This window comes from Streptococcus sp. F2 (assembly GCF_056500955.1).
Genome location: NZ_JBWKAI010000002.1, coordinates 1 through 57,671, shown reverse-complemented (window position 1 = coordinate 57,671; position 57,671 = coordinate 1). Strand labels below are relative to the sequence as shown.

The window sequence follows — 57,671 nt, the reverse complement described above, 5'->3', positions numbered from 1 at the left end:
GAGTTTCCCAATCCAAGAGAGAAGAAATTCAGATTTGACCTTAATAGGGTCTTCATCCATATTGTCATCGGATAAGTCTAAAACATTTAAGAAAGTGGTAGAGTCAGGCGCAATATCAATGCTCTCCCCACCAAAGGCTTGACCAATGATACTGTACTCATTTTCAGGGTCTACAATGATGATTTCGGTATCAGTATCTGCTTCTTTTAACTTGGTTGAGATGATTTCATGCTTAGTTGCCATCCCTTTACCAGCACCTGATGTCCCTAGAATCAAGCCTGATGGGGTATTGAGTTTCCCACGGTCAATAGTAATAATGTTACTTGAAATCTGGTTTATCCCATAGAATTTCCCTCCCTTATCTTGTAGGTCAACAGAGGTCCAGGGGGAATTAACGGCAATATTTGATGTCAAAAGAGACCGTGACACACCCTCAAGGTAGTTCTTGCCAAATGGCAATAAGCTATTAAAGGCAGCCTCTTGCATATAGGTCAGATTATCAATCACAAGATCATTAGAACCTGCCACTTGTTTGATAATATCAAGGGAGTGTTTCAATTGGTCTTCGTTATCCGCAAAGACCCCAATCAAAAAAAGGGTGTCAAAGAGCTTGTCACCTGTTTGCGTCATGGTTTTAATCAGATCATCAGCTTCATCGATGTTACTTTCTAGGACCTGACTAACCTTTTCAAGATACACCCCAGAACGTGCCATCTTTTGTTGTTCCCCAATTTTTTGCGATTCCATCAAAGTCTTCTTGGTGCGGAGCTTGGTCATGGCTTCTGACTTGGCTGACCCTTTGGCATGAAGACTAATCATCACTTCCAAGTCCGACTGCATGAGTTCTCGTAAGAACTTATCTCCCAACTCCATCCCATAGTCACGAACATAGACAATCTGAAGCAGTCTATCGTCAATCTCTACATAATTCTTATGTTTGAAAGATAAACTGGTTGGGGCAATAAAGTGCTTGGTTGTTTGTCCTGAACGCACCAGGTCTTGATAAGTAAAGGGCAAATGATTTTCCCCTCGCAACATATCAGCCAAGTGATTCACACGACTTTCTCCACTGAGGAGAGTAAAGTTCGCATCTATTTCTGAAAAACCACTCTTGAAGTATTCCCCAATCTGAGACAGAGAGCGATAAGCGAGTTTCGGATTTTGGTCTGACTTCCCAAAAGAAATGAGCTTAACCGCTGAAAAGTTATTTTCTCCAGCTTCAAGGTTATTTTCCATGATACGATTGAGTTCTTCCCGATAGGTATCATACCCATCCTCATGAAAAGGATACAAGACACCCTTTCTAAACTTATCCAAGTTGACCCTTTGGTTAAAAATAGTAAGTTGGAAATTGGTCTTGTCATCCAAACTGTTAATCAAGTCGGAATAGGTTTCCATAATGGCTCCCTTATCTTCAAGTCCCACCGTTTGGTAATTGACATCCCCTAAAAGATAGGACTGGGAAAAATAATCTGGGGTGACTTGCATGAGACCATTAGGAAAAAGGCCTTGGTAAAGAAGCGTATTAACAGTTGTTGGCAGCACTTCTTCTTTTGGTTTACGTGTCTTCTTTTGTTTAGAAGAGGTCTTTGGTTTCATTGAGCGATTTGTTTTTTTCACGTTGAATTCCTTTCTGTCCAGTTAGTGTACGGTCTGGTATGGTCATTTCGTAATGCCATCTATAATTAAGATACGTTTCAAATGGTAAGTCATTAGGGCGATAACCCCCAAATAACATGAGGGGAATAGTAAAGGTAAAGATAAGACCATAGACAAACCAATCCCCAAATTGCCAATAAAAGAGGTTTAACCCTAAAATCAGGATGGTAATGGCAATGGCTGGCAAGACAAAGATAACTTGTCGTGTAGTAAAGCCCAGCCAAGCCCTGTGTTGAACTTTTGTGATGTCCTTAAAAACACGTGTATTCATAAGACTCCAATCTAAGATGAGTATCAAAAAAGATTGGGAGGAACGTCCTTCCCAATCCTCCTTACATGCCTAGGATACTTCTGGCAGTCCGTTGACTGCCCACCAAGGCAATGATCAATAAAATAGCCTGAACTAAACCACCAAAGGCAGTCGCTAGCGTCTCCATCACTCCCGCCCCATTTGAGAGAGCTAATTTCCCAGCTGATTCAAAGAGAGGAACAAGGGAGATGATTAAGAAAATCAAGACCCCTTGGAGGGCATAGACCATGATATTTTTCAGGTAGCCAATCCCAACGCTTCGCCAGTCATCACTAAGGAAAGTCGGAATCGTTAGTGGTGCAAAAGGAATCATGAGATAAAGTTGGATAAAGCGAATGGTAATGAGGAGATTCACCACCATCACGCTAACCAATCGCACCAACCATATCAGAATGGCAAAAAAGCCAACAATGAGTTTTCCAATAATTCCTGACCCTTTAAGTTCTGAAATGGTCTCATAAGTCGTTCCCCCATGAGAAACAACACCAGCTACGCCTTCAATGATGTGAGAAGCAACGGCTAAGATGGCTTCTACAATAACGGTGGTGTTTGTAATCACTACTGCCACCATGATATAAGAGATAATCATAGGGGCAATAGCTTCAAAGGTCATGGCACCACCTGAGTTGGCGATTTTCTTAGCCATCTTAGAAAACTCAAGGACTAAAACGACTGCTAAAATAGCCACTCCCAAGGGCTGCATCACTCCTTTTGTGATCGCTGACATATAAGACCATACGGTTGGGTTATAATCCGCAAGGGATTTGACCAAGTTGGCCGTCGATTCTAAGTCCACGTTAAAGCCTTCAAAAAGGCTATCGCTTGAAATCTTCTCCGAGGCTAGAAAGACAAAAGCTGAAGGTAATGTGTTGTTCATGTCATACCTAGCCCTCCTAAATGGTAATTTGGGTGATAAAGGCACCAGCGGCACCTACCATAACACCACCCACAATTTCTAAGATGGCATTACGGACACCAGGTCCACCATCTTTGATATTGGTTGACAGGTTAATAATGCCCATGACGACAAGAAAGGCTCCTGTCGCAACCATTCCTTTTTGTAAGAGCGCCATGGCTTGGGCAAACATGGAACTAGCGTCCACGCCATAAACAAATCCTGTAAATTTTTGGTTCATACGATTCCTCTTTTCTATTAGTGTAGTGTGCTTTCTGTGCTTAAATCCCTAACCTTGTGGTCTGATGGTTCAAACGGAACTTCCTCTGTTTTGAGGGGGTCAATGTGGTAATGCCACCAACGTTCATCTGACTCCTTATCTGCTAAGTATTGCCAGTTCTTATGTTTCAAAGGAAAATACTTCTTTTCCTTAAAGACTGGAACCCCTGCAATTCTCACCAAGCACTCATCACGTTTCATGTTTCCGACTTCATCAGGGGTCATGAGATCCCTTGCGATTTTCTGATGAGACGTTGACCCAGACCCTGTTTGGCCATAAGACCGACTGGTACTTCTCACATCAATGGTTTGTTTGCCTAAGAGACCACTCATAAACTTGAAGGTCTCTTCATCATTGCCTCCAAGATAAAGCAAACTGTCACAGTTTCCTAGAATGGTTTTCCAAGCCTCTTTCTCCTTATAGAGCCCTTGAAGTTGGGCAATGTTTTGAAGAATGGGTACGAGACTCATGTTCCGTGAGCGAACCGTTGAGGTTTGTTCCGCAAAGTCTGGAATTTCGCCGACATTGGCAAATTCATCTAGATAACTTCTGACATGAATAGGTAATTGTCCCTTGAAGTCCACATCAGCTTGTCTCGTTAAGGTTGAAAAGACGGTGGAGAAAAAGAGGGCTGAGAGAAAGCGAAAGGTGGTGTCATTATCTGGAATAACGAGATAGACCATGGTTTTCTGCGTTCCCCATGTTTTTAAGTCCAAGGTGTCACGTTTGGTTAAATCAATGACGGATTGGATATTAAAGAGGGCGAACTTAGCTGTTGTCACAGCAATCACCGAATCTAAGGTCTTGTCCTTGTAGTTTTGGAAGTCTGCCCAGTTACGCATGGTGAAGTTTTCTGTCCCATATGTCTTGGCATAGGTCTCAAACATCACTTCTAAGACACTCTTATCTTGATTTTCTCCTTTGGATAAGAGCTTGATGAGTTTTCCAATTTCAGAAAAAGAGGGGTAACGCCCACGCTTACGACGACTGTCTGCTTCTTCCTTTGTACTACCTGGAGGATTGTAAAAATCCACCAAGTAAGAGGCAATCGCACGGACTAAGGTCATGGACGCTTCATCCCAAAAGGGATCACTGCGACTGCCATTGCCTTTGGTATTGTTGAAATAGACCGTAAGCATACGGTTCAAATCATTCTCCGTCTCCACATAACGAAAAGGGTTAAAGCCATCTGAGTTGGTCATGTTTACAAGGTCTAAGATCTTGACCTGATAGCCATGCTCTAAAAAGAGCTTCCCTGTCTTTTCAGCTAAGTGATCCTTAGGGTCAACGACAATATTGGAACAGTTAAGCTGAATCAGATTGGGTTTGACAAAGCGAAAGGTCTTCCCGCTACCAGACCCACCAATGACCACAAGGTTCTTGTTTCGGTCAAACTGTGGGGCTTTCTTTTCTAACAGAGTTAGCCTAACATTACGTGACAAAATCGTGTCATTAAAGGGATTCTTACTGAGAAAGGCTTTACGCTCACGATTGTTTCCAAAGCGAGCAGAACCATACTCCGCCCCTTCTCGGTAAACCTTTTGACCAGTTGAGACATAAAGATAGACTAGGCCCATCGTCACAAATCCAAAGCAAAAGCCCAAAACTGATTTACCTGTAAAGTTGCCATTCCACAAGGGATTTAAGACCTGATTCTGTCCCTCTCCTAAGAGATAGACAAGACGTTCCAAGGGTGGTTGATTAGGTAGACTATCGTAAAGCAAGACTAGTCGATGGCAGAAATAGCCAAAGGCAAGCCCTAAAATACCAAAGATAAAAGCTTTTTTCCCTGAGACCATTAGAGAATGACCTCCTTTGTTTTCACAGCAGAGGGTTCTGACATCACCATCTGTTCCTTGGCTTGTGCGATTTCCTCATCAAGGGTTTTATCCATAGTTAGCCCTTGTAGTTTTTCTGGATTAGAAACGAGCTTTTGAAGTAACTCATCTAAGTGCTTGTCTAAGAGCGACTTATCCTTAGCATAGAAATGCAGGTAGTCACCTTGCCAACTAATGGCAATAGGAAGGTTTTCTGATTCCACCAATTCCTTGAATTTCTCGACATCAACGGGTTTATCCAAAATGTCTTTTGAGATATTCAGCGACTCAATGGCATATGGACTTTGAAGGAGTTCTTCTAACTTTTGAACCCCAACTTTATAAGCCGAGTCTTGTGCTAGGGCGTGTCTGGCTGACCACTCTAAGAGTTTGAGAAGGACCTTCACCGTAAACATAGCACTCCGTTCCGCATATTGAAGAGCTTGGCGTTCCTGTTGTTCGGATGACATCATTTCCTCCTTTATGTGATTCCCTTATCAAAACAATAGGGTGCTTTCATGATACGAAAGCACCCTTGATTTTGGTATCACAATAAAGATAGGAAAAAGACGATTCCATTCCAAGACAGGTGAATAAGCGTGGACGTCAAGCAGTCTGTTTGCCCTCTCACCACACCAAGTGTGAGACCTAAACTCCCATAAAGCACCCAAGTGAATAGACTGGATGGGTGATGAGCTAAAGCAAAAAGGGAACTCGTTAACAACACTTGAATCACTGGTTGAGACAAGACTCCCCACAACACCTCTCTATAAAAGACTTCTTCCACAACACTGGCATTAAGGAGAAAAAGAATAAAGGACAGAACAGGAATCTGGTCTTGAACAGTCACTAACGTTTCTTGGTTTGGTTCGCTTCCTGAAAATAGAGCTCTCATAATAAGAGCAATACTTACCATGACACCTAGACTACCACACACCCAAAGCCCTCTCTCCTTAAAGGATAGGTTTCTTTTAGGTATCTGGTACCTTTTCCAGCTCCACAATATCAGGGCTAGAAACGTCACTTGTAAAACAGGTAACCATGCCCCATTTAGCCAACCAACTAGGTACAAACTCACTAGGAGACCATTGACATGAATGGCTCCGTACATGACTACTAAACGTTTCATCTCTACCTCCTAAACAAATCTTCATAGTCAATCTCTAAAACACTCACTATTTTCTCCACCCATTTCACTTGTGGCATCAGGCGATGAGATTTGTAGTGACGAAAGGTTTGGTAGAGGCGCTTAAATTCACTGGGATAAACGTATTGCCCCTTAAACATCTGTCGAGCAAGGTCAGCCCATGATAGTCCTTTTTCCATAACGATAATTTCCAAATTTTCCCAAAAACGGTCGTTCATAGCTCCTCCTTATGTCACCAGATCCTTAAAAAGATGTTCACGAAAGGAAACCACTTTTTGACTTCTCGGAAGAAAGGTTCTCGCTTCTTCTAAACTCATATCGGGATACACGTTATCCTCACAAACCACAATTGGGAGACGAAGATTCTGGTCAGGTTTCCGTAGAACTAACGTCACTAACTCACTCAATTTCATCTCTCTATGACCTTTAAATCGTTGTAGCGAGGAGGATAAGAGCGTAAAACAATCACTGCTTTTGGTAAACAAGCCCAATAAGTCTTCACGTGACAGGTTACTTACTTCTTTACTGGAGTAGGAAATACCATGTGAGTCACAAAAAGATAGGAGTTTCTGATTCCGACTGTTATTTCGACTTAAATAGATTTCTAACATCGCTTCCTCCTACACAGATAGCTCCTTCTCTAATACTTGAGTTGGTGGCGTAAACACCTTACTCATGTCAATAGGTGACCTGCCTTCACCAAAGCACTTCACTGTTATTAATGTGGTGACGACATCATTCTTATCATTCCAAGAATAGCCTTGCCCATATGCCCTAAAGGCGAGATTGTTCTCATCCGTTAGATAAGTATCAACACCATTTTTGATGTCTTGTGTTTCAATAAACTCAAAAATACGGTGTAAGTTGGACTCATAAGCTAACGGATAATTCATTTCTTTGTGGTAGTCATCTTCAAAAGTGACATCAATGTCACAATCATAATTGGGTAAAGAAGCAATCATTTCCGAAAATCTCTCCACTTCTGCTTGATGTATGGCTTCTTCTAGCTCCGTGCAGTTCCTAATACTTTTACTATGTAATAATTTCATGTTTTTCTTCCTCTTCAATCTTTCTAAATTCTCTAGCAATGGCCTCGATAACAGTGACGGTCACGCTATTGCCTGCTTGTTTATACAACTGGCTTTTACTGGATACGTTCTCAGCTCTGTCATAAGCCCAGTCAGGAAATCCTTGTAACCTAAAACACTCTCTAGGTGTTAGGCGTCTGATTCTCAAACGATACAGTTTTCCCTCTAGGATTATTCCAGTCACTTCATACCACTTGTCCTTACGGTATTCCAAAGCAGCAACTACCACTCCCATATTGTCAGAAGTGGTTAAGGTATTTGAAATCCCCTTTCCCACTCGTCCTCTGCGTTTGGTAGACTCTGGGTAAGCAAGGTTGACAGAATCTCCCACTATTGCCTTGGCATAGCCTAGTTTGGTCGCTTCCCTAATTTTCAAATGTGGCGCTTCTTCACGACAAAGAATCTTAGGAACTTTATCCCCTCCTTGCATCGTGGTCAACGTTGGAGAAAGCCCTGAAAGGTCATAGACACGTCCAGTTTGGATAAAGGAAGTTGGTAAAGTTCCTGCGACAACTACACCATGCCGATCTTGGCTAGTTAAAGTAAACATTGGATCATCATTCCCTTTAAAGCGTCTCCCATGTTGGCGTTTTTCTAGCCTATCAGGGGTTAAAACTGGAATGGCAATTTTAGTTCCCTCACCTTTTCCTCTGGTTAAGGTTGGTGCTAGCCCACGTGATAAATAGACTTCTCCATTCATCCCTTTGCCTGACGGATTAACATTGCCTAATCGTTCAAGACCAGCTGAGCTGTTTTCTCCTCTGAGAGGAAATAGGAATCGGGGACGGTATCTTCTAGAATGTCCGATAATAAAAATTCTTTCACGGTTTTGCGGCACTTGGAAATCTTTACTGTTAAGCACCTGCCATTCGACATCATACCCCAACTCATCCAATGTGGTGAGGATTGTTCGAAATGTCTCTCCCTTGTCGTGACTGAGTAAGCCCTTGACATTTTCGAGGAATAAAAAACGTGGTTGGATCTGTTTGGCCGCTCGAGCAATCTCGAAGAACAAAGTTCCCCTAGTATCCTCAAATCCCAATCGTCTGCCTGCGAGTGAAAATGCCTGGCAAGGGAATCCCCCACAGATGATGTCCACTTGCCCTCTAAGTTGTCTAAAGTCTTGGTCTGTGACTTGTCTAATATCATGAAATTCTATTTCTCCTTTGGTCTCATAGATGGCCTTGTAAGATTTCCTCGCAAACTTGTCAATCTCACAAAAGCCAATACACTCATGGCCCTGACGAGTTAACCCCAGTCGAAAGCCTCCAATTCCTGCAAATAAATCTAAAAACTTCATGTCTCACATTCCTTTCTGACAAAACTAAAAGGACCTTACTTCTTGCGTAACGTCCTTTCTTAACAATGATCTTCCATTTCTGGGGCAGTGATAAGTTCAAAAATGAACCAAAACATTCCTAATCCCCAAATACCTAATAATATCCACCAAAACATCTTACTCACCCCCTTTTAGTTCTTTTAAGCGTTGGACCTTGGTCCATTCGGATAAGACGCCATTAAAGACGTATTCCGCTATCGTTTCTGCCCTGTCCGCAAACCTCATATTCTCTAAAGCGTACTGATACCGATGATCAAAATAAATCATAGCATAATCACTAGCAGCCTGTGATAGACCAACTTGTCTCAACTGGTCATGTACCAAGCCCCAAATGTAATCTCTGTCGTATCTTGTGACTCGGTCTACTTTACGTTGGAAATTGTCATTGTCACTTTTCTGACTTGTATGACTTTCTTTCTCCTCCTCGTCCTCAATGACTGACTCACTCTCTTTAGTTTCACTCCTATCAGTCTCACTAACTTCAGTCTCACTAGTGGCTGAATTTAAGACCGGCCCCGGCTGATTTTGACACCCCCCTAGTGTTTTTTGAACACTACCCCCGTCTGAATTTGAGACTGGGGTTGGTTCATGTTCCAACTCCCCCAAGTAAATCTTATTGGCCAAACGTCCTTTTTCACTGGAAGACTGTTGGACTTCATCTATCAAGCCATACTCTCGTAACGTTTTCTTGGTAGCAAGTAACTTAGATTTGGAACAGCCAAGTAGTGCCATGAGTTTGGAGTTGGAATAGACCAAATAGATAGCCCCGTCTTCATCTATCCACCCTCTACTTAATGACAATTCCAAACGATCTTTTAGAACAGCATAAGCAACCTTAACCTCAAGTTTCATGTCCTTGTAGCGTTCGCTCTCAAATAAGAGTTTAGGGAGCTTATAATAACGCTCTGACGTTTGATAGTGATTTGCGGTAATACGTTTCATGATTGTCCCTCCAACACTAACAGACCAACATTCCCCCTGTCATCAAACTGGATTAAGCCAGACTCTTCCATTTCAACTACAATCCTCTTTGCTTTCTCGATATCAATTCTCATGATAGCCATGAGATGACACATCACAATTTGTCGTGAAGACTGTTCATTCTTTTGCATTATTTTCCTCCTGAGAAAAAAAAAGCGAGAACACTTATTAAAATGTTCTCGTTTAGTTAATTTACTACTGACGTATCTATTTTTTATCTACGCAGTCGACATCCAAACAGACGTTCACATCAATGTACTTTTTTTGCACCTTTTTTATGTCAAAATCACTCTTTTCAATAAAGACAAAATGCTTGAAAAAGTGCTTAAAATAAAGGATTTTTACCCTTTGCTTCGTTGTAGCAACACTACGCACTCGACGTGATGCGTCTGTGGAAACAAATCCACTGGCTGCACTTTGGTTAATTTGTAGCCCAAGTCTTGGTAGCGTTTGATATCACGCGCCATGGTGGCTGGGTTACAAGACACGTAGGTGATTTTTTGTGGTCCCATTGCCACGCTGGCCTGGATAAAACTTTCTGTTAGGCCTTTTCGTGGTGGGTCTACCAGAATAACACTTGGTTTGATGCCTTCTTTAGCCCATGTTGCCATGGCATTTTCTGCTGTATCTGCGACAAAGTGGACATTGGTGATGCCATTACGAGCAGCATTCTGTTGAGCATCTTTGACAGCTGCTTCAATCACTTCAACACCATAAACAGCTTTAACTGTTTTAGCAAATGACAAGCCAATGGTTCCAATACCTGAGTAAGCGTCAATGACGACATCATCTTCAGAAAGGTCTGAAAAGGCTATCGCCGTTTGGTAAAGTTTTTCTGCCATAACTGTATTTACTTGATAGAAAGACTGGGCAGAAATGGCAAAGTCATTTCCAAGCATACTGTCAGTAATAGTATCCTTGCCGTAAAGCGTTTTGAAGTCTTTACCAAAGATTGCATTGGTATTTTTATCGTTAATATTTTGAATAATGGACACTACTGCTGGGAAAGATTCAACAATTTTTGAAATAACTTGATCCACACGGAAAACTTTTGGTCTGGTAGTCACTAAAACCAGCATCATTTCCCCAGAATAATGACCACGGCGCACAACGATATGGCGAATAAGACCTGTTTGTTCTTTTTCGTCATACGGTTTGACATCAAAGCGACGTAATAACTCACGGGTAAAATTAATGAGACGATCAATCTCTTTATCCTGAATATAATAATCTGAAATAGGAACTAAGTCATGAGAATGTTTTCGGAAGAAGCCAGTTTCAAGCTGGCCATTAACACGTCTAACCGGAACTTGGGCTTTATTTCGATAAGCCAGAGGATTATCCATACCAATGGTTTGGTTTACCGTTACATCATTGATACCAGCAATTTTATACAGATTATCTTGCACTTGCTTTTGTTTGAATCTCAATTGGTCTTCATAAGCTAAATGACCAAAATCTGCAATACCTGTCCGTAAGTAAGTAACGTCGATAGCTTGGTTTCTCGCAGGTGATAGTTTCTGATAGGCTTCCACCTTACCAAAGCCACTGTTTTTATTCACCTTCAAGACACGCATGTCTATGATTTCTCCAGGTAGGGCATTATCCACAAAGAAAACAAAACCGTCGTGTTTAGCGACACCTGCTCCCTCATGGCTTAAGTCTGAAATGGCAACTGTAATGACATCGTTTTTTTTCAACATTGTGTTTTATTTTTTCCTTTTCTAGGGAATGCTGCTTGCTCAAAAAAAGAAGAGCAACTTTAGTTACTCTCCATTATAACACATTTTAACGCAATCCCAATTGAGATAATGTTTTCTGGTATTTGTCAAAATCAATGTAAAGGGCTTGCCCACCATACATGTCATATTCATCCACCCAATCCCCATTTTCTGGGATAGTCACGTGTTCAATACCGTTTTTACCACTTCCTAGAGCCGATACCCCATTTTTGAGAACAAAGGGGAAGGACACATTGGTGGAGGTAAGGGCATAAATTTTACCAATGGCTGCAGAGCCAGTGAAGAGTTTGGTTGGGTCTTTGATTTGAGACATGACTTCGGACATGACTTGCTGCTGTCTCACAGTCCTACCAAAGTCTCCCTCATCATCTTTACGGAAACGAGCATAGTTGAGCAAGGTTCTGCCATCCATGCGTTGTTCTCCGACTTCAATGGTCTGATTAGGGACCACACCATCTTTCATTCGTAAATCATCTGGAACTTCCACGGAGTCAACAGCAACACCGTCTACCGTAGCAAATTTGGCATCAATCTTAACCCCATTTGGGAACAGAGTATCAATGGCTTCCGCAAAAGTTTCAAAATCCACCATGACGTAATATTTAATATCGATATCAAAATTGTGTTTAAGCGTCTGACGAACAAATTCTGCTCCGTGATGATCCTCTTGTTCTCCTAGGTTAAAGGATGTATTGAGTTTGAGATCATAGGAATCACTGTCATTATAGCTATAACCTGGGATATTAACCAAGGTGTCTCGCATAAAGGACACCATTTTGATTTTCTTGTCTTTATTACCAACATTCACCACCATAATGGTGTCTGTCCGTGCTTCGGTAGAGCCTTGTGTGACCCTTTGGTCAGACCCCAAGACGAGAATATTTGTGCCATCCTTTGTATCTTTGCCGTTAAAGGCCTGCGAGACTGCTGGCTTATAAGTTGCCTTATTGCTCGAAACATCAACGACCCCTTTGAGAAACATGAAACCAACTGCCAAAATCACCAATAGCAGTAAGAAACTGAGCAGTTTAAAGAAACGCTTAATGCGACCTTTTTTATGGCGACGTCGCTTTTTAGCTTTAGGAAGAGGTTGCGCCACAGGGTATTCTTCTGTATAACCGTAGTCACCATAAGCAGGGTCTTCTTCGTAGGCTTGCCCATAAACTGGCTGCGGGGGAACCAAGGCCTTACGAGCTGCGGCTCTGGCCTGCCGTTTAGACCGTTTCTTTTCCTCTTTCGGATAAAGAGGGAGACCATTTGGCGTTAAGGAAGGGTCCTGAAGAGGTTCCTCTTCTAAGTAAGTGGCGTAAGAATCTTCCTCATAATAGGTTTTTGGGGGAAGGTAGGGGTCGGGCTGTCTGACAGGGCGCGTCGCTGACGGTGTCGGGTAAGCACGCCCAGCTTCCATTTTCGATTTTAAAAATGCAAATTCTCTTTTTTCATTCTCGCTAAGGTAACTAAGGTTCCTTAGGAGATAAAAATAACGTAATTCTTCGTGGTGACTAAGGCCACCGTTTTGGTATTTTGTCATATCAAGTCATCTCTTAGTATTACAATACAATCTATTCTTTTTAACTAACACTTCTATTATAACCTATAATGGTTATATTGTCCTCCCCCAATTTTAATACAAGCAGGCTTAGAAGGCATATTTGCTGATTCTTTAATAAAAAGAAAGAGAGGTTTTTGGTATTCCAATACCTTTTTGAATCAAAAAACAACTGACAAGTAGGCATCAGTTGTTTAATTTTTGTATGACATTTAATGAGCTTTGATTATCTCTGCTATTTCTGCTGGTGTGCGATAATCAACGGTAATCACCAAGTCTGCTAAACCTTCATAGAGAGCCATACGCTTTTGATAAAGGTGATAGAAAGCTTCTTTGGAATGCTTGCTAAAAAGAGGTCTTTGAGTTTCAGTGTCCTCTTGTAACCGTTGGTATAGGACTTCAAAAGAGGCGACTAACAAAATATTCTGGTGCCGATTGGCTGCCAATAAGCGGCGATTTTCTTTTGAAAGCACCACACCACCGCCCGTAGCAATCACAAGATTATCTGGTTCAGATAGCAAGTCTGCCAAGACTTGACTCTCAATGTTTCGAAAAGCTGTTTCACCATACTGATCAAAAAAGCTAGCAATAGGCATGCCTACGCGCTCCTCAATAATAGCATCCATATCTCTATAGTTCTGATCTAACTCCTTTGAGACAGTGCTTTTGCCCACTCCCATAAATCCCAATAAAACTTTAGTCATGACACAGCCTCTCTAAATCCTTGAAAAACATGGGGTAAGACGTCATGATAGCTTCTTCTCTATCCAGATGAACCTCCCCTTGTTTCACGAGTAAGGCTGCAATAGCTGTCATCATACCAATCCGATGATCACCAAACGTACTAGTTTGGGCCGCATGGAGCGCTGTTGGTCCCTCAATAATCATCCCATCTGCGGTCGCTTCAATAGTAGCCCCCATGCTTTTTAAGATATCAGTAACCACCTGAATACGGTCCGTCTCTTTGACCCGTAGTTCATGAGCATCTTTAATGTGGGTGACCCCTTGTGCTTGGGTTGCTAGTAAAGCAATAATAGGCAACTCATCAATTAAGCGTGGAATCAATTGACCAGAAATCGTTGTTCCTTTGAGTTGCGAATAAGCGACTCCAAGATTGGCTGATTGTGTCTGAGGATTAACCGTATCATAAGTGACCTGCCCGCCCATTTGTTCAATCACTTCTAAAATGCCTGTTCTTGTCGGATTGATACCGACATTTTCTAAAAGAATAGCCGAGCCAGGAACAATAAGGCCTGCCACCAACCAAAATGCTGCACTGGAAATATCCCCTGGAACAGTGACCTCTTGACCGATGAGTGTCTGAGGACCTGTTAACCAAATCTTTTTACCGTCAACACGTAGCTGCCCTCCAAATTGTTGAATCATGTCCTCCGTATGATTACGGGTTATTTCCTTTTCAATGACCTCTGTCGTGCCATTTGCCTGTAAGGCAGCTAATAAAATCGCTGACTTGACTTGGGCAGAAGCGACTGGAAGCGCATAGGTTATTGGATTTAACTCTCGACTTCCCTTGAGTTTGAGAGGGGGGAGATGCCAAGAACCTTCTCCTGTGATGTCAGCCCCCATTTGGCGTAAAGGCAGGACAATACGATCCATAGGACGCTTAGACAAACTATCATCTCCTGACATGGTAACCTCAAATGCTTGTCCTGCTAAGAGGCCCGCAATGAGACGCATAGAAGTTCCAGAATTGCCCATATCAAGTGTCTGATGAGGAGCAGTCAATCCTTCAAAGCCTTGCCCCTCTATTACAAGCTGATCATCCTCTTCTTCGATACGGACGCCTAAATTCCTAAAGGCTTGAATCGTGGAAAGCACATCTTCTCCTTTTAAAAGTCCTTTGACGCGTGTTTCCCCTTTAGCAATGGCCCCTAATATGACTGCCCGGTGACTAATGGACTTGTCTCCTGGAACACAAATAGTTCCCTGTAACCGCCCCACATTTGTTCGCAATTTCATCCGTTTCATCTGCCTTTCTACTTGCTAAGATCAATGATTTTCTATTCATCCTCATAAAAAATGAAGTAAGAAAGACCCTTCCTACTTCATCTCGTTTGTCAGTTTTGTTACTCTTCATCAACAGAGGAAGATGGCGATTGATCTGTGTCATTCCCTAAGGTTTTTTTGAAAATGGATACCACATCTCCGCTGCGACTTTCTAGTTTTCCTACAGACATTTCTTGATAAGTGGCATTAAAAATAGCCCCTAAAATCAAAATTCTAGCCAAGAAAATAAACCATAACATGATAATGAAAATCATCACGGAACCGAAGGTTTTGATATCTACCATTTTCTCAACATTATGTACCACATAATTACCAACCAAGTTACTCAAAAAAGTCATGACAAATGACGTGAAAATCGTACCTGGCAAAATATAGCGAATCTTTTTAATCTTGACATTTGGCAAGAGGAAATACAATAACATCAGGCCGACAAATATAATCAAGACCGTAATAGGCTGGATTAAGAGCAAGAATGCCGTCGTGATATTGTCACTTAGGTTATAGTGGTTATCTAACACCTGGATAGCTGCCTTTGAAAAGGTCGAAAAGATCAAGGCAAAGGTCAAAAGAAATAAAATAATGAGACTGGTCAAAAGTCCAACCAAGTGACCGATAAAGAAATCACGATGTTGTGAGGCTCCGTAAGCTTTATTGATGGCTTTTTGCAAGGACGTTAAACTTCGAGACATGGTCCAAAAACCTGTCAAGGTTGCAACCCCAAGCACACTTCCTGAAGGTTTTGAAAAGATATTGACCACAATTGAAGAGGCTGGTTTAAAAATATCCTTAGGCAGGTTTTGCTTCATTAAGCGTAGCAAATCAGCAATGTCAATATTAAGGTAAGGAAAAATATTGGCTGCAATAATAATCAATGGAAAAGCTGTCAAAATAAGATAGTAAGCCACAGCAATTGAAGACAAATCCATTTCGGCACTTTGAAAATGTCGCATAAAAACTTGAATGGGTTCATACTGCCACTTTGACATGACTCTATCAAAGAATTTTTTTTCTGCCATTTTAGTAAGTTCTCTCTTCTCCTTGGCTCGTTAAAATAACAGGGCCGTCTTTGGTAATGACAAATTGATGTTCATATTGACAAGACAGGCCGCCATCCAAAGTCTTATGAGCCCAACCTGTTTTCATATCCGTGTCAATTTCCCAAGTTCCTGTGTTAATCATCGGCTCCACTGTCAAGACCATTCCTTCTTTCAGACGAAGGCCTCGACCAGCTGTTCCGTAGTTTGGTACCATTGGTTCTTCATGCATGGTAGGTCCGACACCATGACCAACAAGGTCACGTACCACCCCATAACCAAAGCTTTCAGCGTACTCTTGGACAGCTGCTCCGATATCACCGATACGGTTACCAATCACGGCTTGCTCAATCCCACGGTACATCGCTTCTTTAGTGACATCCATTAATTGTTTCACTTCGTCAGATGGCGTTCCTACAGCATAAGCCCAACACGAATCCGCCAAGCCACCAGAATAAGACTCTGTCCATTTTTTCATCTCAGAAACATTATCAAAGTCTAGGGCTGAGACATCCACAACTGATTTGTCCAAAGGTTCGCTTAAAACCATGTCAACCTTAAGCAAATCCCCATCTTTAAGGATGTAGTGGCGTGGAAAGGCATGAGCCACTTCGTCATTCAACCCGCAGCAGGTAGCATACGGGTAATCCATGACATGACCATCCACTCCAATTTGTAAGGGAAGCACATTGTCTTCTTTACAACGACGACGAACGTAGGCTTCAACTTCCCACATGTCCGCACCAGGCTTGATAATATCTCTTAGCCCAATATGGATACCAGCTAGGAAGTCTCCAGCCCTATCCATAGCTTCTATTTCGCGTGCAGATTTTAATGTTATCATGTTTTATCTTTCTCCTCTAATTAATCTTGGTTGTTATTATTGCTTTAGCAATCACTTGATCATCGACAAAAACTTCGATATCAATGGTGCTGCTTCGTCTATTTTCAGTAATGATTTTAGGATATAGTTTCAATTGATCATCAATTTGAACAGCATGTAAAAAGTATATCATCATTTGTTCAATAATGATATTTTTTTGATGCTTTTTCGTTAGGACACGAACACTGATTTCCTTGAGAAATTCTGAAATGACCCCATTTGACATGTTACCAGCACTATCAATCATGGTCGGTTCAACCAAAACCTGATAATAATCAAGGGTCTCTTCAAGGCTGGAAAGCATCTGTTCACTATAGGTGTAGAGGTTACTTGGCTGGTTAGTCGGAAGGTTCTCCATTGCTTGTCTACGGGTAATCATCCCTAGTAAGATATGGTCTTCATCAACAACAGGAAGCATGTTCAAATCTTCAAAAATCATTTTTTGACTGATGTTCGCAAGACTGGTGTTAGGTTTTGCTGTGATGGGGTTTCGAGACATGATTTTAGTCACTTTAGTGGTCGGTAATTGATCTACCACATCTCGCATACTGACCACCCCGATTACTTTGGATTTGTGATCCAGAACAGGGAATCTTACCTCTCGTGTCTTTTTAATGAGGGCGTTAAATTCTTCAATCGTATTGTCCTCATAAAGACAGCCATACTCCTCAACAGGAATCATGACCTGCTCGACGGTCTTGAGGTCTGTTTTGATGCGAATATTAGACAGGGCGTGGTTAATCATGGTCGCGACTGTAAAGGTGTCATAATTAGTTACCATGACAGGAATACCTTGGCTATCCGCTGTTTCAATAACCCGTTTAGAGACTGGGAAACCACCGGTCACCAAGATGGCATTATGATTTTCCAAAGCCAGCAATTGGATATTTTCGCGGTCACCGACAATCAAAAGCCCTCCTTTAACGAGGTAGCGACGAATATTTTGCTGAGTCATAGCTCCGATTGAAAACTTGCTAAATTCATGCCCCAGACCAGCACGCCCCGCTAACACTTCCGAATCACTAATACGAGCAATTTCGGCATAGGTCAGACGGTCAATGCGAACCCGTCCTTTTTTCTCAATGCGAACCGTGCCACTTCTTGGTTTGGTTTCGACAATGCCTCGATTTTCAGCTTCTTTGATAGCGCGGTAAGCCGTGCCATCACTAACATTTAAATGATTAGAAATACTTCTAACACTCACCCGTTTCCCGATAGCGAGCTTCTCCAGATAATCCAAAATGTCTTGATGTTTACTCATGATGATCATCACCTATTCTTAATTGGTACGCTTTATAATCGCGAATCTTGTGGGTATGGCGATCACTGCCTCTAAATCGTTTGTAACAACGAAATCCTGCTTTTTCAGCCACGCGTTGACTGGCTTCATTTTCCAGATGGATGAGCAACTCCAATGTTCTAAGCCCAAAAGTTTGAAAGGCTAAAAAACTCAGCGTCTTGAGAACTTCTGTCATGATACCTTGCCCCCAGTAAGCATGATGTAAAAAATAACCAACTTCAGCACTGGCTACTTTTGCATTATACTGTTCCAGACGGATACAGCCTATCAGTTGGTGTGTCAGCTTGTCCTCAATGGCCCAAATTCCTAAAGGAGATGCCATAAACTCATGAACTAAGAGGTAGTCGCTTTCCCCTTTAGTCCTTTTTTCTGGAAAGACATAAGATAAGTGCTCAGTATCATTGACCATGGCGTAAAAAGCCGCGTGATCAGCATATTGAAAAGGCCTCAGTGCAACCTTTGGAGTGTCCAAAAAAGCAAATGCTGCCAACTGTGTCCAAATATCCATTGATGCCCTTTCCACTTTCCCTGTATTATTTTTATTATAACAAATATCGTAGAAATATTCTATAACAGTTTTTAGCTTTCTGTGAGCTTTTTAGCAAAAACTGCTATTTTCAGGACTTAGATGTCCTATCCTTTCCACCATCCTTAGAGAAATAGCTGTCAACTGTATTACTTGCGTTTTAAAAAACACAAAAAAGAGGAACCCTAGAGTTCCTCTTAAAAAGCTTTTTGTCAAAAATAATGACAATTAGTCTTCTTTACGTTTTGAAGCGACTGCCAAAGCACCCGCACCAGCCATTACTGCAAGCGCAGCTGCTGTGAAGAATGGGTTGCTTCCTTCACCAGTTGTAGGAAGAGTTTCAGCTTTCTTAGCTTCTTCTTTCTTAGCTTCTGGTTTTTTAGCGTCTTCTTTCTTAGTATCGTCTTTCTTAGCGCCATCTTTAGCAATTGGAGTTGCAGGAGTTAACGGAACAAGAGGGATACTTGCTTCTGGTTTTTTAGCGTCTTCTTTCTTAGTATCGTCTTTCTTAGCGTCATCTTTAGCAATTGGAGTTGCAGGAGTTAACGGAACAAGAGGGATACTTGCTTCTGGTTTTTCTGGTTCAGTTGGTGCATCACCAGGAACTTCAGTAACCATTTCAGTTACCGTAAAGGTCTTAGTCGCATCATCGTAAGACCATTCACCATCAACATTGTTAGCTGTTGCGTATTGTTTGAATTCTTTTTCTGCAGTTGCTGCATCTACTGCTTTAGTAGTTGTCTCACCTGAGAAGCTGTTACCTTTAACAACAAGTTTGTAAGTTGTCAAGGCTGGTGTTAATTCAGGTGCATCGATCACTTCTGGTTTTTCAGTAACTGTAAATGTCTTAGTTGCATCGTCGTAAGACCATTCACCATTAACATTGTTATCTGTTGCGTATTGTTTGAATTCTTTTTCTGCAGTTGCTGCATCTACTGCTTTAGTAGTTGTTTCTCCCGAGAAGCTGTTACCTTTAACAACAAGTTTGTAGGTTGTCAAGGCTGGTGTCAAATCGATTCCATCCACCATTTCTGGTTTTGCTGCTATGATTTCCTCTTTAAGTGCATTTACACCTTCAACAGTTTTGGCATTGTTGATTAGGTTCTTGTAATAGTCACTTACTCCATATTTGTCAAGTTCTCTGTTAGCTAAGACTTTAGCTTCAGCTAATTCAATTGATTTAACAGTATCTTCAGCAGGTGTTTGTGATTTCAAGAAATCAGATAAGCCATCTGTTGCTTCTGAAATACGCACTTTCTTCGCTGATTCAACAACTTGTGCTTGAAGGTCTTTTACGCCTTCAACAGTTTTGGCATTGTTGATTAGATTCTTGTAATAGTCACTTACTCCATATTTGTTGAATTCTTTAAGGGCATCTGCTTTGGCTTTTGCTAGGGCATCTGCTGCTGCCGCTGCTTCCCAAGCTGCTGCCCCAGCATTTTCAGCTGCCGCTGCTGCCACAGTATCGGCTACCGCTGCTGCTGTCAAATCAGCTGTAGCACTCTCTTCATTACGCAAAGCCAGTTTTGTCTCTGAATTCCCCAGAAGATTAGTTAATTCACCACCATTACGAATAATTGGGGTATCTTCGATTGGTGAGTCAACAGCGAATACCGTTGATCCCACTAAAAACGCAGCTGATACGGATGCTAATCCAAACGCTGACTTACGTAAAAAGTATTTTACTTTTTTTTCTTTTTCCATTGCTTTCTCCTTTTTTAATTTAATATGCCAGCACATATTAAAAAGCCGAAAAATTTGAAACTACGATTTAATAATTTCACCTTTTATTATACAACTTAATAAAATTAAATCAAGGATTTCATTTAATTTTTCTATCAATTTTTGTTGAATTAATAAAATTAAGGAATCATTACAAATAAATATCTTATCATCGCCTCATCAATTTAGCTTTATGTCTATTTAATTAGTATAAAAATGACTTTCTATGATTTTTCAACAATTATTTTCTTCTTTAAGAAAACGAGACTTTTTAAAAATGAGATTTTCTATCTATAGTACTATTTATTTCATTTATAGTAGGAATTCTCTTTTTGTACTAAAAAAACGTTAGGAGATGAAGCCCTAACGTCAGTCACAATATTCTTTTCTACTACTTAATAACGGTTTTTCTTAACTTCTCATAAGGAAAATAAGGTTAAGGTCGCTGTGACTGTTAGTACTCTCGCCACAAGTGCGTGTCAATAAGACCACAGAAAGCATCTACTGGTGAAACACCGGTGAAGTTGGATTCGCCAGCCAATTTCTCCACCAAGGCTTTCATGGTATTGTCCTTACCATCGTAAGCATTGATATAAGTCCCTACTTGTGGCATGTCTGCTAGGGCAAAGGCATGCTGAACTGACACCACAATGGTTGGGATTTCATGCACATAAAATGGCTGATCTGGTGTCCCCTTGGCTGCTGGCCAGACAATACGCTGAACTGTTCCACCAGAGTTGACATCAACAAGGTTAAGGATTAAATCGTAATGGTCTGTCAAATTGGAAATCGGTTGTTTTTGGGCATAAACATTGGCAATGGCTGCGGCACGTTCACTTTCTGGCAATTGCATGATACGTTCTTCCGTTGACTCCCACACTGTGACGTCATGACCACGCGCTTCTAGCAATTCTTTGACCACATCGGATGCTCGTTTTTTCTGACCTGCAATCATCGCACCAAAACCACCTTTGTGACCTTCTACATTGACAATCAAAATGCGTTTGTAGCGTTCAGGCGTGACTGGGATAATATCCTTTTGCTTATCTTTCACAAGAGTAATGGCTTTGTCAGCTACCTCGTCTGCAATGGCTTGCGATTCTTTGGTATTAATCAGTGTCATCGCTTCTTCTTTTGGTAGCATAATCTCTTCACGACGACCTTCATACAAATGAAGTCCTAGACGTGCTTTCAAGCCAAGCGTACGGCGAAGGGCATCATGGAGGCGTTCTTCTGTCAAAATGCCAGCCTCATAGCCTTCTTTCATCCATTGCAAATCTTCATCTGGATCATTAAAGAATAAGAAGAGGTCACAGCCCGCTTCCACAGCCGTTGGTAGCATCAAACGACGTGGCATAGAAGCTGTCATGGCAACCATGTGAGAAGCATCTGTGACAATAGCGCCATTGTAACCAAGCTCCCCGCGCAGCAATTCATCCAACAACGTTTTGTTGAGCGAAGCTGGTAGCATGTCATCCAACTCACGTTCAGGATACAACTCTTTCTCAACATTTGGCAAATGGATATGACCTGCCATAATACCAGGAAGACCAGCTTCAGCTAGTTCACCATAAATACGACCGAAGGTAGACATCCACTCGTCTTTTGTCATCGGGTTTGATGCAAAGGAGAGGTGATGGTCACGTTCATCAATCCCGTCACCTGGGAAATGTTTGGCAAATGGCATAATGCCATGCTCCATAATCCCTCTCATGTACTCTTTAGACAAGGTAATGATTTGGTCCACGTTTGAACCCCAGTTACGGCTAGCGATAATTGGGTTGCGCCAGTTGCGTGTCAGGTCAACAATAGGAGCAAAGGAAGCGTTACAGCCAACTGCTGCTGCTTCAATCCCTGCAATGCGCCCCATTTCGTAAGCGTACTTTGGATCATTTGTTGCGGCAACCTTAATCTCGTCCCCAACCTTTGTACCATCATTAACTGCGCCATCGCCACCTGCTTCGGTGTTAGCAGCAATTAAGAGTGGAATTTTTGATTTGGTTTGTAAGATGTAGTTTTGTTCCCAAACTTCGTCGGCCATGCCTTTATTGTAGCGAACCGCCGCAATTTTATAATCATTAAGCACTTGGGTCAAATACTCTTCGGTACGACTAGCTCCCATGTTAACAAATAACTGTCCAATTTTCTCCTCCAAGGACATGGAGGCAATGGTTTCTTCTACCCAAGCGATGGCTTGGTCATCAAGGTGATAAGGTTTTTTGCGTAAATCTACTAAATGTGTCATTTCTTTTCCTTTCAAGAGGGCTTCGGTTTTTTAATACCTTCTTACCAAATTCCTCTACTTACTTCTTTTCTCATCCTTTTGGACTAGTCAAGCTAATTAGTAGCTCTGCTATTGATCTAATCTAAGTTATGCCAGAAGGTTTCTTTCAAGCTATTAAAATCTAGGTCAGACAGTTCTCCTGTGACAAAGGCATCTGCCACAGCTTCTTTTAAGTCAGCCCAAGATTGCGCCTCTTTGCCGACTAATATAGGGAAGAAAGCCACTTGATTTTGCTCTGCTGCGGCCAAATCTCCTGGAGAATCGCCAACCATCATGAGGCGTTCTTTTTGATACCCTTTTTGAAGAAGCTCTGCGATAACATCCTCTTTTTTACCACGATCTTGGCAATACAAGTCATCAACATGTGCCATTAGTCCTTGATCGTGCCACTCTTCTTCGACAGCTTCCTTATTGGCTGAACTCACAACGAATACTTTCCCTAGCTGATGCAATTTCTCAAGACCTGATATAGCTCCTGGAAAAGCCAACGCCTCACCTTCATAAGCTTTGATTTGACGGTTCACTTCATTAGACCAATCCAAAGCTTTTTGAAGGTCATCACTAGCTTCTTTAGCAAGCTCTGCTTCCAGTGAAGCATTGGAGAGAGATTTGGTGTTGGCAACCCAATCTTTCAAACGGTCAATGCCTTTTAATCCTGCATAGTCAAGTCCCATGACAAGCCCAACAAAACGATTAACCCCACGCGTGCGTGAGTACAGGTTAACACGGTCCCATTCTTTTAAAAATGCTTCTCTATTTGTCACCCCAAACACATCTGCAGCAATTGGACCAAAGAATAGCTGATGCTTATAGGTCATCGTATCCATCGCACAGCCATCTGAGTCTACGCAGAAGACAAAAGCTTCCTTTTTAGTCGTCATGTTTTCCTCCAATTAATTGTAATTCATCTGATGATTTTATTGTAACATAGCCAGAAAACGCTGTCAATCAGAAAACTAACATTAGGTTCATTTTTCTTGTTATCCTTTATTTTAAAATGGATATCCAAGTTGTTGCCAAATTATTCTCTCTTAACGATCATTCTAACGTTCACCAAGTCATCATATCACTTATGATGATAGCAACTAGCCCCTAAACAAAAACTCACCCAAGGCATCACATTTTCTTGAGTGAGTTAGTTACTAAGGATTAAACGCCAGAGTAAGCTGCAAAGCCTCCATCAATCGGGAGAACAACGCCGTTAACGAAGCTTGCTGATTGTTCATCAGCTAGGAAGAAGAGACCTCCAATCAATTCTTCTGCTTCTCCGAAACGTCCCATTGGCGTATTGTTAAGGATTTTTTCAGCACGTGCTGTTGGTTGCCCCTCTTCAGTGAACAAAAGGCCACGGTTTTGGTTGGTCACCAAGAAACCTGGGGCGATAGCATTACAACGGATTCCCACTTTTGAGAAGTGAACAGCCAACCATTGCGTAAAGTTGGAAATAGCTGCCTTAGCTCCTGAATAAGCTGGGATTTTTGTCAATGGTGTGAAAGCATTCATTGATGAAATGTTAATGATGTTAGCCCCTTTTCGCCCAACCATGTCTTGAGCGAAAACTTGCGTAGGAAGCAATGTTCCTAGGTAGTTCAAGTTAAAGACAAAACTAATTCCCGCTTCATCTAAATCAAAGAAAGTTTTGGTCTCTTCAGGCAAACCAACCTCATGAAATTCATTATCAGTAGTCGCTTTTGGACTATTTCCACCAGCTCCATTGACCAAAATGTCTGCTGGACCAAAATCAGCTAAAACAGCCTGACGTACCTCTTCTAAATTCTCTTTTGAGAGGACATTTGCTTTGTAAGCTTTAGCCACACCACCTCCTGCTTCAATCTCAGTGACAAAAGCTTGTGCTGCTTCTTGGTTCAAATCTAAAAGAGCTACCTTGGCACCTGCTTTAGCAAACTCTTTGGCCATGTAGCCGCAAAGCACGCCACCAGCACCTGTTACAATCACAACCTTATCTTTAAAATCAATTACTCTAGTCATGTTATTCCTCTTTCTTATTTGTCGCCAACTGTTTTGACAGTAATGCCAAAGTCTGGTGTCTTACCAGCGGCACGCATATTGGCCTCATAAAGACCATTAAAGTAAGTAGCTCCCAAAGCACGGTCATATAGGCCATAACCAGGTGTTTTGGTTTGATCTCCCCAGATACGACGACCATGGTCTGGACGAAGAGCCCCTTTCCAATCATAGTCAACCAATAATTTGACAACAGCATTCATGTCAATATCACCAGCTTGTGACAGGTGTGCTGTTTCTTGGAAGCCCCAAGCGCCGGCTGTCACGTTACGCGTGTGCATAAAGTTGATACGGTTACGTTTAAGAGCGTACTCAGTCATGGCAATCACATCATTTTTAGGATCAGAAGCATACGACCCTACACACATGGTAATCCCATTGTTTGGAGAATCATAGAGATTCAAGAAGCGCTCAACAGCATCTTGACCTGTTATAATACGTGGCAAACCAAAGATACCATATGGCGGGTCATCAGGGTGGATCGCCATTTTCACACCAGCTGCTTCTGCGGTTGGCATAATAGCTTTGATGAAGTAGTCTAGATTTGCCCATAAATCTTCTTCAGAGATATTGTTGCGGTAATTCTCGATGATGGCTTTCATTTCTTCCTTAGAATAAGAAGAATCCCAACCTGGTAGATTCAAATCGTCAGCTACTGGATCAACACCCTCTAAATCAGCTTTTAAGAAAGCAAGCGATGTGGATCCGTCCGGTAGTGGATGGTTAAGATCTGAACGTGTCCAGTCAAAAACTGGCATAAAGTTGTAACAAACCACCGGAATACCTGCTTTACCAACGTTGATAATAGAGGTTTTATAGTTTTCAATCAATGCATCACGCGTTGGCTTGCCTTGTTTGATGTCTTCATGAACTGGGATAGATTCAATAACTGAAATCTCTAAACCAGCATCTTCGACCATTTTCTTCAAAGCAAGAATGTTCTCAAGTGGCCAAGCTTGACCAACCGGAACATCATAAATTGCCGTAACAATTCCCTGCATGCCTGGGATGGCTTTGATTTCTTCTAAGCTGACTGGGTCATGTTTCCCATACCAGCGAAATGACATTTTCATATACAATTACCTAGAGCTGATAGGCTCCCTTTTCCTTTCATTTCCACACGATTTTCATTTATTGAGAAGGCTGCGCTTCTCTATTGATACAGTTTTAATTAAAATAGCGAACAGCGTTGTCGTAAGCGATGTCTTTAGCCATCTGACCAATGGCTTGATAATCTTCTGGGACTTCCCCTTCTTCAATCCATTCCCCTAAGTAGTTAGCTAAAATACGTCTGAAGTAATCATGGCGTTGATAAGACAAGAAGGAACGAGAATCCGTTAACATGCCTACAAAATTAGCAAGCATTCCTTGTTCAGCAAGAGCATTCATCTGGCTAATCATTCCAAGTTTGGTATCTGCAAACCACCAGCCTGCTCCAAATTGAAGGTAACTTGCCACACCGGCTTCATTGGCTTGGAAATTAGCCAAAGTGTTAGCTACTGCAATATTGTAACTTGGGTTTAAGTTATACCAAATCATTTTTGGTAGGCTATCCATCTGCACCAAGTTATCCAACAAGCGGTTCATATTAATCGTTAAAGCTGCTTGGTCTCCTAGAGAATCCACCCCTACATCTGCTCCTAAACGTTTGAAAATACCAGAATGGTTGTTGCGCAGAGCACCAAAATGAACTTGGGTTACAAAACCATATTGCTTGTACAATCGACAAAGGTCTGCAAAAACAGCAGTCTGCCATTGGTTGATGTCAAGCTGGCTTGGTGTATCACCCGCTAGCACCTTGGCCATAATCTGATTTAAAGCTTCTGGTGTAGCCTTTTCAAAAACAATTTCTGTAAAGCTGATATCACTTGCCTTGCAGCCTTTTTCAGCAAAGTAAGCAATCCGTTTCTCCATGGCTGCCATAAACGTCTTAAAGTCTGTAATGTGGCTGCCAGTTGAAGTTCCTAAACGCTCCACAAACTGGGCAAAATTGCGGTGCTCAACAAAAGCCTCATCTGGTCTAAAGGTTGGTGCTACAATTGTCTCAAAAGTGCTATCGTCCGCAAGTTGTTGATGCCATTCGAGGTCATCAAGAGGGTGATCAGTAGTTCCAATAAAAGTCACCTTGCTGTCTGCAATTAATTTGCGCGGGCTAATCTTATGGTCAACCAGATAAGCATTCAAGCGATGGTAAATCTCCTCCGCATTGTCCTGTGTCAACAGCTCTTCCACACCAAAAACATTTTTCAACTCCATAGCTGACCAATGATAAACAGGGTTACCGTAGGAACGTTCTAAGGTTCTTGCAAAAGCTTTAAATTTATCAAGTTTAGACGCTGAACCAGTGATTTCTTCTTCTGAGATGCCATTAGCACGCATCAATCGCCACTTGTAGTGATCCCCGCCTAACCATAAGTCAACAATATTGTCATAGACCTTATCTTCAAAAATCTCTTTTGGGTCTAAGTGACAGTGATAGTCAAAAATCGGTTGATCTTGAATCTGTTGATACAGTTTTTTAGCAGCTTCATTTTTTAACATAAAGTTCGCATCGTTAAATGTCATGTTCGTCTCCTCTGTGATAACTTCCACACTTAGTCAAGGGCTGATACAAATGATTGCGCAATCCGAGTAACGCTGTCATAACCCTCTGTCGCCACCTTGCTAGCAAGGGCGGAACCAACACCTACAGCGACTGCTCCAGCATTTTTCCACTCTTTCACGTTATCAACCGAAACCCCTCCAGAAGGCATCAAATCAACCTCAGGGATTGGACCGTGAATATCTTTGATAAAACCTGGGCCAACAACCCCTCCTGGGAAAACCTTAATAATAGGACAAGAAGCATTCATGGCAGTCACAATTTCAGTTGCTGTGGCGCAACCTGGGAAGTAAAGATTGCCTTCTTGGTTAGCAATGTCAGCAATTTCTTTGGAGAAATGCGGACTTACTAAGAATTTGGCACCTGCTTCAATCGCTTCTTTTGCGAGTTCAGTAGTCATTACCGTACCAGCTCCAATAACAACACTTGTGTCATCTTTAAAGTCATCTGATAATTTGCTAATGACCTCAGAAGCATTTGGAGTGGAGTAAGTAATTTCAATATTACGAATTCCACCTAAAACCGCATGTTTAGCGATTTCAATCGCATCTTCTGCGGTTTTTCCACGCACAACAGCGAAAAAGTAATTCTCTTTTAATTGGGTTAACATCCGTTTTTCCTCCTCTATGAAACCGTTATCTTGTTATTATTATACAAATCGTCTGATGACTTGTCAAGAAAAAAGTCTAAAAAAACAGCAATTCTCACAATTGCTGTTTGTTCTTCGCCGATATTTTATTAAGGCAAGAAAGCCGTTCGTTTTACGGTCATAATATGTAAAAGCATAGCATCATGCGCTGCGATAGGGTTTCTCTCCTTAATAGCTGTCAAAATGTCGCGATGGGCTTGTAGGGAATCTTCTTTCATCTGACGATTTGTGTAGTTAGCATTTATCAGATGAATTGACTTGTTAATAACAGGTAATAAACTGTCCATCGCAATATTACCACTAAATTTGGCCATCATCGAATGGAAGGTCACATCTAACTGTAAATGCTTAGGATCACCCGCTGTTACAGCTTCTTCAATCTCTACGACAATCTTTTCAAGCTCTTTAATCTCTTTCGGTGTCGCATGCTGAGCAGCTAAGGCAGCAATCCGGGGTTCTAATAACAACCGTAATTCAAACAAATCTGCTGTCAATTTTGCCGTGTCTTTCACCAATGAAAAACCAAGCGGGTCTTCTGATACCCCTTTTTTAGAACTCACATAGGTTCCAGAACCCTGTCTCACTTCTAAGACATTGCGGGTTGCTAAACTTCTGACAGCCTCTCGGATAGTGCTACGTCCTACATCCAAGTCTTGAGCTAATTCGTACTCATTAGGGAGCTTAGCCCCTACGTCATATCCACGTTCTAAAATAAGCTGTAATAAACGTTCTGCTGTTTTTTCAACTAATGGTCTAGCCATCGTATCGTCCTCTTCCTGTTTCTACTGTCTCCTATTTTACACTATTTTTTCTTGTAATTGTAGTTAGGAATAGCTGTCCAACGTTTTTTAAATTCTCTGACCACTTGTTTAGGCTGACGGTTCCGCGAGAAGAGTCCTTTATGGTTACCTTGCACACGGAAAATCATTAAATTGGTCTCAAAGTCTGCAAAATTCCAAACTTGTTCACCAACAAGGTTAGGAATCTCATCAAAAACCCCATGCGTCATCGCATAAAAATCACATTGGAATTCTTCCGTATACGGAATATCCCACATCGAATGCAAGCCAGGCAAGGTATCTGCCCCATACTCAGTCATCAAAATGGGTTTGTCTGGGAACTTGCTCTGCCATTCTAACAATTCCTTGCGTAGGCCAGCTTCTCCCTTAGCCAGATCACCATGATCCACATACCAAGCGTAATAACGGTTCAAACAAATCACATCGACCAAATCCATAACTTCATCTCGGTCTGGTGTTGCCATTAAAATATTGACCAATGTCACTGGACGTTTTTGTGGGTCCAATTCTTTGTAGAGAGCCACCAGTGGTTCAAAATAGTCATGCGCTCCCGCTTCATGGCTTGCAGGTTCATTGGCCACTACCCACATGACAACAGATGGGTGATTTTTATCGCGTTTCACCAATTCTTGGATAGCCTGTTCGTGTGCTTCTTTTGTTTCCATCACAGACCAAGTTCCCATATCTTTAGGTGTTAAATCAAGGGAAGCCGTGAAATTTTGGAATAAACCAACCGCTGGAATTTCGTCAATCACCAAAATCCCCATACGGTCTGCAAGGCGCATCATTTCTTCAGAGTAAGGGTAATGTGAGGTACGGAACGAATTAGCGCCAATCTCTTTCAACAAGTTCATATCCATCAAGTTAGCCGCTTCATTGAGACCACGACCATTGATAAAGGTATCTTCGTGTTTGCCAAAACCTTTAAAGTAAACAGGTTTACGATTGACAAAGAAGTGACCATCCGCTACATGTACACTACGCACTCCGAAAGGTTCTTCATAAGTATCAACAATTTGACCATCTACACTAATCTCAATACGAGCTGTGTAAAGGTAAGCATCCAGGACTTCCCAGAGATGCACGCAATCAAGTTTGATATGGCCGTCGTTCGTTTGACCAACGACTTGACGCTCCTCATCAAGGATAGTCACCTGAATCGCATCAACAGCCGCTGACGTTTCAACAGCAATGGAAAGGTCTGCTGTTTTCAAATCATCTGATAAATCACTGGTAATGGTAATATCTGAAATGTGGGTTTTAGGACGCACCACTAATTTGACTGGACGATGAATGCCCGCATAGTTAAAGAAATCGAAGTTTTCTTTGACCACTTTTTTCATGCTGCCATCTTCTTGACGTTCTTCGCTATAATTGCCCACAGGAAGTGTACTGTAATCTAAAATATTGTTGGCACGGACAGAAATTCTGATCTGATGGTCCTGGTAAAGTTCCTCTGGCACCACGACTTCAAAAGGAGTAAACCCTCCCTTATGAGAAGCCAGCTCACGCCCATTAACATACACGGTAGCATTGTGAGTCACTGAGCCAAAACGTAAGACCAATTCATCATCTTTAGCTAACTTTGGAAGATCAACCAAACGCTCATACCAAAAATCACCGATATAATTGCGTTTATCCTTATCGACCACCACATCATTAAAAGAAGTCGGCACAACCATAACGTCTTCTGTTGACAAACTGTCTTCTGGGTTATGGTCTCCTAATTTGAATTGCCACAAGCCACTAAGGTCATATAAACTTCTTGTTTTGGTTAAAGTTGGGTATAGCATCTTTTTCTCCTTTTTCTCATTGTTAACGTTTAATCTCATGCGATGCATCAGTTATTAAATAATCAATATCTGCTGGCGTAATAATATTGCTGTCGCCCTCAATCGTGTGTTTGAATTTAAAACTCGCCATTGCAATGGCTAAGGCCTTGTCAGGCGCTTCATTTTGTAGCATGCCATGAATCAAGCCAGCAGTGAAAGCATCTCCAGTACCAACACGGTCCAACACCTGAATGCCAGACTTGTCTGTCTGGTAAAGATTACCATCTTGATATAAATAACCTTTCAAGAGGTATTCATTGGTATGCCCCATTTCCCTTTGGGTAAAAGCAAAGCTAGTCACACCGTAAGTTTTTGCCAACTTAGAAAGAACGTTTTCCAATAATGCTTGATTTTCATACGGTCGACTCAATCCCAATTGGTCTTTCAAATCTTTTTCCCCATCGCCTGCTAAAACCAAGGGTTCAATTCCAATACAAACATCTGCCAAAGCCACTAAAGGGGACAATAATTCTCTAGCCTCTTGAAAAGAGTCCCAAAGGCTGGCCCTAAAGTTTAAATCAAAGGAGACCTTTAATCCTTCTGTTTTTGCCTTTGTCATCAGATAATGGGTCAAGTGATAAAGCTTATCGGTCAGAGCCGGGGTAATACCAGACACATGAAACCAATCAGCCCCCGCAAAGACATCTGCTAACTCATAATCAGCTAACTGCGATTCCCAAAAAGCAGAATATTTTCGGTCATAGGTCACGCGACTAGCCCGTAAGGAAAACCCTTTTTGATAGTAATAAATCCCCAAACGTTGACCTTTTTCAATAATATAATCTTGACTGATTTGACGAGAAAAAAGAAAGGTCTTTGTCATTCGTCCCAAATCATTGGCTGGTATTGCTGAGATAAGAGAGACCTTATGCCCTAACTGCGCCAACGTTGACAAAACATTTAATTCCGACCCACCAAATTGACATTCCAGGCTGGTTGCCTGAGTTAGGGTCTGGTACTGCGGCGGTGATAATCGTAACAAAATTTCGCCTAAAGAAACAACTGTTTTCACTCAAAACCTCCTCTACTAATGATGATAAGGACATTATACCTGATTGTAGTGACTTTTTAAAAACCTAGGCAAAGAGTCCTCCGATGACTAAAAATCACTTTTTCTCTAAGTTAAAAGAGTTGAGCACATCTTGCCCAACTCCTTCCAAACGACTAATCTTTATCAACTGGATATTTCGTTACATCAACGTAGTCCATATCTGACAATGGCACATTGCGAGCGATATCCTTCACGCGTTCTTTTGAACTTGCAGCTTTCATGACTTGAATTTTCTCTTGGATACGAACCATTTCTTCTTTATCCAGTTTGTAAAATCTCATCAAGAACAAGGCGACTGACAAGGCGACAAACGGAATACCAACTAAAAGAATAATAGTTGCCATTTTAAGTTCTGGTGTTAATGGTGTTTCCATTGTTGGGAAAGCTTTGGCAAAACCAATCGTTGCCAGAACAGCTCCAACAACCATCGGTGCAAATGAAGAAGCAATAGAGTCTGTCAATGAGAAGATTGTTCCAATCATCCCTGACACATAACGACCTGATTCAGATGTTTCATAGTCTGAAATATCTGCCCCCATTGTTAACACCAAACCAGCCGGTGCTTGAGTAATGTAACGAGCCAACATGTAAGTAATGATAAAGCAGATAGTGTAAAGGTTAATGTTACTTAAACTCAAATCACCAACTTTACCAAAGTAAAGGACAACCCCAAAGGCAGCTAAGGCAATCAAACCAAATTGAAGTGACGCCACATATGAGAAACGAAGACCTTTTTTACGAGCAACACTTGAAATCAAAATGTTAATCAAAACACCTGGAATCACAAAAAGTAGTGAGAATTGACCTGACAAGGCATAGTTACCAAACACAATACCGTAAAGCATAACCATGACAACTGAGTCTCCAAAGAATTGCACGCTAAACTTAACGAGTGCTGCTGCAATTGACAAGACTTGAAGAGGTTTGTTGCCTTTAATGACTTTCATGTAGTCTTTTAATTCTGTTTTTTGAGTATTTTCACCAAGACCGAAGTATTCTTTGTTGTCTTTAGACCAGATACCGATAACAGCCAATAATCCTAAAATAGCTGAAATAACGATTGTTCCATAGATAAGCACATTGAAGAATTCCAACGTGAAGTTACCAAATTTAGGAACCAAGAATCCTGAAACCACAAACTGTCCACCAGTCATCAAGGTTGTTAACATGACAGCATCCACAATGTTGAAAATGGGACGTTGTTTTGGATCATTCGTCAAGGCAGTTTGACCTGCTTTTGTGATGGTTTGTTGCATGGAATAACCAATTTTGTGAACAATCAATACCAAAATAAAGAGTGGGAAGCGCATCCCTTCGCTAACATTATTTAAAGCAAGTAATAGAATAAGCGATAGAGCCGTAATAATATTACCAGCAATTAAAATTGGGCGGTATTTCCCAAACTTAGTATCTGTTTTATCAATCATGATACCGATAGCTGGGTCAATAAAACCATCAAAGATACGAATATAACCCATGATTTGGCTAACAAAGATAGCTGCTAGCCCAAGAACACCTGTTGAAAAATAGGTGATAAACATGAAAGCAAATAGGTAAATGTTGGTAGATGTATTATTCAAGGCAAATAATACCAGTTGCCAAACTTTAGCTCGGTTATAGGTAACTTCCTCAACCCTTTGATCAATCGTTTTCTCCATCAGAGAAATCCCCCTTATATCCTAACACTTCACTTGAAAGCGTTTTTATTTTTCTACATGTTTATCTTACTATTCATCTGATGATTTGTCAACACAATTTTAGTGATTTTTCGTCCTTTTTTTGAAAATAAGCTATATTTTAAGATTTAAAGTAAAATTCATCTGATAATTAATCACTAATCAAATATAGTCATCAGACAATTGAGCAACCTTCAATAAAATGATTCCTGATGTGAAAAAAACTAATAAGTGGCAATTTAACCCTCAATAAGGGACTATTCCTTAACTTTCAGACCTCTCAATATAAGTTGTTTCGTCAAAAAAAAAGAGAAGCCACTAGCTTCTCTTAGTCTTCGATTAATTGGATGTCCGCTCCTAATGCTGTCAATTTCGCAATAATATTAGCGTAACCTCTCAAGATAAACTCAATATTTGTGATCTCTGTTTTGCCTTCAGCCATCAAACCAGCTGTTACAAGAGCAGCTCCTGCTCGTAAATCAGTTGCCTTGACTTGAGTTCCTGTCAATTGAGTTGGCCCTTGATAGACAATTTTACCACCAAGAACAGAAATATCAGCTCCCATACGCGCTAATTCTGGGACATGATTGATTCGTTTTTCGTAAATGGTATCAATAATACTGCCGCGCCCTTGGGTTTTTAACAATAGCGGAGTCAAAGGTTGTTGTAAATCTGTAGCAAAACCTGGATAAGGGGATGTTTTAAGGGTAACCGCTTTAAGATGATCTTGTTTTTCAACAAAGATAGCATCTTCTTCCACAGTCATTCTAACACCCATCTCTTCTAACTTGGCAATAAAACTTTCCAAGTGCTCATAGAGAACATTCGTTACCTTGACACCTTCTCCAATAGCTGCCGCTAAGGCAATATAAGTTCCTGCTTCAATACGATCTGGAATGACTTGATGTCTCGTTCCGTGAAGTTTGTCTACCCCTTGAATAGTAATGATATCTGTCCCTGCACCACGAATATGAGCCCCCATATTATTCAAAAGGGTTGCCACATCAATGATCTCAGGTTCACGCGCAGCATTTTCGATGACTGTTTTACCATCCGCTTTTGCAGCCGCAATCATTGTGTTAATGGTTGCACCAACACTAACCGTATCCATATAAATATGAGCCCCATGAATCTTATGACCATTTGTAGACAAATTCATGTTTTGACCTTCGTAAGAAACCGTAGCTCCCATTGCTTCAAAAGCCTTTAAATGAAGATCAATCGGTCTTGGACCCAAATCACAGCCACCTGGCAAGCCAACAACAGCTTGTCCAAAACGTCCCAACAGACTACCATAAAAATAATACGATGCTCGAAGGCTATTGATTTTGCCATAAGGCATTGGAATATCTTGTACCCCTCTAGGGTCGATTTCTAAAGTGTCACCATGATAGTTAACCTTAGCACCCATTAGTTCCATGATTTCAATCAAACTATCAACATCACTAATAGCAGGAACACCGTCTAAGGTTACAATATCATCTGCCAAGATAATGGCTGGGATAAGGGCAACAACACTATTTTTTGCTCCTGAGACAGCCACTTCCCCGGACAAGGCTTTTCCGCCATTAATAACAATTTTACGCATACATCCAAAACTTTCTTATACTAGAATTCAACCTTTTTATTTTATCACAAATCATGTTACCTGACAAATACTGACGTCTAAATTTTTAATCTTTTCTTAGAAAGAGTCCTCAATTCCCTTTTTGAACTACAAAAAACAGGAATAACTAATGATAGCTACCCCTGCTTTTTCAACTTCTATCAACAATTAAGATAAGGTTTTAACAAGCTCTGTTAACGCTTCAACTTTATCTAAACGTTCCCATGGCAAATCAATATCAGTTCTTCCCATATGACCATAGGCAGCCGTTTGTTTGTAAATCGGACGTTTTAAATCTAGCATCTGAATAATACCCGCTGGGCGCAAATCAAAGACCTGACGAACAGCAGCTTCTAAAATTCCTTCTGACACTGTAGACGTTCCAAACGTATCCACACGGACAGAAACAGGCTGAGCAACTCCAATCGCATAAGCTAGTTGGACTTCAGCTTTCGTCGCAAGACCTGCTGCAACAAGGTTCTTAGCAATATAGCGTGCTGCGTAAGAAGCCGAACGGTCTACTTTTGTCGCATCCTTACCTGAAAAAGCTCCGCCACCGTGACGAGAGTAACCACCATAAGTATCCACAATAATCTTACGGCCGGTCAACCCAGAATCTCCTTGCGGACCTCCAATAACAAAACGACCTGTTGGGTTAATGAAGAATTTTGTGTCGTCATCTAAATAGTGGGCTGGGATAACAGCCTTGATCACTTTTTCAATCACATCCTGACGAATTTGCTCATTGGTTGCCTCTGGATTGTGTTGTGTTGAGATGACCACAGTATCTACACGGACAGGTTTATCCTGTTCATCGTATTCAACCGTAACCTGTGACTTAGCATCAGGACGTAAATAACTGATTTCTCCTGACTTGCGTAACTCCGCCAAGCGACGCACCAATTGGTGGGATAAGGAAATTGGTAACGGCATCAATTCTGGGGTTTCATTGATGGCAAAACCAAACATGAGCCCTTGGTCACCTGCACCAATATGGCTAAGGTCATCAGTATCACCTTCTCTGCTTTCAAGAGCTTCGTTAACCCCTTGAGCAATATCTCCTGATTGTTCTACAAGAGATGGGTGTACTCCCACTGATTCTGCTGAAAAGCCGTATTCTGCTTCGGTGTAACCAATTTCTGCAATGGTGTCACGAACCACACGGTTAATATCAACATAAGCAGTTGTTGAGATTTCTCCAAAAACATGAACAGAACCAGTATAAACACAGGTTTCTGCTGCTACATGGGCTTCTGGATCTTCTGCTAAAATGGCATCTAAAATAGCATCTGAAATTTGGTCTGCAATCTTATCTGGATGCCCCTCAGATACGGATTCAGACGTGAAAAGTTTACGTTCTGACATAAAAATGTCCCCCCTATAAATGTATTGTCTCAAAAAGAGATGATGACTGTTCGTTCCATAAAGGTTCAGATGACACCGATATTATGACATAGTATAGAAGTCATCCATCAAACCAACAAGTCATTTAGGTAGACCAATTGACGTGTCTACCATGCCTATTATCTGACCTTGGTCATCAATAGGTGTAGCGAGTTACAAAGAATCCAACCAGCATGGTTCCCCATGCCTCTTGCAATCAAACTAGTGATCAACGCTCCTACACCCGATCATATCAGTTGTTTCGGAATGACTAACACTAATACAATAGCCAGATAGGTTGTCTTATCGGGACTCAATAACAATCTATTATAACATGTTTTAGCTTTTTACGTGCCATACATTTCACATATTCTTCTATTTATTTGTAAAACCCCTCAAGATAGCTTGAGGGGTTCTTAAATAAGTAAACGAGGCACATCATCATTGCCTTATGATGACTATATTTTAAGGAAGCTTAGTGAGCGTGATGGTGCGCTTCGTCAGTTTTTTCCTCACCTTCATGCTCATGCTCCTGGTCATGATGGTCTTCATGCTCGTGTGCGTGATCTTCGTCGTGGTCATGACCGTGATAATGGTCATGCGAATCTTGAGCACTTTCTTCTGCTGGAGCAGGCATAGCTGCTTTTTCGTCAGCTGTACCGTTACCTACCATAGACCCTTCTTGAACCGCAGGGAAATTTTTAGCAATCGCTTCTGGAATATTCTGCTCATTCAATTTAAGATCTGACAAAGGAATCTGATTATGACTAATGTCAATATTGGTAATCGTTTTATTTGGTTCAGACAAGTTGACATTTGTTAGTTGGTTTTTAGACACGCTTAAAATATCAAGTGCTGTAAAGTCATTAACACCTTCTAGTGAAGTCAGTTGGTTCCCTGTCACATCCAAGAAAGTTAATGAGCCTTGTTTATCTTTGAGCACAAGCGACTTGATTTGATTTCCTTCTGCTTCTACTCTCACAATGACGCTACTTGCTTCAATACCGTCCAGAGATTCCAATTGAGCTCGGTTGATGGACAAGCTGGCTAGACTAGGGTTGTTTTTCAAGAAATCCAGACGAGCTACTTTGGTTTCATTGACCATTAGTGTCTCCAATTTTGGTGCTTCTAAAGTAGTCAAATCAATAGCCGCATTACGTGACAAATCCATCACCGTTAATGATTCTTTATGAGAAACCGGGCTTAAATCTGTAATCTGATTATTATCAATGTGCAATTCTTGCAATTGATTTAATGATGACAGTGGGCTCAAATCAGAAATAGCATTATTGCTTAAAACCAAGAATTTCAAGTTAGGTAATTGTCCTAGCACGGTAATATCTTCAATACCATTATCAGCAGCTGCTACTAAGGTCAAGTTTTTATACTTGCTCAAGAAACTAATGTCTTTCAGATTGTTTTGAGAAATATCAATACTTTCCAAATGAGGCATCTGATCCATAAAGCTATAGTCTGTCACACCTGTTTTTGTCATTAACAGTTGTTTCAATTTTTTAAATTGCAAGACAGGTGACATGTCACTAATGGGTGTAAATCCAATCCCTAAGATTTCAAGGTTAGGTAATAAAGATAACCCTTGACGTTGCAATGGGTTTTCACGACTACCCAAGTCAAGTTTGACAACAGTCGCCAACCATTCTTTCATCTTATTAGGATCTTTTTCATTTGACGGGAATGGGGTTGGAGCATCGTGAGTACGAACGATATCCAAAATCACTTCTTCATCAAATCCTAAGGCACGCAAGGTATCCATTCCAACCTTATGTTTTTCCAATTCACGGGCATGCTCAATAGCATGTGGATCTGGAATATCTTTTCCGATTTCAATATCAGATAACATCAATACGTGCGCATGGTCATGGTGAGGGTATTCCAAACCAAGTTTACCATCTTGTGTTTCCACGCGTTTAATAGTTGATGGATCAATGCCCAATTTTTCTGCCAGATAAGCTAATTTTTCTTGGTATTCTTTTTCCCGATTTGCTTGTTCTTGTGCCTGATTAGGTTCTGTTAGTTTATCTGCTTTTTTAGCAGGATCGTATTGATCTGCAACATGTGCCCAACCACCTTGACGAAGGTCAGCAAAAGAAATAGGGTGCAAGTGGCCATCATGATCAACAAGGATACTGTCTTTAGTAACCCCAACAATACCTTGACCATTAAACTTAAAGCCATCCGATGTCGGGAAATGTAATCCTGGAATCCCCTTGGCGGTAGCGGTAGAAACAGGTCCTGTGGTCTGTGGCAAACGATTGGCAACCTCTTTTGCTTGTGTTTGCACATGGCCTGGCAGACTTGACTTCAAAATATAATGAAAATGATCCCCGTGACGAACCGTGTAACCCAGGGCATCTTCAGCAACAATATCAGCCGGGTTAAATTCATAATGATGATGAGCACCTGAGGTTTTTCCACTTACTTGCGTATATGATTGCTGAGCACCGGCTGGTTTAGTCACGTTTGCCCCTTTAGGAATGAGGTATTCAAATGGACTACCTTTTAAATCAGCATAAAAAACAAAATGCGAATGGCCATCATGGTCCACAATGATTCCCTGATCCGTTTTTGATAAGATTTTAGAATCTTTGGTTAAGAGAAACCCATCATCTGTTGGGAAATCAACGCCGGCAACCCCTTTACGTTTCTTTTTACCTTCTCTAGCCTTTTTAACTGATTTTGCCTTCTTTGACATCACTTTTTTGCTAGTTTGTTTGGTTTTAGGTTGATCAGACTGATGACTCGACTGAGATTGACAAGCCGCTAAGCATAATTGACATGTTAAGAATAAGCCTGCTATGGCCATTATTTTTTTAGATTTCACGTTATTCCTCCATAAGTTAACCAGTTAATTATAATGTTAACTAGTTAATTATAACAGAAAAAAATAGTTTTGCAATCTTTTTTTTAGATTTAAGTGACTTTATTAAAATTAACTAATAAGTCAGCTTTCTCTCTTTTTCACTTGAAATCTAACGCTTTTATACTATACTAGAAATATGAAAACATCTGAAAAAATTTACCAACTACTGTCTCAAACTGATGACTTTATCAGTGGCGAATACCTCGCTGAGCAACTCAACCTTTCTCGCACATCTGTCTGGAAGTCTATTAAAAGTCTCGAAAACCAGGGGATTCAAATTGATTCTTTAAAACACAAGGGCTACCGCATGGTGCAAGGTGATATTTTATTACCCAAAACCATTAGCCAAGGGCTTGGGATGCCAGTCACCTATACTCCTCACAGCCAATCTACCCAATTAGATGCCAAACAAGGAATCGAAGCTCATAACAGCGCTCCTAGACTTTATTTAGCTCCTAGCCAACAATCAGCCAAGGGACGCTTAGAACGTCAGTTCTTTGCTGCTAAAAATGGCGGTATCTACATGTCGCTACACTTGAGACCAAATATTCCTTATGCCGATATGCCACCTTATACGATGATGGTCGCTTCTAGCATCGTCAAGGCCATCTCGAGATTAACGGGTATTGATACCGAAATCAAATGGGTCAATGATATTTATCTGGGTAAACATAAAATCGCAGGTATTTTAACAGAAGCCATCACATCTGTTGAAACTGGTTTAATCACTGATGTGATTATTGGTGTTGGCCTCAACTTTTTTGTCACCGACTTCCCAGAAGCGATTGCTCAAAAGGCAGGTTCTCTCTTTACCGAAAAACCAAGCATCACACGCAACGACCTAATCATCGACATTTGGAAACTTTTCTTATCCATCCCTGTCAAAGACCATGTTAAAGTCTACAAAGAAAAATCACTTGTTCTCAATAAACAAGTGACGTTTATGGAAAATAATCAGGAAAAACGTGCGACTGCTATTGATCTGACAGATCAAGGACACCTCATTGTACAGTTTGAAAATGGTGACCTCCAAACCCTTCGAAGTGGCGAAATCAGTCTTTCTTCTTGGGAGAATTAGCCGCTTTTAAAATGGTTTTAGTCAATTGATTAATGGTATGCACTCGTCTTAAATCCCTAAAGAGCAACAAGCCCCAAAATAAAGCGAAGAGATAATTTCCAGAGAGCAACAGGTCATTAAAAAAATAGGTTTCAAAGGCACATACAAAGGCCATAAAAAGAAATTGTCGAATACTCATAACCCTATTATAACAGAAAAAAATGATTCTATGAAGAATCCACACAGATTGATGCTTTCTTGGATACCCAAGAAAGCATCAATCTTTTTTGGTTTCACTTCTACCATTAGAGGATTGGCTAGAAAAACTATCTTGATACTCGTGGTGCTAGTTAAACTCAACGTATTTCAGATTATAAGCAAGGATAATTTGTTCGATTCTCAATTGTAATCCTGTAACTCCTCTAGTCAGTGTGTGTTCTATATCAAAAAGGGAACAAAGTTCTGAAAATCGAGTTTCAATAGTTCGTCTCATAGTCATCACTCTCCAATGATTATGCTGTTTAGCCCCTGTCATATTTTGACGCAAGGGTGTCCATACCTGATAGCCTTTTTGTTCCAGATTATTTTTCAGCTCACGGCTAAGGTAGCCCAAGTCTGCTAAAATGACGGACTGGTCACATTCTTCTAATAACTCGTGAACCGCTTTAATATCATGAACAGAAGCTGGTGTGACAACATAGTTCAGAATATAGCCTGATAAAGTCCCTAACATGTGGACTTTGAACCCATAGAACCACAGGTGCTTAGAGGTGTTATAACCAATATCAGCCACTCCGTTAAAAATATGGCTCTATGATTACGGGCAGGTTGACAAAGTGGTAGAGGAAAACTGTCGATGATGACTATTGTATCAGGAGAAATTCGAGCATTCATAGCTTGTCTAATGACTTGGACTAACCAAATTAATTGTCTTGCTCGTCGATTAAAACGACTTCTTTCAAGGAGATGACCGCAAGGAAAGAGTTGACAGATACGATAAAAATGCCGTTGTGACTTAATACCTAATTCAGCTTGCAAGACAAGCAAGACTAGTAGAGACTCATCTGAGACCTTGGACAAGCTAATGTTACGACGGTGTTTTAAGCCTTCTGGACAATAATCACGATATAGCTGATGGCAAATCGTAGATAATTGTGTGACATTCCATTGTAAGTGATGGGATTTAGCGGTATACTGTAAGTGGCTCATTGGGGCTAACCTCCTGTTTGTTTGAACACTTACAGTATAGTCCTTTTGGGCTTTTTATTGTATTCTGACATTAACTAGCACCACGAGTATCTTACTATATTAGATAAAAAAACGCTAAAGGTAAGCCTATTGGGCTTACCTTTAGCGTTACTGGTTCATTAACAGCTAATAATGTTTAATCCTCAACGGCATTAATTTTATCAACTAGAAAATCAAAGCCTTCTGGAATCTCAAGGGCTTCTTCTATCGTCTCTTCTGTAGGGTCAGAATCCTTTTGAGTTTTCAATTGTAAGGCAAACTCAGAACGAATGTGATGAAAATCAGCTTTAGGGACTGCCAAAATATTAGGTGAGAAACCTGCTGCCTTGCTCATAATGTTGCCGAACATCGCATTCAAATCAGTACGCTTCATTGCTTGCTCAGCATTAAAAGCAGCTTCAAAAGCTAAAATAGCATTCTCACTATTGGCCAAAACAGGCTCTGATCCCATTAGTAAGGCTCTATCTTGGGCTGAGATACTGTCTAAAATTTCATTCCAAGCTGTTTTTAGGGCATCCAAGTATTGGCGTGATTGCTGACTATCTTGAACCGTTTCTTCCATGATTTTCAGTATTTTCACCCGATCAATCTTGTAAGTGGTTAGTTTCGGTTTAGCCTGTGCTGGTTTTGCAGGAGCATGTGAGGGACTGGCTTGCAATTGTGCCAAGACTTGCTTAAGCTGATCAAGTTCACGTTTAAGTCCCTCAATTTCAGTCGTTACTTCTGATGACAAACCTGATGGTAACACTACTCCTTCTTCTTTAGCTAGCTGAATAGTCATCATTTCAGCATAAATACGTGGGTGAGTTCCTTTTTTGATTTCTGGCAAATGGTTGGTCACTACCGCTATCATTTGAAAGATACGCTCCATTGGTAACGACAAATTGGTATCAAAAAGAGCTGATTGTCGCTGATTGTCACCACCAGCCTTCACTACCAGTAAATCCCGCAGATAAGTTAACAAGTCCGTTGCAAAACGGCTCATGCTTTTGCCACTATCATAAATAGTCTCTAAAGCTTGGAGTGCTTGAGTTGCTTGATTTTCCATCAGATACTGAACGTAGTCATCTAATGCCACCATAGAAATAGATCCTGTGATTTCTTCTGCAATCGCCATGGTTACCTGGTCATCTGGTGACAAGCTCAAAGCCTGATCTAAAATAGATAAGGCATCCCGCATTCCTCCTTCTGCCCGCCTAGCAATGAGATTCAAGGCGTCCACTTCATAAGTTAGACCTTCTTTATCTAGAATACTTGCCAGATGCTCGCGAATTGCCTTTTGCTTAATCGCTTTAAATTCAAAACGTTGCACACGCGATAAAATAGTAGCCGGAATTTTGTGCAATTCCGTTGTTGCTAGGATAAAAACGACATTTTCCGTTGGCTCTTCCAAAGTTTTTAACAGGGCATTAAAGGCCCCTGTTGATAGCATGTGAACCTCATCAATAATATAAACCTTGTACGTCGCACGACTTGGTGCGTAGGTTGATTTATCTCGAATATCACGAATTTCATCAACACCATTGTTAGAGGCTGCATCAATTTCAATCACATCTTCCAAGCTACCATTCGTGATATCTCGGCAAATGTCACACTGATTACATGGCTCCCCATTGACTTGATTAGGGCAATTCATAGCCTTAGCAAAAATCTTTGCAGCACTCGTTTTACCAGTCCCTCGAGGGCCTGAAAAGAGATAAGCATGGCTAATCTTCCCCGATTCAACAGCCTGCTTTAAGGTGGTGGAAATAACAGATTGTCCTACCATTTCGTCAAACGTTTGACTCCGGTATTTCCGGTAAAGGGCTTGATACATTAGTTTTCAACTCCAAACATGTCAAAAGTAAAGGTGGTTTTCTCGAGAAGTATTGCCACAAAGGCTTCCAGGTATTCTTGATCAATAGCATCATAGTCCGCCACTAGGCTAGAATCCAGATCCAAGACCCCCACCAGACAGTCATCTTTTACCATTGGGACAACAATCTCACTCATAGCTGCTGCATCACACGAAATATAGTTGGCATGCTGCTTCACATCATCTACAATAATGGTACGATGAGACTGAGCCGATTCACCACAAACCCCTTTACCGAGCTTAATGTGGACACATGAAACACCGCCCTGAAAAGGCCCCAAAATTAACTCCTGCCCATCAAAAAGATAAAAGCCCGCAAAAACAGAGTTGGGAAGGGTCATTTTCAAAAGGGCACTCGCGTTTGACAAGTTCGCCAGGGCATTAGTCTCATTAGCAAACAGCCCCTGTGCCTGTGCTAATAATAGTTGGTATTGTTCAATTTTTTTGCTCTTATTCATACTAAATATTATAACACACCTAGGTCGTTTCAAGTATTTTTTTCAGTGCTTATTCGACTTTATAATCTCTAGTTTTTCAAGTTGACTTGTGGTATACTTTTTAGTATTAAACACATCATACAAGATTTAGGAGGTCTCTGTGAAACGACTGATACATTCCAAATGGCTCTTACCGAGTCTCTTTATTGCCCTTGTTCTCAATTGGCATTGAATTTGAACTTCTAGGACTCTTATCCGATGTCCCAACTTATCAAGTGGCCTCTGCTCTTATTTTGGCTACTAGTCTCTTTGGCCTTTACCTGATTCCTTTTTCCGTGGGCATTTACTATCTCGCCAAACGCTACCAAATGTCTGGATTCCTTGTCGCTGTTGCCTCTCTAGGCGGAATTTATATCTCAGGATTTCTAGCCTCATATGGTAACCAATGGGTGGGGCAATTTTGGTCTCATGTTATCCCTTCAACATCTTTTGTAAGTCATTGGAACGATGCCTTAACGGCTCCTATTGTTGAAGAACCTATTAAAGCCTTTGCAGCTATTTTAGTCATCTCTCTCTTTCCAACTATTTCTCTTAAAGAAAAGTTTGTTGTCGCCTTACTAGCAGGTATGGGCTTCCAATTAACAGAAGACATCAGCTACCTTAGCCAATCAGCTAGCAAATCTCTAGACAGCCTTTTACCGTCTGTTCTTGAGCGCATCAGTGGTGCTGCCACCTCACACTGGGTTTATACTGCCATCTTTACCATGGGACTTTACCTGCTTCTCAAAGGCTCTACGACCTTTTCTAGACGTCAGAAGCTTTTCTGGCTGCTAAGTCCACTAGTCTTGCACTTTATTTGGAACTCTCCTCTTATCAATTTCAGTGGTCTTACGATTATCTTGGGAACATTGACGCTACTAATCTTTATCAACCTTTTTCAAAAAATCGATGCTTTGGACTCCAATAAGCGTTTATAGACAAACAAAACTCCTTAACCATGACAGAGATGGTTAAGGAGTTTTTAATAATTAGCTGTGCTAATCATATAGGTAACTAACAAGCCAAGCAACATTCCCAAATACCAGGTTAAGACGAAATACCATTTTCGTGTTTTGTGATGACAATAGTTAGCCGCTAACCAGGCCCCAAAACCTCCACAAGCAAGGGTTACCAGTAATAAAGTTTTTTCACTAATGCGCCACTGTCCTCTAACTGCCCTTCTCTTATCTAAGACATATAAGATGAAAACTATGCTATTCCATACAAGAGCTCCTATTAACCAGATCTGTAACATCCTCTCCTCCTTTCCCTGATACTAAAAAAAGCAGATTGAAGTAATCCGCTCAGTTATGAATTAGACTTCACCAAGGATACTAGCAATCTTAGTGTTAATGAGATCAATAGCAACGACATTGCTGACCCCTTCAGGAATAACAATATCAGCATAGCGTTTACTTGGCTCAATAAACTGATGATACATCGGCTTCACCACGCTTGTGTATTGGTCAATGATGCTTTCTAAGCTTCTGCCACGTTCCATCATGTCGCGCTTAATACGACGAATGATACGAATATCATCATCCGTGTCCACAAACAGTTTAATATCCATTAACTCACGAAGACGCTCATCCTCCAAAACCAAGATCCCTTCAACAATAATAACATCTTGAGGATCTTGACGGAAGGTCTTATCACTACGGGTATGCTTTTTGTAATCATAAATTGGAATATCCACTGGTCGACCAGCTAATAATTCTTTTAATTGTTGAATCATAAAATCTGTATCAAAAGCTAGAGGATGGTCATAATTGGTCTTGACCCTTTCTTCAAAACTCATATGAGATTGATCTTTGTAGTAAGAATCGTGTTGAATCATTGCAATGCGGGCATTTGGAAAGCTATCCAAAATAGCACGTGACACACTTGTTTTACCGCCACCTGAACCACCAGTTACACCAATAATAATCGGTTTTTTAAGCATTTTAAACTCCAAATCTAAAAAGTCTTTCTCACTATTTTACCAAAATTGAGACTATAATGCTATAATGAATATAGAAACAATAGTAAAAGGACCTATCATGATCACTACATTTCCGCCTCAATGGCAAGAAAAACTTGACCAAATCGCATTTACCAAGCTGACACCAATCCAAGAACAGGCTTTCCAGCCTATTTTTGATGGCAAAAACCTCCTTGGCGTCAGTCCAACTGGAACAGGTAAAACCTTAGCTTATCTTTTTCCCACTCTTTTAACCCTGACTCCTAAAAAATCACAACAACTTCTTATCTTAGCCCCTAACACCGAATTAGCCGGCCAAATTTTTGAGGTCGCAAAGGAATGGGCAGAGCCATTAGGCTTAACCGCACAACTCTTTATTTCTGGGACCAGTCAAAAACGCCAAATCGAACGTCTCAAAAAAGGGCCAGAAATTCTGATTGGAACACCTGGCCGTATTTTTGAACTCATTAAATTGAAAAAAATCAAAATGATGTCAGTCAATACCATTATACTGGACGAATATGATGAATTATTGAGCGACTCTCAGTATGATTTTGTCCAAAGAATCAGCCGCTATGTTCCTCGTGACCATCAAATGGTATACATGAGCGCTACCAACAAGGTCGACCAAACTTCCTTAGAAGAGAATACTTTATTAATAGATCTTTCCGAGCAAACCAACGATGCCATTGAGCATTTTTACTTGATGACGGATAAACGCGAACGTACAGATTTATTGCGAAAATTTGCTAATATCCCCGACTTTAGGGCTTTGGTCTTTTTCAATAGTTTATCTGATTTGGGTGCTACGGAGGAACGCCTCCAATATAACGGCGCTGCTGCGGTTTCCTTAGCGAGTGACATTAATGTCAAATTTCGTAAAACCATTCTCGAAAAATTCAAATCCCACCAACTTTCTTTATTGCTAGCTACGGATCTTGTTGCTCGGGGCATTGATATTGATAATCTTGAGTATGTTATTCATTTTGATGTTGCTCGGGATAAGGAAAATTATACTCACAGGGCTGGACGAACCGGCCGTATGGGAAAATCTGGCGTCGTTATTACCTTTGTTAGCCACCCTGAGGACATCAAAAAGTTAAAAAAATTCGCCAAAGTATCTGAAATTCAACTCAGAAACCAACAACTTCTCCCCAAAAAATAATGACTACTCCTAACATACTCTATTAAAATACCATCGATAGACGCTGAGGGATAAAGCCATAAGATTCTACTCTTCTCAGCTCTCTCGGGGAAGGTAACACAACCATTTCCAAAATACCAATGACTTAAAAGCCAACTGTGTGGGAAAGTGAAGCATTGAACTAGCTGTATCCTCCAGAATCCAAGCCAAAATCTACAAAAATCCCCTAACTTTATCAATGAAAAGTTAGGGGATTTTTTGATTAACGGTCAAATGAAGGAACACCAATTCCCTTAATTCTTAATGGTGATTATAAAGGTCTGAAACAGTCACACATTGATACCCTTCAGCCTTAAGGTATTCCATAATAGTGGGAAGTGCGTTCACTGTCGTCTGATGAATATCATGCATTAAAACAACGCCGCCAGGTTGTAACTGCTTTTTAATATTGGCCATAATTCCTGCCGTGCTGTGGTTTTCCCAATCCCTTGTATCAACGGTCCACAACATTTGTGCCAAACCTGAAGCCCGCTGCACGGTGTCATTAGTTGCACCATAAGGAGGCCTTAGATACAAGGGTTTCTTTCCACAAGCCTTGCTAATGGCTTGATTAGTAGCGTTCACCTGATATTGAATCTGATCCACTGTTAATTTAGTCAAGTTAGGATGATCCCAAGAATGATTCCCAATCTCATGCCCTGCTTCACTCACCCGTTTGACTAGAGCTTCATTACCAGCAACCTTAGACCCCATCATAAAGAAAGTCCCCTTAGCTTGATACTTGGCTAAAATATCTAGTACTTGAGGGGTTGTGCGTGGATCAGGACCGTCATCAAAGGTTAAAGCCACTAATTTTTGAGGGTGTTTAGCTTCTTCCTCTGCTTTTTTCTGAGCTATATACTCATCATAAGCTACCTTATCTGCAGTATCCAGAAAGTCTGGATTAATCACGTCAAATAAACGTGATAAAGGAATACTAAGTCCCTCTCCTAAAACCAAGTGACCTGCACTCACATCAAAGTGGTCAGTGACTAGATGGTTACTTTCACTCAACTGATCATCAGCTGTTATATGAAAAGCTTTATCAGGGTACCTTTTTTCTATCTCTTGACTAATTCTTTCAAGATGTCCTGACACCAAGTCTTTCAACGCAAACCGTTGAAAATCATCTGTCACATGATAAGAACTAACAACTTTTTCTGATACTTTTTTCAAATGAAACCATTTTTTCTGATAAACTTTCTTTGAAATTGTCATTTTATGAATGCCTTTTAATTGTGATGGATGCCATTCAGGTTTCAATAAAATAACTGCTTTGTCAACTGGCTCACCCTTATACATGGAAACCGGTAAATTGTTGACAAAAAAGTCGTCTGCATTGGTTAGAGGTGAAAAATAATAATAATCCTTTTGATCCACTTTGATTTTCTTAACACATTTAATGGTTACCTGTGATGACTTCTTCTTTTCAGCTAAAACCAACTGATGACTGTCTTTTTTGATTTCCCACTGGTTAACAGAAATGGAAATCAAACCCAACAGTACTATACTTAATAAACTAACGAGAATAAGATTGATTTTTTTCACGTGTTGCCTCCTATTGTATTACCATTTTAACACAATAAAAGTAAAAAATAAATGAAAAAAGTTAGGTCACCCTAACTTTCTCATTTATTGAATATCAAAAACAACAGATTTTACCGTAGTCATGGCTTCAATAGAGTATTTAACTCCTTGAACACCTGCACCTGATTTTTTAGCGCCTAAGAATGGGAAATTATCTGTTCCACGTTGTGTTTTATTGTTGAGGTGAACAGTTCCGACTTCTAATTGCTCAGCAATTCCAAAAGCTTTGGGGAAGTTATTCGTAAAGATGGACGCCTGTAAACCATATTCAGAAGCGTTAGAAATCTCAATAGCTTCTTCCACAGAAGTGACACGAATAATTGGTAATACTGGACCGAATGGTTCTTCCCATGCCAAACGCATGTCAGTTGTCACATGATCAAAGAGAACGGGTGAAATAAGATTGCCCTCACGATTAAAGGTTGTCAAAGCAGTTGCTCCCTTATCTGCAGCATCTTTAATCAACCCCTCAACAAAATCAGCTGCTTTTGTATCAATTAATGGTGTGATATCAGCATCGTCTTCAGGCATTCCGACACTCAGTTTTTCAACAAGTGTTTTAATCTCAGCCGCCAATTGATCAGCCACCTTGTCCATCACAAGAACGCGTTTAACCGCTGTACAACGTTGTCCTGAGTAACCAAAAGCACCTGCTACAATATTTTTCGCTGCTAAAGCAAGATCTGCATCTTCCAAAACGATAGCAGAATCTTTACCACCAAGCTCAAGCATAATTGGTCGCATACCCGCTAATTTACCGATTCCTTCCCCAATTGGAGTAGAACCTGTAAAGTTGATAAAGTTAACCGCTTCGTGCTCAACGATGTAATCACCGATAACAGAACCTCGCCCTGTAATGGTATTAAAGACACCTGCTGGAATACCAGCTTCTGCAAAAGCTTCTGCTAGTAACAAACCAGAAATAGAGCCTTGTGTTGGTGGTTTAAGAGCAACAACATTTCCTGCAATAAGAGCTGGAGCAATTTTAGAACCTGCCAAATTAACAGGGTAGTTAAATGGAGAAATAGCAAGAACTAAACCAACTGGTTCACGACGAACAATAGCAATCTTCTTCTTACTTGCTGCTTCGAAGCTACCACCTTCCAGAACTTCACCTTCCATACGAAGGCCTTCTTCTGCTGCATAATTAATGATTTCAGCAGTACGAATAACTTCGCTCACTGCTGCCTTGTGGCCTTTTGCGACTTCTTTTGATAGAACAGCACCAATCTTCTCAGCATCACGCACCAAGATATCAGCAGCCTTATGCAAATAAGCTGCACGTTCTACATAAGATAGGGCACGCCAAGCTGGGAGAGCCTTTTTAGCTGAAGCGTAAACAGCATCTACCTCTGCCTGCGTCATCGCTGGAACTGATCCCAACTCTTCGCCTGTTGCTGGGGCGTAAATCTTAATATCACTTTCTGAAAGTTTCCAATCACCGTTCACTAAATTTTTATATTGTGTTGTCAACGTTTTATCTCCTTTTACGATAGTAATCCTATTCTATCACTTTTCTCTGATATTTCAACAGTTGGATATGTAAAGTATCAGAAAATTTCGACAAATTATTTGAGGTTTCAAATTATTTTACTGAAAGAATAATAAAAAGAGCTGGAAAGTTCCAACTCTCTTGCTATTAATCTTCAGAAACGTATTCTTTAGAAAGTTCAAGAACTTCTTCTGCTGTTGAACATTCTGTAAGAGCACGATTTGCATATTCTTCCATTTTAGCAGAATCAAGTTTCTTCATTAAGCTACGTGTACGAAGAACAGATGTTGCTGACATAGAGAACTCATCAAGTCCCATTCCGACAAGAAGCGGAACAGCTTGTTGATCACCCGCCATCTCACCACACATACCTGCCCATTTACCTTCAGCATGCGCTGCTTTGATCACATTGTTGATCAAACGTAGGATTGATGGGTTGTATGGTTGGTAAAGGTATGATACTTGTTCGTTCATACGGTCTGCTGCCATAGTGTATTGGATCAAATCGTTTGTTCCAATTGAGAAGAAATCAACTTCTTTAGCAAATTGGTCTGCAAGCATAGCAGCCGCAGGAATTTCAATCATGATACCAACTTGGATGTCATCAGCTACTGCAACGCCTTCTGCAAGCAAGTTTGCTTTTTCTTCGTCAAAGACTGCTTTTGCAGCACGGAATTCTTTAAGAAGTGCTACCATTGGGAACATGATACGAAGTTGTCCGTGAACAGAGGCGCGAAGAAGAGCACGCATTTGTGTACGGAACATAGCATCTCCAGTTTCAGAGATTGAAATACGAAGAGCACGGAAACCGAGGAATGGGTTCATTTCTTTTGGAAGGTCAAAGTAAGGAAGTTCCTTATCTCCACCAATATCCATTGTACGAACCACAACAGGTTTGCCATTCATGCCTTCAAGAACTGCTTTGTAAGCTTCGTATTGTTCGTCTTCAGTTGGGAAGTCTTGAGAATCCATGTACAAGAACTCAGTACGGTAAAGACCAACAGCTTCAGCACCATTGTCATTAACACCTTCAACGTCTTTTGGCGTTCCGATGTTAGCAGCCAATTCAAAGTGTTTGCCATCAGCTGTCTCAGTATGCGCATCTTTAAGGAGGGCCCACTCTGCTTTTTGTTTGGCATAAGCAGCACCAGCTTCTTTGAAAGCGAGAATTTGATCTTCACTTGGATCAATAATGACTTCACCAGTGATACCGTTAACAGCAATCATGTCGCCATCTTTAACACGTTTTGTAATATCATTTGTTCCAAGTACCGCAGCGATCTCAAGTGTACGTGCCATGATAGCAGAGTGACTTGTACGACCACCGATATTTGTAACAAATGCTTTTACAAATTGTTTGTTAAGCTGAGCAGTATCTGAAGGTGTCAAATCGTGTGCAATAACGATTGATTCTTCATTGATTGTAGCTGGGTTTGGAAGTTTCACACCTAAAAGGTGAGCCAACACACGTTTTGCAACGTCGCGGATGTCCGCTGCACGTTCTTGCATGTATGGGTTATCTTCCATGCCTTCAAAGATAGTGATGAACATGTCAGTCACTTCTTTAAGGCCTGTTTCTGCATTCGTTTGTTTTGCGCGAATAGTTTCTTTAATTTGGCTGATCATTTCTGGGTCAGCAAGAACCATCAAATGTGCATCAAAAACTGCTGCCGCTTCTTCGCCTAAGCTTTCTACTGCCTTTTCACGGATAACAGAAAGCTCGTCTTGTGAAGCTTGGAGTGCAACATCAAGGCGAGCTTCTTCTGCATTTGTATCTTCGACTGTAACAGTCTCAAATGACAAATCCGGCTGAACTAGTAGATATGCTTTAGCAACGGCAACACCATCAGAGGCTGCGATTCCTTTAAGCATTTCTGTCATAGTCTTATGCCAATCCTTCTTTAGTCATTGTTTCTTCGATTGCTGCGATTGCATCTTCAGCGTCAGCACCTTCAGCCGAGATAGTCACATCAGCACCTTGACCAACACCAAGACTCATAACGCCCATGATTGATTTAAGGTTTACTGCTTTCCCTTTGTAGTCAAGAGTGATATCTGAAGCAAATTTGCTAGCTGTTTGAACAAGCAAAGTAGCTGGACGTGCATGAATACCTGTTTCTGCAACAATGTGAAAGTCTTTTGAAGCCATATTATGGTTCTCCTTTTAAGTTGTGTATTTTTGAGCCATCACATGATAACCCTTACAATATCACATTATAGCATATTGCGATTTTATTTTCAAGATTAAATATCTGAGACAGGAAAAATCTGCGTTTGTTTTCATGATATTCTCACGTTGTTTTCGTTCGTTTTCTTTTTGTGTTAAATTTTTTCATACAACTAACACTGACGATTTAGCATTTCTTTTCCAGAAGATCTTAACCACAATATTTAGAAGGGTTTCTAAATATTAGACACAAGATATAGTGCTTTTTTAGCCCAAAATCTTGCTTTTTGGAATGTTTTTTTATATGCTATTATAGTAATTCTATTTAAAAAATGGAATACTCATCACTATAAGAGGGGCAAGACATGATTACAGTATATTCAAAAAATAATTGCATGCAGTGCAAAATGACCAAGAAGTTTTTAGAACAACATGGGGCTAACTTCCAGGAAATTAATATCGATGAACATCCTGAAAAAGTTGAGTATGTGAAAAGTCTCGGGTTCACGTCTGCTCCTGTTATCGAAGCGGATAACCTCGTATTTTCTGGCTTCCAACCTGCAAAATTAAAAGAACTAATTTAATAAGACAAGGAAAAATAATATGAGTATCAAAGATCTTGGCGATATTTCTTATTTCCGCCTAAATAATGAAATTAACCGTCCTGTTGGCGGTAAAATTCCACTCCATAAAGACAAAGAAGCTTTAGAAGCTTTTTTCACTGAAAATGTGCTTCCAAACACCATGTCTTTTGCCTCCGTTACGGAAAAAATTGAGTATTTAATCTCAAATGATTACATTGAATCAGCTTTTATTCAGAAATACCGTCCTGAATTTATTACTGAATTAGCTGACGACATCAAGGCAGAAAATTTCCAATTCAAATCGTTCATGGCAGCTTATAAATTTTATCAGCAGTATGCCTTAAAAACAAATGATGGAGACTATTATTTAGAAAGCCTTGAAGACCGTGTTATGTTCAATGCTCTGTATTTTGCAGATGGTAACGAAACCCTTGCTAAAGACTTAGCCATTGAAATGATCAACCAGCGCTACCAACCGGCAACTCCTTCTTTTTTAAATGCTGGTCGAAGCCGTCGTGGTGAATTAGTGTCTTGTTTCTTGATTCAAGTGACAGATGACATGAACTCTATCGGACGTTCCATTAACTCTGCCTTGCAATTATCTCGTATCGGTGGAGGAGTTGGTATTACCCTTTCTAACCTGCGTGAAGCTGGGGCACCAATTAAAGGCTATGCTGGTGCAGCTTCAGGAGTTGTTCCTGTTATGAAGCTGTTTGAAGATAGTTTTTCTTATTCAAATCAACTTGGGCAACGTCAAGGAGCTGGTGTTGTTTACCTAAATGTTTTCCACCCGGATATTATCGCTTTCTTATCTACTAAAAAAGAAAATGCTGATGAAAAGGTGCGTGTGAAAACCTTGTCATTGGGGATTACCGTTCCTGATAAATTCTACGAATTAGCTCGTAAAAATGAGGACATGTATCTCTTTAGTCCTTATAATGTTGAAAAAGAATATGGTATTCCCTTTAACTATCTCGACATCACCAACATGTACGATGAGTTAGTGGCTAATCCTAAAATTACTAAGACTAAAATCAAAGCTCGGGATCTTGAAACAGAGATTTCAAAACTGCAACAAGAATCTGGCTACCCTTACATTATCAATATTGATACTGTTAATAAAGCTAATCCTATCGATGGAAAAATCATCATGAGCAACTTGTGTTCTGAAATTTTACAAGTTCAGACACCTAGCCTTATCAATGATGCGCAAGAGTTCTTACAAATGGGAACTGATATCTCATGTAACCTCGGCTCAACCAATATTCTTAACATGATGACGTCTCCAGACTTTGGACGTTCTATTAAAGCCATGACACGTGCCTTAACCTTCGTGACCGACTCATCAAGCATCGAAGCTGTTCCAACCATTAAACATGGCAATAGCCAAGCTCATACTTTCGGTCTTGGGGCAATGGGACTTCATTCTTACTTAGCTCAACATCATATTGAATATGGTAGCCCAGAATCCATCGAATTCACTGATATTTATTTCATGCTCATGAACTATTGGACTCTCGTCGAATCCAATAACATCGCTCGTGAACGCCAAACCACCTTTGTTGGTTTTGACAAGTCAAAATATGCTGATGGAACTTACTTTGACAAATATGTCACAGGTCAATTTGTTCCAAAATCTGATCTGGTGAAAGACCTGTTCAAGGACCATTTTATTCCGCAAGCTTCAGATTGGGAGGCTCTTCGCGACGCCGTTCAAAAAGATGGTCTTTATCATCAAAACCGTCTCGCAGTTGCTCCAAATGGCTCTATTTCTTATATCAATGACTGCTCTGCTTCTATTCACCCCATCACACAACGCATCGAAGAGCGTCAAGAAAAGAAAATTGGTAAGATTTACTACCCAGCAAATGGCTTGTCAACGGATACTATCCCTTATTACACGTCTGCGTACGATATGGACATGCGTAAGGTTATCGATGTCTATGCCGCTGCGACCGAACATGTGGATCAAGGTTTGTCTTTAACCTTATTCCTTCGTAGTGAGTTGCCTATGGAGCTTTATGAGTGGAAAACAGAAAGTAAGCAAACCACTCGTGATCTTTCTATTTTACGAAATTATGCTTTCAATAAAGGTATCAAATCTATCTACTATATCCGCACCTTTACGGATGACGGGGAAGAAGTTGGGGCAAACCAATGTGAGTCTTGTGTCATTTAATCGGGAAAAATACTTAATTGATACACGTCCACTGGTTAGTCACTAAATCATCAGTATCAGAATTTGATAATAAAAAACGCCAGTAAGCCACTCAAGAGTGGGTTACTGGCTTATGATATGATTTTTCATATCGACTACTCTTTAGGAGAACTTTAGAAATGACAACATATTATGAAGCAATTAACTGGAATGAAATCGAAGACGTCATTGACAAGTCAACTTGGGAAAAGTTGACCGAACAATTTTGGCTCGATACGCGTATTCCCTTATCAAATGATTTAGATGATTGGCGTAAGCTCTCCGACATTGAAAAGGATTTGGTTGGTAAGGTCTTTGGTGGCCTGACCCTGCTTGACACCATGCAGTCTGAATCAGGAGTTGAAGCTATTCGTCAAGATATTCGCACACCTCATGAAGAGGCTGTTTTGAACAATATTCAATTTATGGAATCAGTTCACGCTAAATCATACTCGTCCATCTTTTCAACCTTAAACACCAAAAAAGAAATTGAAGAGATTTTTGAATGGACCAACAATAACGAATTTTTACAAAAGAAAGCTCAAATCATCAATGAGATTTATGAGCATGGTGATGCGTTGCAAAAGAAAGTTGCCTCCACTTATCTTGAAACCTTCCTTTTTTATTCAGGCTTCTTCACTCCTCTATACTATCTTGGTAACAACAAATTAGCCAACGTTGCTGAAATCATTAAATTGATTATCCGTGATGAATCCGTTCACGGAACCTATATCGGTTACAAGTTCCAACTTGGCTTCAATGAATTGCCAGAAGCTGAGCAAGAAACCTTCCGCGAGTGGATGTACGATCTCCTTTACCAATTATATGAGAACGAAGAAGATTATACAAAGAGTCTCTATGATGGTGTGGGCTGGACCGAAGAAGTCATGACTTTCCTTCGCTATAATGCCAATAAGGCTTTAATGAACCTAGGCCAAGACCCTCTCTTCCCAGATACCGCTAATGATGTTAACCCTATCGTTATGAATGGTATTTCAACAGGAACTTCTAACCATGACTTTTTCTCACAGGTTGGAAATGGCTATCTCCTTGGTTCTGTGGAAGCTATGTCTGACGATGACTATAATTACGGGCTCTAAGCATTCTGACGAGGTTGATATCAAATCAGCCTCTTTTCTTATCTTTTGCTATAATAATCTTATGAAACGACATTTTTTACTTTGGAGTGGTTACCTTATTGTAACAGGTTTGACAGCTGGTCTTGTTGCTTTTTTGTTGACAGAGGCAATCCATCTGATTCAAACTCTGAGCTTTGGATTCAGTCAGGGCTCTTTTAGCACCATGATTGCAAGTGTTCCCCCAGAACGGCGTGTTCTGTCCTTACTCATGGCTGGACTTCTTGCAGGACTTGGATGGCATCTACTAGCCAAAAAAGGAACAGCCATTCAATCCATTCAGAAAAACCTTGATGATGACACTCAATTTAGCCCCTGGACACAATTTGGGCACGGCTGGCTACAATTAACAACCGTTTCAATGGGGGCACCGGTTGGCAGAGAAGGGGCATCACGTGAAGTTGCTGTGGCTGTGACCTCCTTTTGGACCCAGAGATGTAACTTGTCCAAAGCCGAGCAAAAGCTTTTATTGGCCTGTGCTTCTGGCGCTGCCCTTGGTGCTGTCTACAATGCTCCCTTAGCCACTATTTTATTTATCTTGGAAACTATTCTTAACCGTTGGTCCCTTAAAAATATATACGCTGCCTGCCTAACGAGCTATGTGGCTGTGGAAACAGTTGCTTTATTACAAGGCCAACATGAGATTCAATACCTAATGCCTCAGCAACATTGGACGCTAGGAACCCTTATTGGGTCTGTCCTGACTGGTCTTATCCTTTCCCTCTTTGCTCACGCTTACAAACATCTTTTGGAGCACCTTCCTAAGGCTGATGCCAAAAGTCTTTGGTTTATTCCGAAAGTCCTCATCGCTTTTAGCCTTATCGCAGGACTCAGCATTTTCTTCCCAGAGATTTTAGGGAATGGCAAAGCTGGATTGCTCTTTTTTCTCCATGAAGAACCACATCTGAGCTATATTAGCTGGCTACTAGTTGCCAAAGCTGTCGCTATCTATTTAGTTTTTGCTTCTGGAGCAAAAGGGGGGAAAATTGCTCCTTCTATGATGCTTGGAGGTGCTAGTAGTTTACTCTTGGCGAGTTTTAGTCAACACTTTTTCTCCTTACCTCTATCACCTACCTTAGCCATTATCATTGGTGCCTCACTCTTTTTAGGTATCATTAATAAGATGCCCTTGACCGCACCACTTTTCCTACTTGAAATCACCGGTCAATCCTTGACGACCATTGTTCCCTTAGCTGTCGCCAGTCTGGGAGCTTATGTGACTTATCATTCCTATCACATCATCAAAAAAGACTTGCTCAAGCACAGACAACCAAATCAGTAAGCGACCCTCATTTTTAAAAACGCCTCGATAATGATATCGAAGCGTTTTTTCTTATAGTGAATCGGTTACACTAAACTAGACAGAATTTATAAAGTGTTCTACACTAAAGAAAACAGGAGAACAGATATGTCTAGAAAAATACGTCGCCACTTCACCGATGATTTTAAGCAACAAATCGTTAACTTGCACAATGCAGGTAGAAAACGCAGTGAACTGATCAAAGAATATGATTTAACGCCCTCAACCTTCGATAAGTGGGTCAGACAAGCCAAACTAACGGGTTCCTTCAAGTCTGTTGATAATATGACAGATGAACAACGGGAACTGATTCAACTCAGAAAACGCAATAAAGAACTCG

General features: G+C 40.7%; 51 protein-coding genes and 2 pseudogenes (1 of these 53 running past the window's edge). 8 read left to right on the top strand and 45 right to left on the bottom strand.

Annotated features, from left to right (window positions below; genetic code table 11):
- The 35 genes from ACYTR8_RS01285 to ACYTR8_RS01115 form a co-directional block, all read right to left on the bottom strand.
- Nucleotides 1-1,620, bottom strand: partial view of a VirB4-like conjugal transfer ATPase, CD1110 family gene (locus ACYTR8_RS01285; protein WP_479641521.1) — the 5' portion only. The gene continues 732 nt to the left of window position 1, outside the view; 1,620 of the gene's 2,352 nt are visible here — the first part of the coding sequence; the start codon lies at nucleotides 1,618-1,620; its stop codon lies off the left edge, out of view.
- The gene (locus ACYTR8_RS01280; protein WP_479641520.1) at nucleotides 1,577-1,930 is read right to left on the bottom strand and encodes a PrgI family protein; all 354 of its coding nucleotides are present in this window, start codon (nucleotides 1,928-1,930) and stop codon (nucleotides 1,577-1,579) included. The genes ACYTR8_RS01285 and ACYTR8_RS01280 overlap by 44 nt, the downstream gene beginning before the upstream one ends.
- Nucleotides 1,931-1,991: 61 nt before the next feature.
- The gene (locus ACYTR8_RS01275) at nucleotides 1,992-2,846 is read right to left on the bottom strand and encodes a VirB6/TrbL-like conjugal transfer protein, CD1112 family (RefSeq protein WP_479641519.1); all 855 of its coding nucleotides are present in this window, start codon (nucleotides 2,844-2,846) and stop codon (nucleotides 1,992-1,994) included.
- 16 nt (nucleotides 2,847-2,862) lie between these two features.
- A complete protein-coding gene (locus ACYTR8_RS01270; RefSeq protein ID WP_001072129.1) occupies nucleotides 2,863-3,105 on the bottom strand; it encodes a hypothetical protein in 243 nt (80 codons plus the stop codon).
- A 17-nt stretch (nucleotides 3,106-3,122) separates the two neighbouring features.
- The gene (locus tag ACYTR8_RS01265; RefSeq protein WP_479641518.1) at nucleotides 3,123-4,943 is read right to left on the bottom strand and encodes a VirD4-like conjugal transfer protein, CD1115 family; all 1,821 of its coding nucleotides are present in this window, start codon (nucleotides 4,941-4,943) and stop codon (nucleotides 3,123-3,125) included.
- Nucleotides 4,943-5,431, bottom strand: a complete 489-nt coding sequence (locus tag ACYTR8_RS01260) for a hypothetical protein (RefSeq protein ID WP_479641517.1) — start codon at nucleotides 5,429-5,431, stop codon at nucleotides 4,943-4,945. Before ACYTR8_RS01260 ends, ACYTR8_RS01265 begins: the two co-directional genes overlap by 1 nt.
- 77 nt (nucleotides 5,432-5,508) lie before the next feature.
- Entirely contained in the window at nucleotides 5,509-6,090 is a 582-nt protein-coding gene (locus tag ACYTR8_RS01255) for a lysostaphin resistance A-like protein (protein ID WP_479641516.1), read from the bottom strand.
- 2 nt (nucleotides 6,091-6,092) lie between these two features.
- On the bottom strand, nucleotides 6,093-6,326 hold the full coding sequence (locus tag ACYTR8_RS01250) for a hypothetical protein (protein ID WP_039692791.1): 234 nt from the start codon (nucleotides 6,324-6,326) through the stop codon (nucleotides 6,093-6,095).
- A 9-nt stretch (nucleotides 6,327-6,335) separates the two neighbouring features.
- Nucleotides 6,336-6,719, bottom strand: a complete 384-nt coding sequence (locus ACYTR8_RS01245) for a thioredoxin domain-containing protein (RefSeq protein ID WP_479641515.1) — start codon at nucleotides 6,717-6,719, stop codon at nucleotides 6,336-6,338.
- Nucleotides 6,720-6,728: 9 nt separating this feature from the next.
- A complete protein-coding gene (locus ACYTR8_RS01240) occupies nucleotides 6,729-7,157 on the bottom strand; it encodes a hypothetical protein (RefSeq protein ID WP_479641514.1) in 429 nt (142 codons plus the stop codon).
- Nucleotides 7,141-8,496 (bottom strand): DNA (cytosine-5-)-methyltransferase, encoded by a 1,356-nt coding sequence (dcm, locus tag ACYTR8_RS01235; RefSeq protein ID WP_479641513.1) that lies wholly within the window; start codon nucleotides 8,494-8,496, stop codon nucleotides 7,141-7,143. Before dcm ends, ACYTR8_RS01240 begins: the two co-directional genes overlap by 17 nt.
- A 156-nt stretch (nucleotides 8,497-8,652) precedes the next feature.
- The gene (locus ACYTR8_RS01230) at nucleotides 8,653-9,477 is read right to left on the bottom strand and encodes a replication initiator protein A (protein ID WP_479641512.1); all 825 of its coding nucleotides are present in this window, start codon (nucleotides 9,475-9,477) and stop codon (nucleotides 8,653-8,655) included.
- Nucleotides 9,474-9,647, bottom strand: coding sequence for a hypothetical protein (locus ACYTR8_RS01225; RefSeq protein ID WP_252530004.1), 174 nt, complete (start codon nucleotides 9,645-9,647; stop codon nucleotides 9,474-9,476). Before ACYTR8_RS01225 ends, ACYTR8_RS01230 begins: the two co-directional genes overlap by 4 nt.
- 210 nt (nucleotides 9,648-9,857) lie before the next feature.
- On the bottom strand, nucleotides 9,858-11,219 hold the full coding sequence (rlmD, locus tag ACYTR8_RS01220; RefSeq protein ID WP_003054556.1) for a 23S rRNA (uracil(1939)-C(5))-methyltransferase RlmD: 1,362 nt from the start codon (nucleotides 11,217-11,219) through the stop codon (nucleotides 9,858-9,860).
- Between the two features lie 85 nt (nucleotides 11,220-11,304).
- Entirely contained in the window at nucleotides 11,305-12,789 is a 1,485-nt protein-coding gene (locus tag ACYTR8_RS01215) for an LCP family protein (RefSeq protein ID WP_479641511.1), read from the bottom strand.
- 230 nt (nucleotides 12,790-13,019) lie between these two features.
- Nucleotides 13,020-13,511 carry a shikimate kinase gene (locus tag ACYTR8_RS01210; RefSeq protein ID WP_111716915.1) on the bottom strand — a complete coding sequence of 164 codons (492 nt, stop codon included), beginning with the start codon at nucleotides 13,509-13,511 and terminating at the stop codon, nucleotides 13,020-13,022.
- Nucleotides 13,504-14,787 carry a 3-phosphoshikimate 1-carboxyvinyltransferase gene (gene aroA, locus ACYTR8_RS01205; protein ID WP_164714923.1) on the bottom strand — a complete coding sequence of 428 codons (1,284 nt, stop codon included), beginning with the start codon at nucleotides 14,785-14,787 and terminating at the stop codon, nucleotides 13,504-13,506. Before aroA ends, ACYTR8_RS01210 begins: the two co-directional genes overlap by 8 nt.
- 107 nt (nucleotides 14,788-14,894) lie before the next feature.
- Nucleotides 14,895-15,851, bottom strand: coding sequence for a YihY/virulence factor BrkB family protein (locus tag ACYTR8_RS01200; protein WP_003054565.1), 957 nt, complete (start codon nucleotides 15,849-15,851; stop codon nucleotides 14,895-14,897).
- A gap of 1 nt (nucleotide 15,852) precedes the next feature.
- Nucleotides 15,853-16,713, bottom strand: coding sequence for a methionyl aminopeptidase (locus ACYTR8_RS01195; RefSeq protein ID WP_269760529.1), 861 nt, complete (start codon nucleotides 16,711-16,713; stop codon nucleotides 15,853-15,855).
- 16 nt (nucleotides 16,714-16,729) lie between these two features.
- Nucleotides 16,730-18,013, bottom strand: a complete 1,284-nt coding sequence (gene spxR, locus ACYTR8_RS01190; RefSeq protein ID WP_479641510.1) for a CBS-HotDog domain-containing transcription factor SpxR — start codon at nucleotides 18,011-18,013, stop codon at nucleotides 16,730-16,732.
- Nucleotides 18,006-18,560 (bottom strand): GNAT family N-acetyltransferase, encoded by a 555-nt coding sequence (locus tag ACYTR8_RS01185; RefSeq protein WP_111716924.1) that lies wholly within the window; start codon nucleotides 18,558-18,560, stop codon nucleotides 18,006-18,008. Before ACYTR8_RS01185 ends, spxR begins: the two co-directional genes overlap by 8 nt.
- Before the next feature lie 246 nt (nucleotides 18,561-18,806).
- Nucleotides 18,807-20,282 (bottom strand): albumin-binding GA domain-containing protein, encoded by a 1,476-nt coding sequence (locus ACYTR8_RS01180; protein WP_479641509.1) that lies wholly within the window; start codon nucleotides 20,280-20,282, stop codon nucleotides 18,807-18,809.
- A gap of 472 nt (nucleotides 20,283-20,754) precedes the next feature.
- Nucleotides 20,755-22,545 carry a glycoside hydrolase family 3 protein gene (locus ACYTR8_RS01175; RefSeq protein ID WP_443597298.1) on the bottom strand — a complete coding sequence of 597 codons (1,791 nt, stop codon included), beginning with the start codon at nucleotides 22,543-22,545 and terminating at the stop codon, nucleotides 20,755-20,757.
- Nucleotides 22,546-22,661: 116 nt separating this feature from the next.
- Entirely contained in the window at nucleotides 22,662-23,465 is an 804-nt protein-coding gene (locus tag ACYTR8_RS01170) for an HAD family hydrolase (RefSeq protein ID WP_111716929.1), read from the bottom strand.
- A 268-nt stretch (nucleotides 23,466-23,733) separates the two neighbouring features.
- Complete coding sequence (locus ACYTR8_RS01165) at nucleotides 23,734-24,573, bottom strand: SDR family oxidoreductase (RefSeq protein WP_111716931.1); 840 nt, start codon at nucleotides 24,571-24,573, stop codon at nucleotides 23,734-23,736.
- 14 nt (nucleotides 24,574-24,587) lie between these two features.
- Nucleotides 24,588-25,682, bottom strand: coding sequence for a mannonate dehydratase (locus ACYTR8_RS01160; protein ID WP_003061590.1), 1,095 nt, complete (start codon nucleotides 25,680-25,682; stop codon nucleotides 24,588-24,590).
- 94 nt (nucleotides 25,683-25,776) lie between these two features.
- Entirely contained in the window at nucleotides 25,777-27,174 is a 1,398-nt protein-coding gene (gene uxaC / locus ACYTR8_RS01155) for a glucuronate isomerase (RefSeq protein ID WP_479640564.1), read from the bottom strand.
- 29 nt (nucleotides 27,175-27,203) lie between these two features.
- Entirely contained in the window at nucleotides 27,204-27,821 is a 618-nt protein-coding gene (locus ACYTR8_RS01150) for a bifunctional 4-hydroxy-2-oxoglutarate aldolase/2-dehydro-3-deoxy-phosphogluconate aldolase (RefSeq protein ID WP_111716937.1), read from the bottom strand.
- A gap of 128 nt (nucleotides 27,822-27,949) precedes the next feature.
- Nucleotides 27,950-28,621 (bottom strand): FadR/GntR family transcriptional regulator, encoded by a 672-nt coding sequence (locus ACYTR8_RS01145; RefSeq protein ID WP_084916515.1) that lies wholly within the window; start codon nucleotides 28,619-28,621, stop codon nucleotides 27,950-27,952.
- Between the two features lie 41 nt (nucleotides 28,622-28,662).
- A complete protein-coding gene (gene uidA / locus ACYTR8_RS01140) occupies nucleotides 28,663-30,453 on the bottom strand; it encodes a beta-glucuronidase (RefSeq protein WP_479640563.1) in 1,791 nt (596 codons plus the stop codon).
- 22 nt (nucleotides 30,454-30,475) lie between these two features.
- Nucleotides 30,476-31,504: a sugar kinase gene (locus ACYTR8_RS01135; RefSeq protein ID WP_111716941.1), complete on the bottom strand. Its 1,029-nt coding sequence runs from the start codon at nucleotides 31,502-31,504 to the stop codon at nucleotides 30,476-30,478.
- Nucleotides 31,505-31,656: 152 nt separating this feature from the next.
- Nucleotides 31,657-33,201 (bottom strand): MFS transporter, encoded by a 1,545-nt coding sequence (locus ACYTR8_RS01130; RefSeq protein ID WP_003051452.1) that lies wholly within the window; start codon nucleotides 33,199-33,201, stop codon nucleotides 31,657-31,659.
- A gap of 346 nt (nucleotides 33,202-33,547) precedes the next feature.
- Complete coding sequence (locus ACYTR8_RS01125; protein ID WP_269760867.1) at nucleotides 33,548-34,807, bottom strand: UDP-N-acetylglucosamine 1-carboxyvinyltransferase; 1,260 nt, start codon at nucleotides 34,805-34,807, stop codon at nucleotides 33,548-33,550.
- A 186-nt stretch (nucleotides 34,808-34,993) separates the two neighbouring features.
- Complete coding sequence (gene metK / locus ACYTR8_RS01120) at nucleotides 34,994-36,190, bottom strand: methionine adenosyltransferase (protein WP_111716945.1); 1,197 nt, start codon at nucleotides 36,188-36,190, stop codon at nucleotides 34,994-34,996.
- Nucleotides 36,191-36,683: 493 nt separating this feature from the next.
- Nucleotides 36,684-39,032, bottom strand: coding sequence for a leucine-rich repeat domain-containing protein (locus ACYTR8_RS01115; protein ID WP_479641559.1), 2,349 nt, complete (start codon nucleotides 39,030-39,032; stop codon nucleotides 36,684-36,686).
- Between the two features lie 193 nt (nucleotides 39,033-39,225).
- Between ACYTR8_RS01115 and birA the strand changes: the two genes are divergently transcribed.
- Nucleotides 39,226-40,167, top strand: coding sequence for a bifunctional biotin--[acetyl-CoA-carboxylase] ligase/biotin operon repressor BirA (gene birA, locus ACYTR8_RS01110; RefSeq protein ID WP_111716949.1), 942 nt, complete (start codon nucleotides 39,226-39,228; stop codon nucleotides 40,165-40,167).
- Here the strand turns inward: birA and ACYTR8_RS01105 are convergent.
- From ACYTR8_RS01105 to ACYTR8_RS01090, 4 genes and pseudogenes are all read right to left on the bottom strand, one after another.
- Complete coding sequence (locus ACYTR8_RS01105) at nucleotides 40,142-40,345, bottom strand: DUF3272 family protein (RefSeq protein WP_003054620.1); 204 nt, start codon at nucleotides 40,343-40,345, stop codon at nucleotides 40,142-40,144. The genes birA and ACYTR8_RS01105 overlap by 26 nt on opposite strands.
- A gap of 147 nt (nucleotides 40,346-40,492) precedes the next feature.
- Nucleotides 40,493-41,355 (bottom strand): annotated as a pseudogene (locus ACYTR8_RS01100) (IS982 family transposase).
- 175 nt (nucleotides 41,356-41,530) lie between these two features.
- Nucleotides 41,531-43,210 carry a DNA polymerase III subunit gamma/tau gene (gene dnaX, locus ACYTR8_RS01095; RefSeq protein WP_443597304.1) on the bottom strand — a complete coding sequence of 560 codons (1,680 nt, stop codon included), beginning with the start codon at nucleotides 43,208-43,210 and terminating at the stop codon, nucleotides 41,531-41,533.
- Complete coding sequence (locus ACYTR8_RS01090) at nucleotides 43,210-43,707, bottom strand: GAF domain-containing protein (RefSeq protein WP_111716954.1); 498 nt, start codon at nucleotides 43,705-43,707, stop codon at nucleotides 43,210-43,212. The genes dnaX and ACYTR8_RS01090 overlap by 1 nt, the downstream gene beginning before the upstream one ends.
- A 139-nt stretch (nucleotides 43,708-43,846) precedes the next feature.
- On the opposite strand from ACYTR8_RS01090, the pseudogene ACYTR8_RS01085 reads away from it, so the two are divergent.
- Nucleotides 43,847-44,663, top strand: a pseudogene (locus ACYTR8_RS01085) (PrsW family glutamic-type intramembrane protease).
- Between the two features lie 44 nt (nucleotides 44,664-44,707).
- Here ACYTR8_RS01085 and ACYTR8_RS01080 read toward each other — a convergent pair.
- Nucleotides 44,708-44,980, bottom strand: coding sequence for a DUF1294 domain-containing protein (locus ACYTR8_RS01080; RefSeq protein ID WP_003062044.1), 273 nt, complete (start codon nucleotides 44,978-44,980; stop codon nucleotides 44,708-44,710).
- 60 nt (nucleotides 44,981-45,040) lie between these two features.
- Nucleotides 45,041-45,667 carry a uridine kinase gene (udk, locus tag ACYTR8_RS01075; protein ID WP_003051479.1) on the bottom strand — a complete coding sequence of 209 codons (627 nt, stop codon included), beginning with the start codon at nucleotides 45,665-45,667 and terminating at the stop codon, nucleotides 45,041-45,043.
- 97 nt (nucleotides 45,668-45,764) lie between these two features.
- Here udk and ACYTR8_RS01070 point away from each other — a divergent pair, with 97 nt between their 5' ends.
- Nucleotides 45,765-46,850: a DEAD/DEAH box helicase gene (locus tag ACYTR8_RS01070; protein WP_269760863.1), complete on the top strand. Its 1,086-nt coding sequence runs from the start codon at nucleotides 45,765-45,767 to the stop codon at nucleotides 46,848-46,850.
- A gap of 279 nt (nucleotides 46,851-47,129) precedes the next feature.
- Here the strand turns inward: ACYTR8_RS01070 and ACYTR8_RS01065 are convergent, their stop codons facing one another.
- From ACYTR8_RS01065 to ACYTR8_RS01050, 4 genes are all read right to left on the bottom strand, one after another.
- Nucleotides 47,130-48,416 carry a polysaccharide deacetylase family protein gene (locus tag ACYTR8_RS01065; RefSeq protein WP_479641508.1) on the bottom strand — a complete coding sequence of 429 codons (1,287 nt, stop codon included), beginning with the start codon at nucleotides 48,414-48,416 and terminating at the stop codon, nucleotides 47,130-47,132.
- A gap of 84 nt (nucleotides 48,417-48,500) precedes the next feature.
- Nucleotides 48,501-49,928, bottom strand: a complete 1,428-nt coding sequence (locus ACYTR8_RS01060) for an NADP-dependent glyceraldehyde-3-phosphate dehydrogenase (protein WP_138125971.1) — start codon at nucleotides 49,926-49,928, stop codon at nucleotides 48,501-48,503.
- A 166-nt stretch (nucleotides 49,929-50,094) separates the two neighbouring features.
- Nucleotides 50,095-51,828 (bottom strand): phosphoenolpyruvate--protein phosphotransferase, encoded by a 1,734-nt coding sequence (gene ptsP, locus ACYTR8_RS01055; protein ID WP_003051490.1) that lies wholly within the window; start codon nucleotides 51,826-51,828, stop codon nucleotides 50,095-50,097.
- A gap of 4 nt (nucleotides 51,829-51,832) precedes the next feature.
- On the bottom strand, nucleotides 51,833-52,096 hold the full coding sequence (locus ACYTR8_RS01050; protein WP_002984031.1) for a phosphocarrier protein HPr: 264 nt from the start codon (nucleotides 52,094-52,096) through the stop codon (nucleotides 51,833-51,835).
- A gap of 383 nt (nucleotides 52,097-52,479) precedes the next feature.
- Here ACYTR8_RS01050 and ACYTR8_RS01045 point away from each other — a divergent pair, with 383 nt between their 5' ends.
- The 5 genes from ACYTR8_RS01045 to ACYTR8_RS01025 form a co-directional block, all read left to right on the top strand.
- Entirely contained in the window at nucleotides 52,480-52,698 is a 219-nt protein-coding gene (locus ACYTR8_RS01045; RefSeq protein WP_003051493.1) for a redoxin NrdH, read from the top strand.
- A gap of 19 nt (nucleotides 52,699-52,717) precedes the next feature.
- Nucleotides 52,718-54,877: a class 1b ribonucleoside-diphosphate reductase subunit alpha gene (gene nrdE / locus ACYTR8_RS01040; RefSeq protein WP_479641507.1), complete on the top strand. Its 2,160-nt coding sequence runs from the start codon at nucleotides 52,718-52,720 to the stop codon at nucleotides 54,875-54,877.
- Between the two features lie 158 nt (nucleotides 54,878-55,035).
- Nucleotides 55,036-55,995 carry a class 1b ribonucleoside-diphosphate reductase subunit beta gene (gene nrdF, locus ACYTR8_RS01035; RefSeq protein ID WP_269760858.1) on the top strand — a complete coding sequence of 320 codons (960 nt, stop codon included), beginning with the start codon at nucleotides 55,036-55,038 and terminating at the stop codon, nucleotides 55,993-55,995.
- A 61-nt stretch (nucleotides 55,996-56,056) separates the two neighbouring features.
- Nucleotides 56,057-57,313: a chloride channel protein gene (locus ACYTR8_RS01030; protein WP_479641558.1), complete on the top strand. Its 1,257-nt coding sequence runs from the start codon at nucleotides 56,057-56,059 to the stop codon at nucleotides 57,311-57,313.
- Nucleotides 57,314-57,439: 126 nt separating this feature from the next.
- On the top strand, nucleotides 57,440-57,671 hold a 232-nt coding region (locus ACYTR8_RS01025; protein WP_479641506.1), incomplete at its 3' end, for a transposase.

Coding starts and splice junctions, on each gene's coding strand:
- ACYTR8_RS01280 (WP_479641520.1), bottom strand. CDS start 1,930: ATGAATACACGTGTTTTTAAGGACATCACAAAAGTTCAACACAGGGCT.
- ACYTR8_RS01275 (WP_479641519.1), bottom strand. CDS start 2,846: ATGAACAACACATTACCTTCAGCTTTTGTCTTTCTAGCCTCGGAGAAG.
- ACYTR8_RS01270 (WP_001072129.1), bottom strand. CDS start 3,105: ATGAACCAAAAATTTACAGGATTTGTTTATGGCGTGGACGCTAGTTCC.
- ACYTR8_RS01265 (WP_479641518.1), bottom strand. CDS start 4,943: ATGGTCTCAGGGAAAAAAGCTTTTATCTTTGGTATTTTAGGGCTTGCC.
- ACYTR8_RS01260 (WP_479641517.1), bottom strand. CDS start 5,431: ATGTCATCCGAACAACAGGAACGCCAAGCTCTTCAATATGCGGAACGG.
- ACYTR8_RS01255 (WP_479641516.1), bottom strand. CDS start 6,090: ATGAAACGTTTAGTAGTCATGTACGGAGCCATTCATGTCAATGGTCTC.
- ACYTR8_RS01250 (WP_039692791.1), bottom strand. CDS start 6,326: ATGAACGACCGTTTTTGGGAAAATTTGGAAATTATCGTTATGGAAAAA.
- ACYTR8_RS01245 (WP_479641515.1), bottom strand. CDS start 6,719: ATGTTAGAAATCTATTTAAGTCGAAATAACAGTCGGAATCAGAAACTC.
- ACYTR8_RS01240 (WP_479641514.1), bottom strand. CDS start 7,157: ATGAAATTATTACATAGTAAAAGTATTAGGAACTGCACGGAGCTAGAA.
- dcm (WP_479641513.1), bottom strand. CDS start 8,496: ATGAAGTTTTTAGATTTATTTGCAGGAATTGGAGGCTTTCGACTGGGG.
- ACYTR8_RS01230 (WP_479641512.1), bottom strand. CDS start 9,477: ATGAAACGTATTACCGCAAATCACTATCAAACGTCAGAGCGTTATTAT.
- ACYTR8_RS01225 (WP_252530004.1), bottom strand. CDS start 9,647: ATGCAAAAGAATGAACAGTCTTCACGACAAATTGTGATGTGTCATCTC.
- rlmD (WP_003054556.1), bottom strand. CDS start 11,219: ATGTTGAAAAAAAACGATGTCATTACAGTTGCCATTTCAGACTTAAGC.
- ACYTR8_RS01215 (WP_479641511.1), bottom strand. CDS start 12,789: ATGACAAAATACCAAAACGGTGGCCTTAGTCACCACGAAGAATTACGT.
- ACYTR8_RS01210 (WP_111716915.1), bottom strand. CDS start 13,511: ATGACTAAAGTTTTATTGGGATTTATGGGAGTGGGCAAAAGCACTGTC.
- aroA (WP_164714923.1), bottom strand. CDS start 14,787: ATGAAATTGCGAACAAATGTGGGGCGGTTACAGGGAACTATTTGTGTT.
- ACYTR8_RS01200 (WP_003054565.1), bottom strand. CDS start 15,851: ATGGCAGAAAAAAAATTCTTTGATAGAGTCATGTCAAAGTGGCAGTAT.
- ACYTR8_RS01195 (WP_269760529.1), bottom strand. CDS start 16,713: ATGATAACATTAAAATCTGCACGCGAAATAGAAGCTATGGATAGGGCT.
- spxR (WP_479641510.1), bottom strand. CDS start 18,013: ATGAGTAAACATCAAGACATTTTGGATTATCTGGAGAAGCTCGCTATC.
- ACYTR8_RS01185 (WP_111716924.1), bottom strand. CDS start 18,560: ATGGATATTTGGACACAGTTGGCAGCATTTGCTTTTTTGGACACTCCA.
- ACYTR8_RS01180 (WP_479641509.1), bottom strand. CDS start 20,282: ATGGAAAAAGAAAAAAAAGTAAAATACTTTTTACGTAAGTCAGCGTTT.
- ACYTR8_RS01175 (WP_443597298.1), bottom strand. CDS start 22,545: ATGACACATTTAGTAGATTTACGCAAAAAACCTTATCACCTTGATGAC.
- ACYTR8_RS01170 (WP_111716929.1), bottom strand. CDS start 23,465: ATGACGACTAAAAAGGAAGCTTTTGTCTTCTGCGTAGACTCAGATGGC.
- ACYTR8_RS01165 (WP_111716931.1), bottom strand. CDS start 24,573: ATGACTAGAGTAATTGATTTTAAAGATAAGGTTGTGATTGTAACAGGT.
- ACYTR8_RS01160 (WP_003061590.1), bottom strand. CDS start 25,682: ATGAAAATGTCATTTCGCTGGTATGGGAAACATGACCCAGTCAGCTTA.
- uxaC (WP_479640564.1), bottom strand. CDS start 27,174: ATGACATTTAACGATGCGAACTTTATGTTAAAAAATGAAGCTGCTAAA.
- ACYTR8_RS01150 (WP_111716937.1), bottom strand. CDS start 27,821: ATGTTAACCCAATTAAAAGAGAATTACTTTTTCGCTGTTGTGCGTGGA.
- ACYTR8_RS01145 (WP_084916515.1), bottom strand. CDS start 28,621: ATGGCTAGACCATTAGTTGAAAAAACAGCAGAACGTTTATTACAGCTT.
- uidA (WP_479640563.1), bottom strand. CDS start 30,453: ATGCTATACCCAACTTTAACCAAAACAAGAAGTTTATATGACCTTAGT.
- ACYTR8_RS01130 (WP_003051452.1), bottom strand. CDS start 33,201: ATGGAGAAAACGATTGATCAAAGGGTTGAGGAAGTTACCTATAACCGA.
- ACYTR8_RS01125 (WP_269760867.1), bottom strand. CDS start 34,807: ATGCGTAAAATTGTTATTAATGGCGGAAAAGCCTTGTCCGGGGAAGTG.
- metK (WP_111716945.1), bottom strand. CDS start 36,190: ATGTCAGAACGTAAACTTTTCACGTCTGAATCCGTATCTGAGGGGCAT.
- ACYTR8_RS01115 (WP_479641559.1), bottom strand. CDS start 39,032: ATGGCCATAGCAGGCTTATTCTTAACATGTCAATTATGCTTAGCGGCT.
- birA (WP_111716949.1), top strand. CDS start 39,226: ATGAAAACATCTGAAAAAATTTACCAACTACTGTCTCAAACTGATGAC.
- ACYTR8_RS01105 (WP_003054620.1), bottom strand. CDS start 40,345: ATGAGTATTCGACAATTTCTTTTTATGGCCTTTGTATGTGCCTTTGAA.
- dnaX (WP_443597304.1), bottom strand. CDS start 43,210: ATGTATCAAGCCCTTTACCGGAAATACCGGAGTCAAACGTTTGACGAA.
- ACYTR8_RS01090 (WP_111716954.1), bottom strand. CDS start 43,707: ATGAATAAGAGCAAAAAAATTGAACAATACCAACTATTATTAGCACAG.
- ACYTR8_RS01080 (WP_003062044.1), bottom strand. CDS start 44,980: ATGTTACAGATCTGGTTAATAGGAGCTCTTGTATGGAATAGCATAGTT.
- udk (WP_003051479.1), bottom strand. CDS start 45,667: ATGCTTAAAAAACCGATTATTATTGGTGTAACTGGTGGTTCAGGTGGC.
- ACYTR8_RS01070 (WP_269760863.1), top strand. CDS start 45,765: ATGATCACTACATTTCCGCCTCAATGGCAAGAAAAACTTGACCAAATC.
- ptsP (WP_003051490.1), bottom strand. CDS start 51,828: ATGACAGAAATGCTTAAAGGAATCGCAGCCTCTGATGGTGTTGCCGTT.
- ACYTR8_RS01050 (WP_002984031.1), bottom strand. CDS start 52,096: ATGGCTTCAAAAGACTTTCACATTGTTGCAGAAACAGGTATTCATGCA.
- ACYTR8_RS01045 (WP_003051493.1), top strand. CDS start 52,480: ATGATTACAGTATATTCAAAAAATAATTGCATGCAGTGCAAAATGACC.
- nrdE (WP_479641507.1), top strand. CDS start 52,718: ATGAGTATCAAAGATCTTGGCGATATTTCTTATTTCCGCCTAAATAAT.
- nrdF (WP_269760858.1), top strand. CDS start 55,036: ATGACAACATATTATGAAGCAATTAACTGGAATGAAATCGAAGACGTC.
- ACYTR8_RS01030 (WP_479641558.1), top strand. CDS start 56,057: ATGAAACGACATTTTTTACTTTGGAGTGGTTACCTTATTGTAACAGGT.